This is a genomic window from Nonomuraea sp. NPDC050022, from assembly GCF_044460705.1.
In the GTDB taxonomy this organism is placed as follows: Bacteria; Actinomycetota; Actinomycetes; order Streptosporangiales; family Streptosporangiaceae; genus Nonomuraea.
Genome location: NZ_JBITKE010000004.1, coordinates 334897 through 390345, shown reverse-complemented (window position 1 = coordinate 390345; position 55449 = coordinate 334897). Strand labels below are relative to the sequence as shown.

The window sequence follows — 55449 nt, the reverse complement described above, 5'->3', positions numbered from 1 at the left end:
CGCTGTTCCGTGAGGGGATGGCGCACGAGCTGGCGTTCTGGGATGTCCCATAGTTATCCACAGGCTGTGGACGAAGGTGCGTCGTACCCTGGTGGCATGCCTGAACTCCCCGAAGTGGAATCGCTCGCCGGTTTCCTGCGCGAGCGGGCGGTCGGTCGCACGCTCCTGGGCGTCGACGTGGTCGCCTTCTCGGCGCTCAAGACGTTCGACCCGCCGGTCACCGCGCTCGGCGGGCTGACCATCACGGGCGTGGCCAGGCATGGCAAGTTCCTCGACTTCGACTGCGATGGCCTCCACCTGGTCATCCACCTGGCCCGCGCGGGATGGCTGCGCTGGCGCGAGGACCTCTCGGGCGCGAAGCCGGTCCGTCCGGGCAAGGGTCCGTTGGCGGTACGGGTACGCCTGGCGCCCGACGACGAGGGCCTGGCGCCCGGGTTCGAGCTGACCGAGGCGGGAACGCAGAAGCGCCTCGCCGTCTATGTCACGAAAAATCCAAATGACGTGCCGGGGGTCGCCGCCCTCGGCCCCGACCCCCTCGACGACGCCTTCACCGTGGCCACGCTCAAGGCCATCCTGAACGGCAGCCGCACCCAGGTGAAGGGCCTGCTGCGCGACCAGAAGGTGATCGCGGGCATCGGCAACGCCTACTCCGACGAGGTGCTGCACGCGGCTAAGATGTCACCGTTCAAGATCGCCTCGACCCTCACCGACGCCCAGATCGCCGACCTGCACGAGGCCATCGTCACCACGCTGCGCGAGGCGGTCGAGCGGGCGCACGGCTTGGCCGCCAAGGACCTCAAGGCGGAGAAGAAGTCCGGCCTTCGTGTCCACAACCGCGCCGGTCAGCCGTGCGATGTATGCGGCGACACGATCCGCGAGGTGTCCTTCGCGGATTCCTCGCTCCAGTACTGCCCCACCTGCCAGACGGGCGGCAAGCCGCTGGCCGACCGCCGTCTGTCCCGCCTGCTGAAGTAACGCCTGCTGACGTCACGCCTCCGCGCCGGTGGTCACGCTTTGAGCTTCTCGGGCTCCCCTGACCTGTCGGCCTCGTGCGTGGGGGTGGGCGGGCGTCGGCGTAGGCCGGTGGCCATGATGAGCGCGGCGACGGCCGTGGCGGCCAGCGGTACCAGGAGCGCCGTCCTGATGGCCGCCAGTCCGGCCTCGGCGGAGGTCGCGTCGCCGAGTGCCGCCACGCTGACCGCCGTGACCATGGACAGCCCGAGCGCCGCGCCGAACTGGAAGGCCGAGTTCAGCAGTCCACCGGCCAAACCCTGCTCGTCCTCCGCGATGCCCTCCGTGGCGACGATCGTGAGCGGGCCGTACACGAAGGCGAACATCAGCCCGATCAGCAGCATCGACGGCAGCATGGCCGCGTACGACCAGTCCATCCCGACCCCCACGAACAGGCCGTAGGCCGCGAGCCCTGACAGCAGGCCGCCGAAGATCACCCGGGCGTTCCCGTACCTCTGCACCAGCCACGGGGTCAGCGTCGGCGCGAGCACCACGTCGGCGGCGGCGGCGAGCAGGGCCAGGCCGGTCTGGACGGTGGACCAGCCGCGCAACTCCTGTAGGTACAGCGTGACCAGGAACTGGAAGCCGAAGAACGACGCGGTGAGCAGCAGCGCCGCCAGGTTGGCGCGCACCAGTGGCGCGGAGCGCAGGATGCCCAGGCGGACGAGCGGCGTGGCCGACCGCCGCTCGATCGCCACGAACGCCGCCAGCAGCGCCACTCCGCCCGCGAACACGCCGATGGTCCAGGCAGGGCCGTCGGCGGGGCGCTCCAGCCGTACCAGGCCGTAGACCAGCAGCGTCATCGCGCCGGTGATGGTCGCGGCCCCGGCCAGGTCGACGCCGCCGGCGGGCCGGGGCGTCGGCTGCTCCTTCAGCAGCGGGACGGCGGCGATCAGGATCGCCAGCGAGAAGAGGACGGGCGCGAAGAAGACCCAGCGCCAGCCGATCGAGCTCAGCAGACCACCGATCACCAGCCCGAGCGCGAACCCGGCGGCCCCCGTCCCCGCGTACACCAGCAGCGCGCGGTTGCGCTGCCTGCCCTCGGGGAAGCTCGTGGTGATCAGCGACAGCCCGGCGGGCATCATGAACGCGGCCGCGACCCCGGTGAGGAACCTGGCGACCAGCAGCACCCACCCCTCGGTCGCGAACCCGCCCAGCCCGGAGAACACCACGAACACCCCGAGCCAGAGCAGGAACATCCTGCGCCGGCCCAGCAGGTCGGCCGCCCGGCCGCCGAGCAGGATGAAACCGCCACAGCCCAGGACGTAGGCGCTCACCACCCCGCTCAGCATGCCCGTGGACAGCCCCAGATCCGCCCTGATCGACGGCAGGGCCACGTTCAGCATGGCCACGTCGGTGCCCTCGATGAAGATGGCCCCGCACAGCACGATCAACATGCCCCAAGCGCGTTTGGACATGGTCAACTCCCGGTTACTTATCGGCATTCGGTTATCTCTGGTAACCGTCCAAATCATCCGGCAGTATGAAATGTCATGGAAGACGGCACTTCTAAGTCACCCGGTTACTGCGAGAGCACCGTGGACGACGACTACGACGTGTGGCAGTGGGACACCAGGGAGGACTGCGAGGTCCGGCAGATACTCGACCGGGTCGCCGACAAGTGGTCGCTGCTGGTCATCGCGCTGCTCGACTGCCAGAGCCTGCGCTTCACCCAGCTGCGCCGCGAGATCGACGGGGTCAGCCAGCGGATGCTCAGCGTGACCCTGCGCCACCTGGAGCGCGACGGCCTGGTCAGCCGCACGGTCCACCCCGTCGTGCCCCCGCGGGTCGACTACGCGCTCACGCCGCTCGGCCGGACCCTGCACCAGACGATCAAGAGCCTGGTCACCTGGACCGAGGAGCATCGGCAGGAGATCGCCACGGCGCGTGCCGCGTATGACCAGCGACGCGAGATGACCAGCGACGCGAGATGATGGAGGCATGACGGTTCCAGAGATCCCGGCCAGCGACGTTCCCGCCGACGCCTACCTGCTCGACGTGCGTGAACAGGACGAATGGGTGGCCGGGCACGCGCCCGAGGCGGTGCACATCCCGATGACGCAGATCCAGGGGCGGGTCGAGGAGGTGCCGGGCGACCGGACCGTCTACGTGGTCTGCCGGGTCGGCGGCCGGTCGTTCCAGGTCGCGGCCTGGCTCAACCAGCTCGGGCGCGAGGCGGTCAACGTCGACGGCGGCATGCAGTCGTGGGCGGGCGCGCGCCGCCCGATGGTCAGTGAGACGGGGCGCCCGCCGTTCGTCGCCTGACGGATGGCATAATCCGCTCGACAACTACACAAACCGCGGGAGCTCGGGGTGCACCGGGCTGAGAGGGCGACTGACCTGTCGCCGACCGCATGAACCTGTCCGGGTAATGCCGGCGTAGGGAGTGTGAGATGACGCATGTCGTCGACGAAGTCCCGCTGACCCTCGAAGGGACGCCCCCCAAGACGCTCGGGCTGCTCGACCAGGGGGCCCTGTGGGCGAACCTGGCCGTGAGCCTGCTGGGGTTCAGCGGTGCGCTGTTCCTGCTCGACCCGCTCGGTGGCAGCCCGCTCAGCCTGAGCGCGGCCCTGCTCGCCGCGCTCGTCGGCAGCCTGGTCGGCACGGCCATGGTGGGGCTGTCGGCCATTCCGGGCACGCAGACCGGGCGGCCGGCGATGGTGCTGCTGCGCGGGTTGTTCGGGGCGCGGCTGTCCTACATCCCGACCGTGCTCAACATCGTCCAGATGATCGGGTGGGGCGCCTTCGAGCTGTGGGTGATCGCCAAGGGCGCGATGGCCATCTTCGGGGCCGTGGTGCCGTACCAGGTGTGGGTGGTGGTGGCGGGGGCGCTGACCACGTCGCTGACCATCTGGCCGCTCGGGTCGATCCGGCTGCTGCGGCGCTACGTCACGATCGGAGTGATCATCTCGCTGGTCTGGTTCGCGGTGGCGTTCCTGTCGAAGGCTCCGCCGCAGGGCGGCGGGTCGTGGACGGCGTTCGCGCCCGCGGTCGACTACGTCATCGCGCTGTCGGTCTCGTGGGTGCCGATCGCGGCGGACTTCGCCCGGCACTCCAGGTCGAGCCGGGCCGCCTTCGCGGGCGTGGTCGGCGGCTACACGCTGGCCCAGGTCGCCTGCCTGGGGCTGGGCGTCTACGCGGTGGCCATCGCCGGGTCCGCGGCGGTGGCCGCCGACGGCACGGCCGTGTTCGGGGCGTTCGTCGCGGTGCCGTTGGGCGCGCTGTTCTTCGCGATCCTGGTGTTGCGGGAGGCCGACCAGTCGTTCGCGAACGTCTACTCCACGACCATGTCCCTGCAGAACCTCATGCCGCGCGTCGACCGGCGGGTCTTCTCGATCGCCATCGGCGTGCTGACCACCGCCATTGCGCTGGTGGTCGACGTGAACTCCTACGGGGCGTTCCTGGGGGTGATCGGGGCGGTGTTCGTGCCGATGTTCGCGGTGCTGGCGGTCGACTACTTCGTGCTCGGCGGATCCTCGGGGTGGAACACCGACGAGGACGCGCCCGCCCGCTGGTCCATGCTGGTGCCCTGGGCGCTCGGCTTCGTGGCCTACTGGCTGACCACCTCCACGCCGACGGTCGCGCAGTGGGACGGCCTCTGGGCGGCCGTACGCGAGGCCACCGGGTTCACCAGACAGCCGTGGATGAACGGGGCCCTGGGCGCGGCTCTGGTGGCGGCTCTGGTGACGCTGGCGATCGGCTGGGCGACCAGGCGCGCGTCGATCACGAGTCGTTGAGTACGTACCTCAGGCCCGTGAGCGTTTCTCGATGTTGAGGAGATGACGCTTGGCGGCCTGGCCGCCCGCGTAGTCGCCGAGCTCGCCGTCGCCCGGCACGATCCGGTGGCACGGCACGACCACACAGACGGGGTTGGCGTTGAGCGCGTTGCCGACCGCGCGCAGCGCGCGCGGGCGGCCGATGCTCTCGCCGATCTCGTCGAGGGTCGCCGTCTCGCCGTAGGGCACGGCCATGGTCTTCTGCAGCACCGTACGGGCGAACGTCGTTGCGATGGACAGGTCCACCGGTGTGGCGAAGGCCCGCAGGCGGCCGGAGAAGTAGGCGTCGAGCTCCCTGCGCACCGGGTCGAGCCGCCCGGGGTCGGGCCCGACGAACGCGCCCACATGCCGGACGACCAACTCGAAGACGGTGTCCTCCGACTCGAAGCTGCACGCCACGATGCCCTTGCCGCTCACCGCCAGCACCAGCCGGCCGACCGCGCCGTCATAGGTGCCGAACGCCACATCGGGCGGAACCTCGCCGCGATAGGTGGCGGAAGTCACCCGCAGCAGGGCATCGAGGTCTCCACTGGACATACCCGTCACCCTCTTCCGCCGCCCTGAAAGGCCGTGCCCGCAGCGTATCGGACGGATCGCCCGACGAACGCCGCACGCCACAGGCACTATGGAGGTGTGGGTGACGACAGAGCAGGCAGTGACGATGAGATCGCTCGCGCGGTGCTCGCCAGCTCGCCCAACGCCGTGGTCGCGCTCGACAGGGACCAGACCGTACTCGTCTGGAACCGGGCGGCGGAGCGGCTCTTCGGCTGGTCGGCCGAGGAGATGCTGGGCCGCAGGGCGCCGATCGTGCCGGGGGAGCTGACAGCGGAGCACAACGCGGTGCTCGAACGGGTGCGTACGGGCGGCCAGGTGTCGCTGCGTACCAAGCGGTTGCGCAGGGACGGCACCGTGCTCGACCTGAGGGTCGACACGAGCGCGCTGCTCACGGGCAGCGCCGTGGCGGGCTACGTCTTCGTGCACCATCTGACTGAGGCCGACGAGGCCGCCAGGAACCGCATGGCGCGGCGGGCCCGGCTGGTGCGCCGGCTCACCGACGTGGTCGGCGACATCAACGCCGAGCTGGAGCTGTCCACGGTGCTCGACCGCATCGCGGCCAGCCTGACCGAGTTGACCGGCGCCGACGCGGGCGGGTTCGTGCTCATCGAGGGCGAGCGGCTGCGGCTGGTGAGCGCGCACCAGTTGCCCGACTCGCTCAAGGACGTGACGGCCGAGCTGCGTACCAGCCTGGTCGGCAAGCTCTTACGCACCGGGAAGACGGTGATGCTGGAGTCGCAGGGGCTCGGCGACCTGGTGTGGGCCGAGCTCGACGGGCTGCACACGATCGCGCTCGGCCTGGCCGCGGTGGGTGGCCGTCCCTACGGGGCCCTGTACGCGCTGTTCGCCGACCGCAAGCCCGGTCATCTGGAGCTCGAACTCCTGGAACTGCTGGCCGGGCACGCCGGCATCGCGGTCGGCAACGCGGTGGCCTATCAGGAGGCCGTACGTCAGCGGGCGCACGAGCGGGCGGTGTTCGACGCCAGCGCCGACGGCATCGCCGTGCTCGACCGCGCCGGGCGGGTCAGCCAGTGGAACCCGGCCGCCGCCGAGCTCACCGCGACGCCGGGAGAGGCCGTCATCGGCGGGCCGCCGCCCTTCCCGCTGCCCAGCCCGGGAGAGAAGCTCACCTACCAGCTGGAGAGCGGGCGCTGGCTGGACGTGGTCAGCGCCAAGATCGAGGAGACCGGAGAGGTGGTCGTCGACTTCCGCGACGTGACCACGGCCAAGGAGCTGGAGGAGGCCAAGGACCTGTTCCTGGCCACGACCAGTCATGAGCTGCGCACGCCCATCACGATCGTGCGCGGGTTCGCCAGCACGCTCGACGCGCGCTGGGACAAGCTGAACGACACCGAGCGGCGCTCCGCCGTCCACACGATCGCCGAGCGGGCCAGGTCGCTCGGCCAGCTCATGGACCACCTCCTGCTCGGCGCCAGGGCGGGCGCCGACGAGCCGCCGGTGCGCATCGAGGCGTTCGATCTGGCCGAGCGGATCCACGCGGCCACGCTCGGGCTGCCCGTGCTGTCCGACAGGCACCGGGTGGAGGTGGCCATCCCCGACGCGCTGCCGTACGTCAGAGGCGACGCGCTCGCCACCGACATCATCCTCGGCCAGCTGCTGGAGAACGCCTTCAAGTACTCGCCGATGGGCGGCCTGATCAGTGTGGGCGCCTGGCCCGAGGACGACGCCGTGGTCGTGGTGGTGGACGATGAGGGCGTGGGCATCGCCGCGCCGGACCGGGAGCGGGTCTTCGAGCGGTTCGTCCAGGTCGACAGCGGTGACCGCCGCAGGTTCGGCGGAGTCGGCCTCGGGCTCTACATTGTGCGCAGTCTGGCCAGGGCTCAGGGCGGCGATGTGAGTGCTCATCCGCGACCCGGTGGAGGCACTCGAATGCGGCTCGTGTTGGGCAACGCTTCCTCTATCCGATCCGACACACCGATGCGGTAACGAGGTGGTAACGGTTACGCTGATCTATCGTCCGATGTGTACAAGCTGTGATCGAGATGCGGTTTCTGGGATCGAGTAACGGGGCATTTCGGTCGTACCGGGGAGTGTTCCCGTGGGGGGCACTGGGAGCGGGGAGGTGGGTGTGTCAAGCGTGGTGCTACTGCCGTACGCGCCGTCCAGTGTCGCCGTCGCCCGCCAGCGTCTGAGCACTGACCTGCAGGATCGCGGTGTTTTCGCCACCGCGATCGACGATGCCGTCCTCGTGGTGAGCGAGCTGCTGAGCAACGCGCTACGGCATGCGCATCCGCTGCCGTCGGGCATGGTCAGGGTGGCCTGGCTGCGGAGCGACGAACACATCGAGGTCGCTGTGAGCGATGGCGGCGCGGCCACCGAGCCCCGTGCCGGCCGGCCGACTCTGTCGTCGCTCGGGGGCAGGGGGCTCGGCATCGTCGAGTACGTCGCGGAGAGCTGGGGAGTCCGCCACGACGGTGACATCACGACGGTGTGGGCGATCTTGCACGCCCCCAACGGATTGATGAACGGGCAGGTCCACGCACTGCGAGAGGCTGGATAGCGGCTACGCGCTCAGTGGCCGGCCGGCCAGGATCGCGCGCTCTCCCACGACCCACGCCGAGGAGATCAGCAGGTAGAGTGCCGCGGCCAGTGGCATCACCGCGGCGGCCAGCACCGTGCCGAACGGCATCAGCGGCATGATCCTGCGGATCAGCGCGGGCTGATCGTCGGGCAGTGTGGCGCTGACTTTGCGAGCCGAAATCCACGCCACGACCGCGATCAGCGCGATGACCACGGCAAAGACCAAAAATGGCCCGCTAACCAGACCGTAATTGGTGACGATTCCCGCCACATGCTGCCCCAAAGGGGCGCCCAGCAGGTCATGGCCCAGGAAGGCGGTCGGGTGCGTGGCGACCCGATACATCAGCCAGATGAACGGAAGCTGCCCCAATCCCGGGAGGATCGTGGCGAAAGGCGAGGTGCCTTCCTTCGCGTACAGCTTGGTGGTCTCCTTGGCCAGCCGCTCGGGGTTGCGCGACCACCGCTTCCGCACCTCGGCCAGCTTGGGCGCCAGGCGCTTCTGGACCTGTGCGGCGCGGGCCTGACGGATGCCGAGCGGCAGCAGCAGGAGGCGCACGGCCACGGTGAACAGCACGATGGCCACGGCGGCGTTGTCACCGGACACGGCCAGCAGAAATGACACGAAAGAGTCGAACATGAGCCCTTCAATCAAAGAGAGATGGATCAGGGCTCACTGAAGAGAGCCCCGCTCAGCCGGAAGCGGGGCGCGATGACGGAGCTCGTGGCCGTGGCCGGCCTGCCGCCGCGGGATGGCGCTGGCGCTGGAAGGCCGTGCGCCGGGCGTACATCAGCGGAAAGCCGGGCGCGTCGCCGCCGATGGCGGGCAACAGCCGGGCGGCCCAGGTGGCGAGCAGCAGAATCGCCACCATGGTCACGCCGATGAGCCAGGGATCGAACAGGAAAAGCGTCACCGTGACGAGGACGACTTCCCGACCAAGGTGACGGCGATGAACACCAGAAGGGCGACCACACCGATGATGAGGGCGACCTTGAGCAGGCCCATGATCATGGGGATCACGAAATTGAACAGCACGAAGAGGGCCAGGAGGGCCCCCAGTACGAGCATGACGACGCGACTCATGCGCCCACCGTACGTCCTGCGAGCATGATCCGCGAGGCTTACGAAGCAATGACGTAAGTGTCGATTCGGCACGCTCCCGCCGTACGGTGAAAGGGTGAACACGCGCATCCTGGTGGTCGACGACGACCCGACCGTGGCCGAAGTGGTGGCGCGATATCTGGAGCGCGACGGGCACGAGGTCGAGTGCGTGGGCGACGGCGCCGAGGCGCTGCGGCGGGCGCTGGCCAGCCCGCCGGATCTGATGGTGCTCGACCTGATGCTGCCGAAGATCGACGGGCTGCAGGTGTGCAGGAAGCTCAGGGAGCGCTGGCCGGTCCCGGTGATCATGCTGACCGCGCTCGGCGAGGAGATCGACCGCGTGGTCGGGCTCGAAACCGGCGCCGACGACTACGTGACCAAGCCCTTCAGCCCGCGTGAGCTGGCGCTGCGCGTCCAGTCGGTGCTGCGCCGCGCCCGCGGCGCCTCGGTCACGGGCGGCACGGGCGTGCTGCGTGACGGCGACCTGGTGGTCGACGTCGGGGCCCATGAGGTACGGCTGGGCGGGGCCGAGGTGCTGCTCACCGCCCGCGAGTTCGACCTGCTGGCCTACCTCGTGCGCAATCCCCGGCAGGCGTTCAGCCGGTCGGCGCTGCTCAACCAGGTGTGGGGATGGTCGTTCGGGGACTCCTCCACGGTGACCGTGCACGTCCGGCGGCTACGGGAGAAGATCGAGCCGGATCCGACCGCGCCGCGGCGGATCGTCACGGTCTGGGGCGTGGGGTACCGGTACGAACCGCTCGAACCCACCGGTGACCCGCATATCGCTAGCGACCCACATGGGGATGAGCCACTCGACGGTGCGCCATGACTCCCCATCCCGCGGTGATGAGCGATCTGGGGATGATCGTGGCGGTCACGGCGGGGCTGGGGCTGCTGGTGGGGATCCTCGGCGTGTCCGCCATGTGGTGGCTGCGTACCCGCTCGATCGGGGTCATGCTGGCCGTCGTCATGGTGGTCGCGATCGCGGCGACGCTGGCCGGCGTGGTGGCGATCACGTACAAGATGATCATCGAGGGTGCGGTCAGGGACATCGTGCTCAGCGTGGTGGCCGTCGGCGGGCTGGTCGGGCTGGGGGTGGCGTTCGTGCTGGCCAGGCGGGTCGTGGGGGAGAGCAGGCGGCTGGTGGCGGCCGTACGCGACCTGCCGTTCACCGCGCCCAAGGGGCTGCCGTCGGAGCTGCAGACGATCGCGAACACGCTGGAGGAGGCGTACGAGCGGGAGCGCGCCCTGGAAGGGGCACGGCGGGAGCTGGTCGCCTGGGTGAGCCACGACCTGCGTACCCCGCTCGCCGGGCTGCGGGCGATGGCCGAGGCGCTCGAAGACGGCGTGGTGTCCGACCGCTGGACCGTCGCGCGCTATCACGGCCAGATCAAGCTGGAGGTGGAGCGGCTGTCGGCGATGGTCGACGACCTGTTCGAGCTGTCGCGGATCCACGCCGGGGCGTTGCGGCTCACCCCTGCCCGGATCGGGCTCGCCGACCTGGTCGCCGACACGCTCGCCGGGGCCGAGCCACTGGCCCGCGCCAAGGGGGTGCGACTGACCGCCGAGGCGGCCGAGGCGGTCCCCGTGCGGGCGGACCCGAACGCGCTGAGCCGGGCGCTGGGCAACCTCGTCGTGAACGCGATCAGGCACACGCCGTCGGACCGCACGGTCGTGTTGCGGGCGGCGGTCGACTCGGGCATGGCGTGCCTGTCGGTCAGCGACTGCTGTGGGGGGATCCCCGACGAGGACCTGCACCGGGTGTTCGAGGTGGCCTTCAGGGGCGAGGCGGCCCGGACCCCGACCAAAGACGGCGGGGCCGGGCTCGGCCTGGCGATCGCGCAGGGCATCGTGGAGGCGCACGACGGGGTGATCGGTGTGGTCAACGACGGGCCGGGCTGCCGCTTCGAGATCCGGCTGCCGCTGGTCTCGGGATAGCGCGCCCGTCAGGTCGCTCAGGTCGGGTTATTCAACCGGACCCCGGAACGGCTCAGGTCGGGACCTCAACCGGACTCCGGGAGCGCGCTGTCGTGGCCGGCGCCGAACGACTCCGACATCGCGCGGAACGTCGGGCACGGCCAGCGCCACATGCAACTCCGGCACCGCAGGATGGGGTGCTCGGCGTCGCTCGTGATGCCGCCCGCGTCGCGCGGCTGGTGGAGGTCGAACAGCCGCAGCCCGAGCTCGGAGAATCTGAGCAGGTCGTCGCGGGCGTCGGCGAGGAAGTCGAGGTCTTCGCCGGCGAGTTTCGTGTGTACGGGGACGAAGCCTTCGTGATTGATCAGGCTACGCAGGCGCCCCACTCTGTCATGCCACGAGGTGGCCTTCTCTGTGCGGATGAGGATGGCTTCCAGTCGTTCGCGGAGCCGTCGTCGGTGCGGGTCTTCGGGTTTCTCTGTTCTCATGAATGCTCGGGCCCGTGGGTCTCGCCCGGCCCCTCCTTCTCAAGTGAAGTAGTGACCAGAAGCGAGGTGCCGGGCCGCCCCCCTCTCCGGCCATGCCGGTGTCACACAGTCAAGCTTCGCGTACTCTCTGTTTTCATGGAGTCCAAACGGAGGACAAAATCCTGAGGTTGCCCTATCGGCGTGACAACGTGACCGGAAGCCTCCGCGCCGCTAGCCTGCCCATGTGGAGCTCAAGGTCTCGACTCGATCACATGCCGGCCATGCGCTAGTCGCCATCACCGGTGAAATCGACCTCTATACGGCACCCCACCTGCAGGCGGAGTTCGCTCGGCTGCTGCAGGACGGGCCCAGCCGCGTGGTCATCGACATGTCCGGCGTGGATTTCTGCGACTCCACGGGGATGAACGTCTTGCTGTCCGCGCTGAAACGCGTCAAGGAGCAGGGCGGGGCGCTCGACGTCGCCGCCCCACGGCCGGCCGTACGCAAGATTCTGCAGGTCACCGGTCTCGATTCGGTCTTCACCGTGCATGACGAGGTGCCGCAGGAGTTCCTCATCTCCGAGGGGTCATGAAGGATACGGCGGTCATTGTCCCGGCCAAGGACGAGGCCGACCGCATCGGTGCCACGGTCACCGCGGCCCTCGCGCTGCCCGGCGTCGATCTGGTCGTGGTCGTCGACGACGGCTCGACCGACCAGACCGGCCGGGTGGCGCGGGCGGCGGGGGCCAGGGTGGTCCGGCACAGCCGCAACCGCGGCAAGGCGGCGGCCATGGAGTCGGGCGCCGAAGCCGTGCGCCTGCTCGACGGTGAGACGCCGCACCACTTACTCTTCCTGGACGCCGACCTGGGCGACACCGCCCGGGCCGCCTCTCCGCTGATCGAACCGGTGCGCGCCGGCAAGGCCGACATGACCATCGCGGTCTTCGTCACCCGCGTCAAGCTGGGCGGCCACGGCCTGGTCGTCCGCCTGTCCAGGGACGGCATCCGCAGGGCCACCGGCTTCGAGCCCGCTCAGCCGCTCAACGGCCAGCGCTGCATCACCAGAGACGCCTTCGAGGCCGCCCGGCCGCTGGCGCACGGGTTCGGCGTGGAGACTGCGCTGACGATCGACCTGCTGCGCAAGGGCTATCGAGTGGAGGAGGTCGAGGTGGAGATGGCCCATCGGGCCTCGGGCACGGACTGGCGGGCCCAGGTGCATCGGGCCAAGCAGCTACGGGATGTGGCACGCGCGCTCGCCACTCGGGAGCCGCTAATCACCCAAAACCTCGACAAAATCCGCCCAAAGCGCTAGCCCCCTCCGCTCCCTTACCTGGCAAACTTCCCCAACTTTCCTGATCGGCCGGGAAATGGGCGGTTTTCCCGGTTTGTGGGCATCGGTGCTTGGGGGCATCGGTTGTGGGCATCGGGCTTGCGTTGCGCCCACTTCGCCGACGGCAGCACCATGATCGAAGACGTGTTGGTGGCAGCCGCTGATGGCGTGATGTGCGCTGCTTTCGGGCTGCCGACCGCGGCCACCGGCGCCGTGACCGAGGGCAGCCCGTGACCGGCGACGTGCCGGTAGTCGCCCACGGCGTGATGCGCGCTGCTTTCAAGCTGCCGGACGGCTTGTTCGAGGTGTCGGACGGTTCGTTCGAGCTGCCGGACAGCCTGTTCGGGGTGTCGGATGGCTTGTTCGAGCTGCCGGCCATGGGACTGTGGCAGAACAGCGGCGGAACTGTCGGTGCGGGTCTGTTCACTGTGTTCATGGACACCGAACCGCGCAGGCGCGGGCCGTTCTGGGATGTGCTGGCCGGGCGGGTCCCGCCGCCGGCCGCGGCCGAGACTCTGGGCTGGCAGCTGATCGAGGTGGATCCCGAGCGGGGGACCATCGAGGTGGCGTTCGAGGCGAGCGAGCGGTTCGTCAATCCCGTCGGGGTGATCCAGGGCGGTTTTCTCGCCGCGATGCTCGACGACACACTGGGGCCGGCGCTGGTCGCGACGCTGCCGGAAGACCAGTTCGCGGTCACCCTCGACCTGCACGTCCAATACCTTCGCCCGGCGCGGCCGGGGCGGCTCATCGGCCGGGGGCGGGTGGTGCGGCGCGGCAGGGAGGTGTGTTTCCTGTCCGGCGAGCTCATCGCGCCCGACGGCAAGACCGTGGCCGTGGCGACCGCGACCGCCCACCTCCAGACCCGCAGAGACTAAGCCGTGGCGACCGCGACCGCCCACCTCCAGACCCGCAGAGACTAAGCCGTGGCGACCGCGACCACCCCCCTCCAGACCCGCCGGGACTGAGGGGGATATGGACCTCGTGTGGTCGAGGCGGTTGCTGGCCGAAATCTCGTACGCGTTATGCCCGAAGAGACCACTAAAGTGGCTCTTGGACGAGCGTGGCCGGGGGCCGCGGTCAACCTCAGGAATGGAGTGTCATGAGCGATGACAGCCCCACCGGCCAGTCCGCATGGGAACGCATTGACACGACCATCCCCCATTCAGCCCGCGTGTGGAACTATCTGCTGGGCGGCAAGGACCACTTCGCGCCCGACCGCGAGGCCGGTGAGCTGCTGCTTCGGACATTTCCTGACTTCGCCGAAGTTGCGCGGCTGCAGCGGGAGTTCCTCATCCGCGCGGTCACGTACCTGGTGGAAGAGGTCGGAGTCCGGCAATTTCTGGACATCGGGACCGGATTGCCGACGGCCAACAACATCCACGAGGTCGCCCAGCGCACCGCTCCCGAGACCCGGGTCGTCTACGTCGACAACGATCCCATCGTGCTCGTCCACGCCCGTGCCCTGCTGACCAGCACCGAGCCGGGCGTCACCGCGTACATCGACGCCGACGTACGCAACCCCGACGTCATCCTCCAAGGCGCGGCCAAGACTCTTGACTTCAGTCAGCCGATCGCCCTGGTGATGCTGAGCATCGCCGGGCAGGTGCCCGACGAGGACGACCCGTGGGGGATCGTCGACCGGCTGATGGCCGCGTTATCGCCGGGCAGCTACCTCGTGCTCAGCGACGGCACCAACACCAACCCGGCCCTGATGGACGCCGTCAGCGCCTACAACAAGGCGGCCGCCAACTCCTATCACCTGCGCAGTCCCGCCCAGATGGCCACCTTCTTCGAGGGGCTTGAGCTTGTCGAGCCCGGCGTCGTACCCACTCCTCAGTGGCGGAGACCCAGCGACGCGTGGGACGAGCCGTCCAAGCTGGTGAGCGCGGTGTGCGGGGTCGCGCGAAAGCCGTAGGAGCTCCAGGACATCCATCGCGCTCTCTGATCCGAACCACCTGTGGCCGCCGCTACGTCGGCCACGGCGGGAGGGTGCATGGAAGCGGGACGCGAACCGGGCCGCATCGAACCGGGACCCACGTCGGGCCGCATCGAACCGGGACGTGCGTCGGGGGGGTTCGAAGCCCGGTATGGGCCATCGAGTCGCGGCGAGGGCCGCGGGCCGGGGAATTTCGAGGCCCGGTATGGGTCGTCGGGTCCTGGTGAGGCGGGAAGTGGGTCGGGCGGTTTTGACGCCCGGCGCGCGTCGCCGGGCCGCGGCGAGACGGGGCGTACCTCGGGCCGTGGCGAGACAGGACGTGCCTCGGGTCGCGTCGAAACGCGACGTGAGCCGGGCTGGGGAGGTGAGCGGGTCCCCGGGGTCGAGGAGTTGCTGGAGGACGTCGCGCGGGGGGACAGGGCGGCGTTCGAGCGGCTGTACGAGGTCGTGGCGCCGCGCGTGTTCGGGCTCGTGCTGCGGGTGCTCCGGGACCGGGCCCAGAGCGAGGAGGTGGCTCAGGAGGTCCTGGTGGAGGTGTGGCGCAACGCCGCGCGCTTCCAGTCGGGCCGGGGCTCGGGGATGGCCTGGGTGCTGACGATCGCGCATCGCCGGGCGATCGACCGGGTCCGTTCGGCTCAGGCGAGCATGGATCGCGAGGAGCGGGCCGCCCGGATGGACGTGCACCGGCCCTTCGACGAGGTCGCCGAATCCGTTGAGACCCGGCTCGAACGCGAGCGCCTGCGCCGCTGCCTGCAGGGCCTGACCGCGTTGCAGCGCGAGTCGGTCACCATCGCCTATTACGGCGGATATTCCTATCGTGAGGTCGCTGAGCTGGTGAAAGTCCCGCTCGCGACGGTGAAGACCAGGATGCGCGACGGGCTGATCCGGCTGCGCGACTGCCTGGGGGTGGAGCGATGAGAGGCATGACCGGCGGGCCCGATCCGCACACGCTGGTCGGCGCGTACGCGCTGGACGCCGTCGACGACGAGCTGGAGCGGCGTCACTTCGAGGACCATCTGACCGGGTGCGCCGAGTGCGCGCTGGAGGTCGCCGCGTTCGCCGAGACCGCGGCCCGGCTGGGTTCCGCCGTGGCCGTCGAGCCGCCGCCCGGCCTCAAGGAGCGGGTATTCGCCCAGATCGACCAGGTCCGGCAGGTCCCGCCGACCGTCGCCGTACCCGCCCAGGAAGACAGCTGGGGGACACCGCGGCGCTCCGAGCATGGAGCTGGGCGTCGCCCCCAGGGGCGGTCCCGGCGGCCTCGGCCGTGGCTGCGGTGGCGGCCGCTGGTGGCGGGCGTGGGCGTCGCGGCCTGCCTGGCGGCGGCCGTCGTGTTCGGTGTCGGCGCCTTGCAGGCCCGTGACGAGCTGGACCAGGTACGTCGGATGAACCAGGAGGTCGCCGCGGTGCTGACCGCGCCGGACTCCCGCATCGCCACGGCCGCGGCCAAGCAGGGCGGTCGCGGCACGGTGGTCGTGTCGCGCTCGCGGGGCAAGATGGTGTTCCTGGCCGCCGGGCTGGCCGATCTGCCGGAAGGCCAGGTCTATCAGCTCTGGCAGCTGGCCCCTGGGCGGATCAGGTCGGCCGGGCTGCTCAGCGCCGACGCCGCCGGCCGCACGCAGCCGGTGATCGCCGCGCCGGGACCCGGGGTGGCCAAACTCGGCGTCACCGTCGAACCGGCCGGCGGCTCCGCCCAGCCGACCACCCGGCCGTTGTTCCTGGTGAACCTGCCCGCCACCTGACCCCCGACACCGCGCGGCACGGTCACCGCGCGGTGCCCACTACCTGACGATCGCCACCCGTCCACCGTCGCCCATCCATCCGGAGGTCGGCTGCGAATACCTGGTACGGCAGCGCCGGCGAGCGCGTCACTCCAGGCCATCTCGTGAGTGACGCGCCGACCGGCCTGTTGTTGAACTGTTATCCGGCGCACCGCGTATCTCCACGTGACCCATCCCCACACCCCCAAGGGGAAGCATGCGTTGGACCACGATCGTCGGCGCCCTGCTCTGCGCGACACTGGCCGGTGGGTGTGCCGCGTCGGCGGCGGGAGCGCCCGCCGCCATGGCCGCCTACGACCAGCAGGACGTCACCTTCAGCCAGGAGATGATCACTCATCACCGGCAGACCATCCAGCTGGCCGAGCTGGTCGCGAAGCGCACGGACACGCCGTACGTACGCGAACTGAGCCAGAAGCTGGAGACCAACGAGAAGGCCGACATCGAGAAGATGTCGTCGTGGCTGAAGTCCTGGCAGGTGGCCGTACCGGCCGAGGACACCAAGGGCGTCGCCGACCAGGTCGCCCAGCTGACGCCGAAGTCCGGTAAGGCCTTCGACAAGCTCTGGCTGTCGCTGATCTCGCAGCACCTCGACCACGGCGTCATGATGGCCACGTCCGCCCAGAGCGGAGGGAAGCACGGTCCCACGATCGAGATGGCGACCCGGCTCGTCTCCGAGCAGACCGCCCAGATCGCGGAGATCAAGGAGCACCAGGCCTGATCGTGACCCGTACACAGGACTCGCGGCGGCAGGTGGGCGCGACCCGCGCCAGGCTGCCGATGCGTCTTGCGCGGTCGGCCTCGTTCACGGTCGTCTGCGTGGCCCTGTCCGCCATCGGGCACTGGCTGGCAGGCGGCAACGCCCCAGGGCCGGGCATGGTCGCGGGCGCGGGCGCCGTCGTGCTGGTCGCGGCCACCGCGATGGCCGGCCGGGAGCGATCCCAGCCGCTGATCGTCGGGCTGCTCGGCACGGCGCAGGTGGGCCTGCACGTGCTGTTCGCCTCGACGGGCGAGTCCCCGCACCTGACCGGTGTTCATGGCCAGAGCACCTGGCCCGGTATGTTCCTGTGTCACGCCGTCGCCACGCTGCTGACCGCGTGGTGGCTGGCCGGCGGTGAGGCCGCCCTCTGGTCGTTGCTGCGCCGGCTCGCCTCGCGCGCCGTACGGATCCTCACGCCTGTCGCCGGCCCTCTCTGGCCGCCCGCCGCCCCCGTGGCCGCGGATCTCGTTCTCGACCGGCCGCGCGAGCGCATGTTGCGGTACGCGGTCGTACGGCGCGGCCCACCACTTCGTTCTGCCTGACCCCCCAACGACGCGAGCAGTCGAGCGCGTCGTGTCCGGCATTTCCGAAAACGAAGTGGAGACTCCCATGATTTACCGCCGAATCGGCACAGTAGCCGCGGCAGCCCTGGCCCTCACGGTGGGCCTCGCGATCCCCGCCCTCGCCCATGTCACGATCAACCCCGGGACCGCGGAGAAGGGCGGCTGGACCAAGCTCGCCTTCCGGGTGCCCAACGAGCGTGACGATGCCTCGACCACCAAACTCGTCGTCACCTTCCCCACCGACCACCCCCTGCCCTTCGTCTCGGTCAAGCCGGTGCCCGGCTGGAAGGCCGAGATGACCGAGGGCAAGCTACCCGAGCCCGTGGTCGCCGACGACGGGGACAAGGTCACCGAATCCGTCCTGAAGGTCACGTGGACCGGCGGCAAGATCGAGCCGGGACAGTTCCAGGAGTTCGAGGTGTCGGTCGGGCCCCTGCCCAAGGACGTGGACGAGATCGCCTTCCCGACCGAGCAGACCTACACCGGCGGCGAGGTCGTCAAGTGGGCGGACGCGCCCAAGAGCGACGGCAAGGAGGCGGAGCACCCGCTGCCCACGCTCAAACTGGTGGCGGCGGCGTCCGGCGGGGAACACGCCGGGATGGCCATGACCACGGCGGCTCCGCCCGCCGCGCAGCAGACGGTATCCGTGATGAAGCAGTCCGCCTCGTCGCCAGCGTCCGACGGCACCGCCCGGGTCATGGGCGTGGCGGGCATCATCGTCGGGCTCCTGGGCGGCGGCCTGGGTCTGGTGAGCCTCAGGCGGCGCGCCCCGGCCGCCTGACAGCCGCTCGCCGGCCGCCTGACAAGCCGTTGTCGCCCTTCCCGATGAGTTTCCGGCCGCTAGCCTGTCTACACCCGCGACAGCGAGAGCAGCAGGGGAGGGGCGCGGTGATGAGCGACATCCAGCAGCAGGTCCAGCGGGCCATCGACCGGATGGTCGAGTCCGGGGCGGAGCGTGGCGTGCAGGTGGCCGTCTACCTGCACGGCGAGCAGCTGGTGGACGCGGTCGCCGGAGTGGCCGATCCGGCGACCGGACGGCAGGTGACGCCGGGCACCGTGTTCTACAACTATTCGATCGGGAAGGCGGCGACCGCGACGGTGGCACACGTGCTCGCCGAGCGCGGCGCCTTCTCGTACGACACGCGCGTGGCCGAGCTGTGGCCGGAGTTCGCCGCGCACGGGAAGGGCACGGTGACCGTCCGGCACGTGCTGACCCACGCGGCCGGTGTGCCGGGCCTGCCCGCGGACACCACGGTGGCGGACCTGTGCGACTGGGACAAGATGTGCGCGGCGCTCGCCGACGCCGAGCCGTGGTGGGAGCCGGGCACCGCGGTCGGTTATCACGGCTACACCTTCGGCTACCTCATCGGTGAGATCGTTCGCCGGGCGACCGGCAAGCCCATCTCGCAGGTGCTGCGGGAGGAGGTCACCGGGCCGCTGGGCGTGGCCGACGAGCTCTACTTCGGCATGCCGGCCGCCGAGCACGGCCGCCTGGCCGTGCTGGAGGACCAGGAGGGCGCCGCGGACATGATGGCGGGGATGCCGGCGGACTCGCCGATGTTCAGGGCGGGCCCGCCGGCCACGTTCCCCTCGGCCGCTCTGGGCAACCGGGCCGACATTCTGGCGGCCGACATCCCGGCGGGTGGCAAGACCTCGGCCCGCGCCATCGCGCGCGTGTACGCCGCGCTCATGGGCGACGTCCCCGGTGTGCGGCTGATCTCTCCGGAGCGGCTGCGCGAGGTCACGGCTGTCACGGCCGAGGGCGTCGACCAGGTCTTCGGTAATCATTCCTCGTGGGGGCTGGGGTTCTCCATCGGCCTGCCGGGGGTTGAAGAGCCGGTCATGAGCGCGTTCGGGATGGGCGGTGCGGGCGGGAGCTTCGCGTACGGGGACACAGCCGGCGGCCTCGCGTTCGCGGTGACCAAGAACCGGCTGACCGCCGACTTCTCCGCCGCCACCCAGCTCATCCAGATCGTCTCGGGCCACTGATCCCTGCGTGAACGAGTACTCCAGGCGGTTGTTCCTGCGGCTCGGCGGTGCCGCCGTGGCCGGTGGGCTGGTCCCCGCCGCGCGGGGATCAGCCGACCCGGCGGACTTCGCCCTCCTGCGCCGCCGGTGGCGCGACGTGACGGCGGGCGCGGGGTTCGACGCGACCGCGGAGCCGTACCGGACCAGGCTCTTACTACTGGGCAGCACGGCGGCCGGCTACCGGGACACCATGGCGCCGACCGGCACGTCGCTCTGGCCCGGCCTGGCATTTCCGTCCTTCGTCCAGACCCCGGTGCGGCTGCAGGCCATGGCCCGCGCGTACGCCTTACCCGGGACCGGCCTGACCGGCGACGCGAGCCTGGCCGCGGCCGTCGCCACCGGCCTCGACCACTACCGGCGGCAGGTGTACGCGGCGGGCGCCCGCCCGGTCGGCAACTGGTGGCCCTGGCAGATCGGCACCCCGAAGCGGCTCCTCGACGTGGCCCTGCTGATCGGCCCGCACCTGACGGACCAGCAGAGCCGGGCGCTGAGCGAGGCCGTGGACCACTTCGTGCCCGAATGGCGCCTGGAGGACTACAGCGGCAACAGCACCGGAGCCAACCGGGTCGACCTGTGCACGGTGACGCTGCTGCGGGCCATCCTCAGATCCGACGCGGACAAGGCCGCGCTGGCCGTCTCGGCGCTGGACCCGATCTTCCCGTACGTCACCGAGGGCGACGGCTTCTACCGGGACGGCTCGTTCATCCAGCACACCACCATCCCCTACCAGGGCGGATACGGAATGGTGATGCTGTCCGGCCTCGCGACGCTGTTCGCGGTGCTGCGCGGCACTCCGTGGGAGCTCGCCGCCCCGAATCTCTTCGACATGGTCGAGCGGTCATTCGCGCCGTTCGTCCATGACGGCTTCTGCATGGACCTGGTCAGCGGGCGGGGGATCGGCCGGGATCCGTACGGCGACCACAGGAGGGGGCGGCTGATCGCCTCGGCGATCCTGCTGCTCGGGGACTCGGCGCCCGTCGCGACCCGGACCCGCTGGCAGGGCATGGTCAAGGGCTGGGCGGTACGTGACACGGTCCAGCCGATGCTCGAAGAGGCCGACCTCGGGTTCCACGCCCGCCTGGCCGCGATCCTGGACGACGAGACGATCCCCGCCGCGCCGGAACCGGCTGGGCACAGGCTGCTGCCGATGAGCGCCCGCGCCGTCCACCGGGGGCCGGGCTGGTGCGCGGGGCTCAGCATGGCCTCCTACCGGATCGGCCACTACGAGCACGGCAACGGCGAGAACCTACGCGGCTGGCACACCGGCTCGGGAATGCTCTACTGGTGGGCCAAGGGCCACGGCGACCAGTACTCCGACTCCTTCTGGGCCACCGTCGACCCCTACCGGCTGCCGGGCACGACCGTCTCCACCAAGCGGCTGGCCGACGGCGCCGGCGCGGCGTGGGGTGACACCTGCCCGCCGGGCCGCTGGGTGGGCGGCGCCACCGACGGCAGGTACGCGACGGTCGGCCAGCACCTGAACGGCCTCCAGAGCACGATGGAGGCGTTCAAGTCGTGGTTCTTCCTCGACGACGCCGTGATCTGCCTGGGAGCCGGGATCACCGGGCGGGACGGTGTGCCGGTCGAGACCATCGTGGACAACCGCCGGACCGGCGCGCTCCTCACCCTCGACCAGAAGGCGGGCTGGGCGCACCTGGCGGGCCACGGCGGCTACGTCTTCCACGGCCTCCTGCGCACGCTGCGCGACAACCGCGCCGCCGGCTCGGTGACCCGGAGCTATGTGACCCTCTGGCTCGACCACGGGACAGACCCGGACGCGGCCGGTTACTTCTACGTGCTCCTCCCGGGCGCGACCCCGGCGCGGACCCGCGCCCGCGCCACCGACCCGACCTGGTTACGCGTCCTGGCCAACACCGCGCGCCAGCAGGGGGTTCAGGTGCCGTCGCTCGGCCTGACCGCCGTCAACTTCTGGAACGCCGGAGCGGTCGGCGGCCTGACCGCCTCCGCTCCGTGCGCGGTCCTCGTCAAGGAGGGCGGCGACGGCACGGCCACGCTGACCGTGTCGGATCCCCGGCGCGACCTGAGCGAGCTGACCGTGATCTGGGACCGGCCGGTGACCCGGGTGCTGCGCGCCCATCCGCTCCTGGTGAGCGCCACGACGGGCGCGCGGCTCACCCTCCGCTGGGGGCGGCTGTCGGACCGGGGCGGCAGCTCGAAGACGATCACCGTACGGCTGGGCTAGAGGCGAGCCGGGCTACAGGTCAAGGCGGACGCCGTAGGACTCGAGCCAGACGTTCAGGTCCAGGGCCAGCTCCAGGCTCATCCTCGACATCGTCGTGGTCGTCTTGCCGACCGGGGCCACGGTGAGCTCCCTGACGCCCGCCGCGTCGAGCAGCGGCAGGACCGGCGCCTTCCCGGCGCGGACGAGGTCGCTCAACGTGTCGCGGAGCGCCTGCTCGTAGGCGACGTCCTGGGTCGCCGGGTAAGGGCTCTTGACCCGCCGCAGGATCGACTCGGGCACCAGGTCGCCGGCGGCGGCGCGGAGCAGGCTCTTCTCCCGGCCGTCGAAGGTCTTCATCGCCCACGGCGTGTTGAAGACGTACTCGACCAGCCGGTGGTCGCAGAACGGCACGCGGACCTCCAGGCCGACCGCCATGCTCAACCGGTCCTTGCGGTCCAGCAGGACCGGCAGGAACCGGGTCAGGTGCAGGTAGCAGACCTCCCGCATCCGCCGTTCGAGGGCGTTCTGACCAGGAAGGTACGGCACCTCGGCCAGCGCGCTCCGGTAAGTGTCGGCGGTGTACGACGGCAGGTCGAGCCGGTCGAACAGCGCCTTGTCGAGCAGATCGGCCGGATCGTGGTCACGCATGACCATCGCGAGCCACGGGAAGGTGTCGGCCTCGACCGCCTGTGGCAGGTGGAACCACGCGTAGCCACCGAACAGCTCATCGGCCGACTCTCCGGACAGGGCCACGGTGGAGTGCTCGCGGATCGCCCTGAACAGCATGTACAGGGAGCCGTTCATGTCACCGAGGAAGTTCGGGATGTCGAAGGCACGCACCACCGACGAGCGCAGGCGCGGGTCGGTCAGCTCCGCGGTGTCGAGCATGATGTCGGTGTGGTCGGATTCGACGTAGCGCGCGAGCTCCTGTACGAACGGCGCGTCCGGATCACCGCGCAGCTCGTCGGGCTGGAACTGCTCGGCGTATCCGGCGAAGTCCACGGCGAAGGACCGGATCTGCCCGTGCTTTCGGGCCATCGCGGTGATCGTGCTGGAGTCCAGGCCGCCCGACAGCAGGCTGCACAAGGGCACGTCCGAGATGAGCTGGCGGCCCACGATGTCCTCGAGCAGGGCGCGAATCGTGCTGACGGTGACGTCGAGGTCGTCGGTGTGCTCGCGCGGCTCCAGTGCCCAGTAGCGGCGGATGGCCGGCCCTTCCCGGCGTACCCGCAGCAGGTGGCCGGGGCGCAGCTCGCGCATGCCCTTGAAGACGGCCCGCTCCGGGCTCCTGCCCAAGGTGAGCAGCTCGCGCAGGCCGTCGGTGTCCACCACCGGCTCGACCAGCGGGTTGGCGAGGATCGCCTTCGGCTCGGAGCCGAACAGTACGCCGTCGCGCAGCGGGTAATAGTAGAGCGGTTTGACGCCCAGGCGGTCGCGCACCAGCAGGAGCTCCTGGGCGTGGTCGTCCCAGATGGCGAAGGCGTACATGCCGTTGAGCCGGTCGGCGACGCCCGCGCCCCATTCGAGATAGCCGTGGAGCACGACCTCGGTGTCGCTCCTGGTGCGGAAGCGGTGCCCCTTGGCCGCCAGTTCGGCCCGCAGCTCGACGAAGTTGTAGATCTCCCCGCTGTAGGTGATGACGACCGGGCCCTCGGCCGTCATGGGCATGTGGCCGCCCTCGACGTCGATGACCGCGAGCCGCCGGTTGCCGAGTATGGCGTGCGGTGACAGCCACAGGCCCCGATCGTCCGGGCCGCGGCAGCTCATGGTCTCGGTCATGGCCTGGGCGGTGCCGTGTTCACTGGCCAGGTCGCGGCTGAAGTCCACCCATCCGGCGATTCCGCACATGCGAGAGTCCTCCCAAGGGTTTGGGGGTGTCGTCATATCGGGATACGTGCAACGTATCCGCGCGTAGGCGGTTGGTCTATGGACGGGAACGGAAGGACTCGTACAAATCAGGCACTTAACCGCTGGAATGGCGGTATCGGGCGGACCTTTCAGCCTTAACTGGATTTGCCGAAATTGATCGACCCGAAAATGTCACCCGCTTGGAGCACTGGGCCGGTGATCCGGGCGTCGCCGCTGATCGTGTTGGACACGTCGTGCTTGGTCTGGACGAGCCGGGCCGTCTCCGTGGTCCACGACGTGAGGTTCTGTCCGAATTCAGCGTCTTCCTGGGCGCGTTCGACCAGGCTTTTGGCGGTTTCCTCCGGGGTCTGCGCTGTTTCGATGGCGGCCACGGCGTCGTCGCCGAAACGTCGGCGTACGAGGCCCGTCAAAGAGGTCCAGGCATTCTTGCCGGCTTCGCCCGCGGCGCCGCCGACTATTGCGGAGATGACCGCCGCCAGCGCGGGAATGACGCTCGGATCCATCGCAGCTCTTTTCGTCAGGACGTTCTTTCAGACTAGCGCTCCGCTTGCCACGATCCAGTGCGGCCGGAACACTACTGAACCGTGGCTGGGCCGGAGAGCGCTGGGCAGGCGAACGACGCTGATATACGCAACGAGGTGTCCGGACAGGTGTCCGGCGGGGTGGTGCAGGCCAGGGACATAGGGTCCGTGACCATAGGCGCCACGCCTCCGCCGCCCGTACGGATCCCCAGGCAGCTGCCCGCCGCGCCACCCGGCTTCGTCAACCGGACCACGGAGCTGGCGCTGCTCGACCGCCTGCTTCTCCTTGAGGAGGGGCCCGCGATCGCGGTGGTCAGCGGCCTCAAGGGAGTCGGCAAGAGCGCGGTCAGCCGCCGCTGGGCGCACCAGGTCCACGAGCGGTTCAGTGACGGCCAGCTGTACGCCGACTTCGGCGCGCTGCGGCACCGGGGCGGCACCGAGGTCAGCGACGTCCTCGGCGGGTTCCTGCGCGCGTTCGGCGTCCACGAGGAGTGGATCCCGGCGGAGCTGCCGGAACGGGCGGCCATGTTCCGCTCCATGACGGCCGACCTGCGGCTGCTCGTGCTGCTGGACGACGCCGAGCACGCCGCCGAGGTGACGCCGCTGTTCCCCGCCTCCGCCGCGAGCGCGGTCGTCGTGACCAGCCACCACCAGCTCGGCGAGCTGCTGGTCGCGGGGGCGCGGCCGGTCAGGGTCGCGCCGCTCCAGGACGAGGAGGGGGTACGACTCCTCTCGGGCATGCTCGGCGAGGACCGGGTCGCCGCCGAGCGGGAGCGGGTGAGCGAGCTCGTACGGCTGTGCGGCGGCCTGCCGATCGCCCTGCGGGTGGCCGGGGCGCGGCTGGTCCAACGGCCTACGTGGACGGTCGACCGGCTGGTCGGCGAGCTGCGGGACGCCGAACGACGGCTGGACCACCTGATGACGGAGGGCAGAGCGATCGTCGAAGCGGTTTTCGACTCCGCGTACACCGGGCTGCCGGAGCAGGCGGCCCGGCTCTACCGCCTGCTGGGCACGCTGCCCGGCCCCGGCTTCTCGGCCGGGGTGGCGCGGGCCGTCCTGGAGAGCGAGCCAGACCACGCGCTGGACCTGCTGCTCGACGCGAGTCTCGTCGAAGAGCTCGACGACGACACCTACCGCTTCCATGACCTGGTCCGGCTGCACGCGGCCCGGTGCGCGCGGCGCGAGGACCCGCCCGAGGCGCGGGAAGCCGCGCTGCGGCGAGTGGCGGAGTGGTACCTGGGGCAGGTGGCCGCCGCCGACGCCGCCATGGGTCCCCGGCTGCGCCTGGCCGACCATCGGGAGCGGTTGTCGGCCGTCGGCCTGCCGTTCGCCACGCCCGGCGCGGCCCTCGACTGGCTGGAGAAGGAGCGCCCCAACGTGCTCGCGCTGCTGCGCGCGGTTGCGGCGGGTGAATGGGACGAGCTGGTCTGGCAGCTGGCCGAGGCCCTGTGGCCGCTCTATCACGAGCGCAAGCACTACGCGGACTGGATCGAGACCAACCGGCTGGGCGTGGCCGCGGCGCTGCGTGTCGGCGACCGCGCCGTGGAGGCCAGGATGCGGAATCAGGTGGCCCGCGCCCACCTGGAGCTCGGCGAGACCGACCAGGCCCAGGCCGAGCTGGTCCACGCGCATCAGGCGGCCCGCGAGGCGGCTGACCCGAGGATGGAGGCGGTCGTCCTGGAGTCGCTCGGCCAGGCCGCCCTGGCCCAAGCGGCCGCCCTCGAGCCGCTCGGTCAGGCCCGGGAGCTGATGGAGGATGCCGCCGCCCACTTCGCCGCCGCGCTGGCCATCCACGAGGGGCTGGGCAACACCCGGGGGATCGGCCTGCAGAGCTACCATCTCGGCCTGGTCCACAGCCGCGCTGGTCGGCACGAAGCGGCGATCGCCGCCTTCGATCGGGCCTTGGCTCTCATGATCTCGGCTGGTGACGAGCTCAGCCAGGGGAAGATCTACCTCGTTCTGGGTGCGGCCCACCGCGAGCTCGGCCACTCCGCGCAGGCGCTGCACTCGGCGCGGATCGCCGCGGACATCATGCGCGAGCGCCGCATTCCGACCAAGCAGACGCGTGCCCTGGAGCTGCTGGCCGACCTCGATCACAGGGACGCCGAGGTCTATCTGCGGCAGGCCATCGCGGTCTGCCTCGCCTCCGGCAACCTGCCCAAGGCCGAGGAACTCCGCGCCCGCCTGGGCGGCGGTTAAGCGAGGTCGATGGCCGCTTCCCGGTCGCCGACCCGGACAGTGGTCAAGGGGCCGTCGCCGTTGACCAGCCAGCCGTACACCGCGGACGGCAGGCACCGGGGGTCGAGGTCGCCGCGCGCTCCGGCGGATGCGGTGACGTCGAGCCGCCGCCCGTCTCGTAGCGCCAGGCGGACCCGCCGCGCACCGGCCACCTCGGCCGCCATGAGACAGCCGGGGTAGCGCCGCAGGGTCTCCGCCGCCCAGCCGTCGGCCGGGTCGCCTCGGACGATGATGGCCGCGGTCTCCAGCCGCCGCCGGTCCGGCTCCTCGGCGTCCACGACGAGATGCGGATCTCGTACGCGGTCTCCCTCGCCGGTCACAAGGTCCGCGCCGGTCACGGGGAAGCGGCGCAGGGACACGGTGCCGTCCTGGACCTCGGCTTCGACCAGGAACGAGAGCACCTCGCCACGCTCCCCCAAGGGATCGGGCAGCGCGGTGGCGGCGGGCTCGGGTCCGGGTTCGAGGTCCATCAGCCGGTACGCGACGTGCCGTAACAACGTGCCCGCCCGGCCGGACTCGCCCAGCGTCCGCTCGGTGATCTCGTCATAGGCACCCGGCCGGTACGTCTCCATGATCCGCTCGATCTGCCCCAGCAGATCCCGCCGCGGGTCGAGGCGGGGCAGCGCCCGGGACAGCGCGGCCGTGGGGGAGGCCGGATCGAGCTCCTCGGCCTCGCGACCGGACGAGGCCAGAAGGGTCGGGCGGCCTAGCGCGGCGCCATAGAAGGTGACCGACCCGTGATCGCCCACGACCACGTCCGCCGCCAGGAGCGCCGCCTGCCAGCCCTGCCGGGGAGGGAGCAGCACCAGGCCGGTGTCGAGGGCGTCCCCCAGCCACAGCCGGACCTGCAGACCGCCGTGGCCGTACCAGACGTTCGGATGCGCGGCCAGGACCACCTGGTACTCGTCCACCGGCAGCTCGGCCGTCAGGCGCGCGACCAGGTCGTCGTTGGCGCCGAGCAGGGAGTGTTCGCCCCAGGTGGAGCTGATCAGCACCAGCTTGCGGTCACCGGTGCTGAGGGCGCGCCGGTAGCGGTCGCGCCGCGCGGCGTTCGCCAGGATCCGGTCGAAGCACGGATCGCCGGTCACCACGGCCAGAGGCACCGCCTCCGGGCATTCGCCCGCCAACCGGGTCAGCTGCTCGTGGTGCGGCAGGGCGATGGCCGCCGGTACGAGCCGGCCGTCGTGCACCAGCTGGCGCCGGGCGAGACCCGAGACGCCGCCCGCGGACGGGAGCAGCCGGTTGTGCCCGGCGCCGTGCGGGACCAGCAGCAGCGGGGCCCTCAGCCGGTGCAGGTCGCCGTTGGCGCTGGCGGAGACGGCCAGGTCGAACGGCGTGTCCACGGCCTGCGCCCAGGAGACGACACGTGCCTCGACGTCCCGCAGATAGTCGCCGATCCCGTCGTCGAACGCCGAACCCGCGGCGACGGTGAACAGCACCTGGACACGGGGGTCCGAACGGAACAGCGGCAGCACGTCCAGCAGCCGGCTCGCCGAGGTGACCGTACGCGCCACCGCGAGGATGTTCCGGCTGGTGCCGACCGTGCGCCAACGACGAGACCCGGAGCCGATCGGTACACGAAGCCAACCCTCGCCGCTCACCACCACTCCGACCGGCCCGATTCCGCAGTAAAAGCCCACCATATGCCGCGAACCCGTCGTACATGGTACGCGGACGCCCACTCCCCGGGAGGTCCCGTCGATGCGGTGGCGCGGGCGGCCGGTCTGGGAGAACCGCTCGTGGGCGAGCGCCAGGCAATCACCTTTTCCGTCATTTACCATTTTCCTGGTGTGTCGTTGAAGAGCCAGGGGAAGCGCCGACCGCCTCTCCAGTGAAGACGATGAATTCCCGGCGCGATGCTTTGAGGTGCCTCCCCGCACGCAATGCCGAATTTCCCGACATATCTGGCGCATTCGTATTATGTAGAGGCATGTTGTGAAATGAGGTTTTGCCTGTCGCCGGGAGACCGGACCGCTCGCCGCGATTATGGTGGGATATGTTCATGCCGTATCGGCGTATCCCGGGGAAACCGAATCCGGCGCTCTCATCCGATCCCCATCATCATCGGGGGAACGATCGTCATTCAGGGAGTGATCTCTGGTGCTCAAGCGTCTGCTTCTCAGCGCCGCCCTGGCGGCGTCCACCGTCATCGTCACCGGAACGGCCACCACGCAGGCCGCCAGCGCCGCGAGCGCCTGCCCGCCCACCGCCCAGCTCGTGGGCACGCCGCAGAGTGTGGCCAAGAAGTGCAAGTGGAAGTGGGACAGCCACCACAACTGGTGCAAGTACTGCTGGAGCCACGGCCACTGGTCCAAGCAGTGGTGCAAGAGCGGCGGCGGCGGTGGCGGCATGGGCGGTCACGGTCACGGCCATTGGTGGGATCACCACCACGACAACGGTTGGTGGGATCACAACAACCACTGACCCACCGGCACCGACCCACGCACAACGGTCGCTCCGCGCGGCATCATCGCGCGGAGCGATCCCCCATGTAAGGCGCATTCTTCGGCGCGCTTGGTGGTGATTCCGGAATCTCGCGTCGGCCGGAACCAGGCCCCTGATGGGGAGTCAGGAAGTCGTGCTCGGGGGCGACAAGCCGAGCATCCGGGTGGTGATCCGGTGCAGGTGGGTGCGGAAGCGGTCCACGCTCCTTTGGCCTTCGGAGAAGCTGGAAAGAGGCGTGCTCATCGTGGCGTAGCGCACGAAAATGATGACGGACCAGGCGATCGCTCGCACACAGAGCTCCACGTCGGCCTCGGAGTCCATGAGGCCCGCCTCGGCGGCGCTGTTGAACTTGCTGTAGACCGCATGGACCAACGGCTCGTTGTAGATCTGCTCCAGGTTCTGCAGATCGGCTGCGTCGCCCAGCCAGCGGTGCATCAGCAGCGCGGAGATGTCGGGGTTGTCGAGGCAGAAGTTCAGGTAGTCGTCGACCAGGGCGTGGACACTCGCCGCCAGCTGCGGCGCTCCCGACTCGTCCAAACGTGCGAGTGCGTGCTCCAACAGGGTCTTCTGCTCGGTGTACCCGCGCCCCATCACCGCCAGATAGAGCTCCCGCTTCGAACCGGCGAGTTCCATGACGGTATCGATGTCCAGGTCGGCGGCCTCGGCGATCTGCCCCATCGTCGTCGCGTCGTATCCGAGGGCCGCGAACAACCGCGTCGCGGCCGAGATGATCCTTTCCACGCCGCTCCTTTCCTGAACGCCCTGTGTCCTGAACGTCCTGTGTCCTGAACGCGTCTCGCTCCTCCACGCGCGAGGTAACCCCGTCCACTCCAACAGATCGGCTGTCAAGCCCGGGCAAAGCGACACACGGCCCGCCGGTCTGGCATCATGCGATCATGCGAATCGGGACGCTCGGCGCAGCTCGCATCACCCCCATGGCGCTCGTCAAGCCCGCCCGCGCCGTGCCCGAGGTCGAGGTGGCGGCGGTGGCCGCCCGGGATCGGTCGCGGGCCGGGAAGTTCGCGGCCAAGCACGGCATCCCGCTCGTCCACGACTCCTACGAGCAAGTGATCGCCGACTCCTCCCTGGACGCCATCTACAACCCGCTGCCGAACGCCCTGCACGCCGAGTGGACGCTCAAGGCGATCGAGGCGGGCAAGCACGTGCTCGCCGAGAAGCCGTTCACCTCCAACGCCGCCGAGGCGCGGTCCGTCGCGGACGCCGCCGCGAAGTCCGGCGTGGTGGTCATGGAGGCCTTCCACTACCGGTATCACCCGCTGATGGAACGGGCTCTGGAGATCGTCGCCACCGAACTCGGCGAGGTCCGGCATGTCGAGACATGGATGTGCTTTCCACTCCCCAATTTCTCCGACATCCGCTACTCGCTGGAGCTCGGCGGTGGCGCGCTCATGGACGCGGGCTGCTACGCGGTGCACTGCCTGCGTACGCTCGGGCCGGGCGAGCCCTCGGTCGTGAGCGCGGCGGCCCTGCTGCGATCGCCGGGCGTCGATCGGGCGATGGCCGCCGACCTGCGCTTCCCCACCGGCGCGACCGGGCGGATCCACGCCTCCATGTGGTCGGGAAACCTGCTCAAGATCGCCGCGCGGGTCGACGGCGAACGCGGGTCGCTGCGCATCACGAACTTCATCGCCCCGCAGCTCTTCCACCGGATGACCGTGACCGTCGACGGCCGGCGGCGCCGCGAGCGCGTCGCGGGCGAGGCGACGTACACCTGCCAACTGCGTGCCTTCGTGGCGGCGGTGGAGCAGGGCACTCCGCCGCTTACCCCGCCGGCGGACTCCGTCGCCAACATGACGGTCATCGACGACATCTATCGCAAGGCGGGACTTCCCCTCCGCGGCATCCAGTAACCGGCCCCGGGTCCTCACACGGTGAGCATCCCCTGTCCGATTGCCTACTTGAACATCCTATATAACTGGTAGGAAATTGGATGTTAAGCGCCGGGATTTGGAGGGATGACCGTGGATATGCCGAACTTCCTGGTCGTAGGGGTCCCGAAGGCGGGAACGACGGCCCTGCACGCCGCTCTCCAGCGGCATCCGCAGCTCTTCCTGCCACAGGTGAAGGAGCCCAAGTACTTCCTCACCGACGGCCCGCCACCGGCCAGGGGCGGGCCCGGCGACGTGGAGACGTACCGAGAGCACGTCTGGCGCCCTACGGACTACGAGGCGCTGTTCGCCGCGGCGCCCGCCGGGACGCTGGCCGGCGAGTGCACGCCCTTCTACCTGTACGACCGGGACGCGCAGCGGCGCATCAAGGCGGCCATCCCGCAGGCCAGGCTCATCGTGATCGTGCGGGACCCGGTCGAGCGCGCCCATTCCAACTGGACCCACCTGTGGTCGGCCGGGCTCGAACCGATCGGCGACGTGGTGCGCGCCTGCGAGGCGGAGGGCAAACGGATCGCGGCCGGGTGGGCGCACTTCTGGCACTACGTGGGACTCGGCAGGTACGGCGAGCAACTGGCCGCCCTGTACGAGCTGTTCCCGCGCGAGCAGGTGCTGCTCTTCCGCTACCGGGACCTCGTCGACCGGCCGGCCGACACGCTCGACCGGATCTGCGGCTTCCTCGGGGTGGAGCGGGGGCTGCTGACCGAGATGCCGAGGGAGAACGTGACGGCGCATCCCGCCGCGAGCCCGCGGCACGCAGTGCTGTCCTCGGTCCGGCGACTCCTGCCCGGCACTCTGGCCGATCCCGTCGAGCAGCTGCTCCAGCGGCGGGCCGCCCCGCGCCGCCCGCTGACCTGGGAGCAGCGGCGGCAGCTCATTCCGTACTTCATCGAGGACATCCGGCTCCTTCAGCGGGTCACCGGCGAGGATTTCAGCGACTGGCTCAGGCCCAGGGAGCGTTCGGGCGGCCTGGTCGGCAGCCGGCCGCCCGGCCAGCGGCAGTCCAGGAACGGGCGCCCGCACCCGTCCTGACGATCAGCGGTCCAAAAAACTCAGCGCAGCTCGGTGCGCAGCTCGTGGGCTCCGTCGGCGCGGGTGTACTCGTAGTACAGCCGGATCCGGCCGTCCGGCAGGTCGACGATGTCGAGGTAACGCAGGCCGCCGCCCGCGTGCGGCGACATGGCCGCCGGGGCGGTCCCCACCGGGGTCAGCTCGCCGGGGTCGGTCCCTATGGCGATCCCGGTGCGCTCCTCGTAGTTCTCGGCCGCGCTGGCCCGGCCGTCGTAGAAGGCCAGCACCCGGTCGCCGTCGAAACGCACCGAGCTGATCCGTACGCCCCGCCCGTCCCACAGCCTCGGCCGCCCGCTCAGCGCCGTGCCGTGCCACGTCCACTCCAGGCCGTCGGCGCTGGTGGCGTAGTCGGTCACCATCCGGTCGGCCTCGTCGGAGTCGGCCAGCGGATGGCAGGAGGCCCACAGGTGCCACTTCCCGTCGCGCCGGACGATCACCGAATCCTTCACGCCGGTCTTGGGGTCGCCGGGCAGGACGGTCTCGCGCGAGCGCGGGTCGAATCCGGCGGGGTCGTCGCTCTCCAGCACCTCCACCCGCCAGTGCTTGGTGCCCGGAGTGGCGCAGCTCAGGTACAGCCGCCAGCGCCCGTCCTCGGTGCGTACCAGGGTGGGCCGTTCCAGGGACTCGGCGGCCATCTCCTCGCGGGTGATCGTCGTCAGGGTCTCGAACCGCTCGCCGTCCACTGAACGGGCCACCACCACCGCGTACCCGCGTCCCTCCCCCACGGGGCGGCGCAGCCGGTAGGCGAGGTAGATCAGCCCGTCCGCCGCGACCGCGCTGGGACCCCCCGCCCAGTGCCCTTCGCCCGCGATCGGCGGCGCGATCGCGACGGTCGCGCGGTCAGGGTCGGGGAGCAGGGCAGCGGGAACGTCCGTGGGGTTCGACATGGAGTCGAGGCTAGGCGACGACGTGGAGTGGGACACCGCTGCTCACCGACCCTTTGCATTCCCTTATTCCTACCTAAATAGTATGGATAATACATGCTCCTGGTCCACGCGGGCGCATCATGCGGACCGGGCCCCCGAATGTGCAGGAATCGGTAAGGGAAGTGACCTGGTCGTCCGCATTTCTCCATCGACGTGGTCACTATGTGCATCGAACGCTTACTCGTTGTCATTAGGGGCGATACCTACGGCATTCCCCCAGCTGCCGAGACGAGGGCCGGGTACATGAGCGAAACCACGACGAAAACCGCTGTGGACGAGGTTCACGTACTGTGGACCTCGGAGGGCATGAGCTGCGACGGCGACACGGTCTCGGTGACGGCGGCCTCCAATCCGAGCCTCGAAGCGGTCCTTCTCGGCCTGGTGCCCGGACTGCCGAAGGTGCGTCTGCACAACAAGGTGTTGGCGGCGGAGACGGGCAAGGACTTCATGGCACCCTTCCACCAGGCCGCGGAGGGCCAGCTACGGCCGTTCGTCTTCGTGGTCGAGGGGTCGATCCCCAACGAGCAGATCAACGGCGACGGTTACTGGACGTCCATGGGGAACGACCCGGTCACCGGACAGCCGATCACCGTCAACCAGTGGATCGACCGGCTCGCGCCGCAGGCGTGGGCGGTGGTCGCGATCGGCACCTGCGCGACGTACGGCGGCATCCACGCCATGGCGGGCAACCCGACGGGCAGCATGGGACTCGGCGACTACCTGGGCCACGACTTCCGCTCGGCGGGCGGGCTGCCCATCATCAACGTGCCGGGCTGCCCGGTGCAGCCCGACAACTTCATGGAGACCCTGACCTGGCTGCTGTACCAGGCCGCGGGGCTGGCTCCCATGATCCCCCTGGACAAGGAGTTGCGACCGACCTGGTTGTTCGGCAAGACGGTGCACGAGGGGTGCGACCGCGCCGGCTACTACGAGCAGGGCGACTTCGCCAAGGACTACAACTCCCCCAAATGCCAGGTCAAGGTCGGCTGCTGGGGGCCGGTGGTCAACTGCAACGTCCCCAAGCGCGGCTGGATGGGCGGGATCGGCGGCTGCCCCAATGTGGGCGGCATCTGCATCGGCTGCACGATGCCCGGCTTCCCGGACAAGTTCATGCCGTTCATGGACCAGCCACCCGGCGCGCTGGTCTCCTCCACCGCCACCGGGGCGTACGGGTCGTTCATCCGCAAGCTGCGCGGCATCACCAACAGGACGGTCAACAAGGAGCCGAAGTGGCGCCACAACCGGCCTGAGCTGACCAGCGGCTACCAACCGGACCACAGCTAGGGGAGAGGGAACGTCGCGGTGACCATCCGATCCAAGGAGGCTCAGGAGACTCGGCAGCTGGTCGAGATGTCCTGGGACCCGATCACCCGCATCATCGGCAACCTGGGGATCTACACGAAGATCGACTTCAACAACAAGGAAGTCGTCGAGTGCAAGAGCACCTCCTCGTTGTTCCGGGGCTACAGCGTGTTCATGCGCGGGAAGGACCCGCGGGACTCGCACTTCATCACCAGCCGCATCTGCGGCATCTGCGGCGACAACCACGCGACCTGCTCGGTCTACGCCCAGAACATGGCCTACGGCGTCAAGACGCCGCCGCTGGGCGAGTGGATCATCAATCTCGGCGAGGCGGCCGAGTACATGTTCGACCACACCCTGTTCCAGGACAATCTGGTCTTCGTCGACTACTGCGAGCAGATCGTCAAGGAGACCAACCCCACCCTGCTGCGCAGGGCGGAGACCACCGAGGCACCGCACGGCGACATCCACGGGTACCGGACGATCGCCGACATCATGCGGGCGTTCAACCCGTTCACCGGCGCGATGTACCGCGAGGCGCTGCAGGTCAGCCGGGTCACCCGGGAGATGTTCTGCCTGATGGAGGGGCGGCACGTACACCCCTCGACGATCTACCCGGGTGGCGTGGGCACGGTGGCGACACCCCAGCTGTTCACCGACTACCTGTCCCGGCTGCTCAGGGTGCTCGACTTCGTGAAGAAGGTCGTCCCGGTCAACGACGACCTGTTCGACTTCTTCTACGAGGCGCTGCCCGGCTACGAGGAGGTCGGCAGGCGGCGGACGATGCTGGGCTGCTGGGGTTCGTTCCAGGACCCGGCCGTGGTCGACTACGACTACCGCAACATGGGCGAGTGGGGCCGGGGCATGTTCGTCACTCCGGGCATCGTCCTGGACGGCGAGCTGCGCACCACGAGCCTGGTGGACATCAACCTCGGCATGCGGATCCTGCTGGGCAGCTCGTTCTACGACGACTGGGTGAACGAGGAGGTCTTCGTCACCCACGACCCGCTGGGCAACCCGGTGGACCGGCGTCATCCGTGGAACCAGACCACACTGCCGAAGCCGCAGAAGCGCGACCTGGCGGGCGGCAACTACAGCTGGGTCATGAGCCCCCGCTGGTACGACGACCGCACGGGCGATCACCTCGCGCTCGACACCGGGGGCGGGGCCCTCGCGCGGCTCTGGACGACGGCGCTGGCCGGCATCGTCGACACCGGAGGCGTCCGGGCGACCGGCAGCAGCGTGGAGATCAACCTGCCCAAGAGCGCGGTCCTGCCGGAGATGCGGTTCGAGTGGAAGATCCCCAAATGGTCAAACACGATCGAGCGCAACCGGGCCCGCATCTACTTCGTCGCCTACTCCGCCGCGATGGCCTTCCACTTCCTGGACCAGGCGATGGCCGAGGTACGCGCCGGCCGGACGCGGGTCTTCGCCGACTTCGACGTGCCCGATGACGCGATCGGCTGCGGGTTCCACGAGGCGGTACGCGGGGTTCTGTCCCACCACATGGTGATCCGCGACGGCAAGATCGCCAACTACCACCCGTACCCGCCCACACCGTGGAACGCCAGCCCACGGGACGTCTACGGCACTCCCGGTCCGTACGAGGACGCGGTCCAGGGCATGCACATCTTCGAGGAGAACGGCCCGGAGAACTTCAAGGGCATCGACATCATGCGTACGGTCCGCAGCTTCGACCCCTGCCTGCCGTGCGGCGTCCACATGTACCTCGGCGACGGGAAGGTGCTCAAGCAGGTGCACTCCCCGACGCTGGGCACGAGCTTCTCCGGTTAGGGGCGGACGATGTCACTGACCGACCGTGAGGTGGCCGACCGGCTGGCCCGGGTGGACGCCCTGCTGGACGGCGTCGAGTCGCTGCCCGACCCGGAGTCCACCATCGAGGTGCTCCAGGCGCTGCTCGACCTGTACGGCGAGGCGCTCGCCCGGATCGTCGCGATCGGCGGGGAACGGCTCGGGCCGGCGCTCGCGCAGGACGAACTGGTCTCCTACCTGCTGGTGCTGCACGACCTGCACCCGCTGGACGTATCCGCCCGGGTCGAGAAGGCCGTGAGCGGTGTACGGCCCCGGCTCGGCGGCGCGGCCGTGGAGACGGTGGCCGTGGCGGACGGTGTGGCGAGCGTACGACTCCTGCGCGGTCGCGGCGGCTGCGGCACTGCCGATCGGGCGGCTCTGCTGGAGGAGGCGATCCGCAACGCGGCCCCGGAGCTTGACCGGGTGGAGATCGAGGAGATCGGCCCGCCACCCGTCTTGATCTCCATCGACGCCTTGCGCCGCGACCCCGGCGCGCGGACGTGGTGAGGGAGCGCGACATGGCACGAGGGGGTCTGCGCGGCCTCATCGACCGGACGGCCGAGCGACATGCGGCCGGCCGGTCCGCGGCCGACCGGCCTGCGGCTGACCAGTCCGCGGCCGACCAGTCTGCGGCCGACCACGACGACAGCCTCTGCCGGTGCGAGCTGTGTGCCGCGCCCATCCCCGCCGACCACCGGCACCTGCTCGAACCGGCGGTCCGCGAACCGCGCTGTGCCTGCCGCCCGTGCGCGCTGCTCTTCGAGCATCCACCGGCCGACGGGGACCGCTACCGCCTGGTGCCCGACCGCCGGTGGTACCTGCCGGACTTCGTCCTCGACGACGCCACCTGGGCGGCCCTGGACATTCCCGTCCAGATGGCCTTCGCCTGTCACGACTCGGCCGAGGGCCGGACCGTGATCCGATACCCCGGCCCGGCCGGCGCGGTCGAGGCCGCGGTCGAGCCGGCCGCCTGGGCCGCGGTGGAGGAGGCCAACCCCGTGCTGCGGCGGCTGGCCCCCGACGTGGAGGCGCTGCTGGTCAACCGGACGCGCGACGCGCGAGACCACTGGCTGGTGCCGATCGACGACTGCTTCGCCCTCGTCGCCGTGCTCAGGTCTCACTGGAAGGGCCTGGCCGGCGGCCAGGCCGTCTGGAACGAGGTCGGCGCCTTCTTCACCGAGCTGCGGCGCCGAGCCAAGCCCATGCCCATGGGCGTGTCGAAAGGAGTTCCACGATGACCGGCTCCATCAAGGTGGGCCGCCCCCAAGCGCGGCCCGACATGACCGCGCACCTGAAGGGCGTCCACGAGGGCAACTCGGTCGGCAACTACGAGCAGCAACCGGGTCACCTTCCCGACGGCCGCTCGACGGCGGCGCGATCCACCGGGATCAACCCGAAGGACCACGACCCGATCGACCCGGCCATGCCCAACCTGTCCCCGGCATGAGGCCGGACTCCGCCTTCGCCACGCGGGAGGACGCGCCGCCGGCGCTCAGGTTCGTGATCGAGAGCGCCGAGGCGGTGGAGTTCGCCGCGGTGCCGACGGTGCGGTTCACGCTGCGGATCGACGGCGCCGGCCCGTCGCCGATCCGCACCGTCGCGCTGGACACCCACATCCGCATCGACGCCGCTCGGCGCCAGTACGACCCGCCCACCCGGCGGCGGCTCACCGACCTGTTCGGCGCGCCCGAGGATTGGGGCCGGACGTCGAGGAGCCTGCTGTGGGCGCGGACGGTGACGCAGGTGCCCGGCTTCGACGGGCACACGGTGGCGAGCATCGACGTGGCCTGCACGTATGACTTCGAGGTAGCGGTCGCCAAGTACTTCCACTGCCTGCCGGACGGTGAGGTCCCGCTGACCTTCCTGTTCAGCGGGACGATCTTCTACCTTGACGCCGGCCTGCTGCGGGCGGCCCGGATCCCGTGGGACACCGACGTCGCGTTCCGGATGCCGGTCCAGGTCTGGAAGGACGTCATGGAGCACTACTTCCCGCGCGGCGCCTGGCTCCGGCTGGACCGCGACGCCTTCGACCGGCTGTACGACTACAAGGTCCGGCACACGCTGGCGACCTGGGACGACGTCGTGACGGCGCTTTTGGCACGTGGACAGGGCGAGGGCTGACCGATGGACCAGGTGACAAAGGTCGCGCGCGCGGTGCTGTACGAGGGCTACCTGCTGTGGCCCTACCGCCCCTCGGCGCTCAAGAACGCGCAGCGCTGGACCCTGGGCGGCGTCTACCCGGAGCGGTGCGCCGAGACGGGCGACTCCTCGCTGATGCGCACCCAGGTGCTGATCGAGGCGGACCCGGCCGACACCGTCGACGTCCATGTGTGCTTCCTGCACTCCGTCGCCCGCCAGGTCGCGCGCGGCACCGGCGAGGAGCTCGTGCCGGTCGCGGAGCTGACGGCCGGGGGCGAGCGCCACGTGGCCAGGGACGAGGCGACCGAGCGGGAGGTCGCCGCGCTCGGGCTCGACCTCGCGGGTCTCGTCCGGCGGGCCGCCGTGGTGGACATCGACATACCCGAGGGCGGGGACGTCGAATGGCTGATCGGCCCGGACGGGCGCGGGGTCGGGGCGCTTTCGCGCAGCTGGCGGGGGCTGCGCGGGCGGGTCGAGATCAGCGCGGAGCGCCCGGCGCCCGGCCTCTTCCGGATCACCGTCGAGGTCGCCAACACGACCGGCTGGGCGGGCGGCAGCCGTACCGAAGGGCTGAAACAGGCGTTCCTCTCCGCGCACACGGTCCTGCACGCGCCGCGCGGCGGGTTCGTCTCCCTGACCGACCCGCCGGAGGAGCTGCGGCCGCTCGCGGAAGGCTGCGACAACGCCGGCGCCTGGCCGGTCCTGGTGGGCGAGGAGGGCGAGCGGCACACCATGCTGTCGGCGCCGATCATCCTGTACGACTACCCCCGGATCGCGCCGGAGAGCCCGGGTGACCTCTTCGACGCCACCGAGATCGACCAGTTGCTCACCCTGAGCGTGCTCGCCCTGACCGAGGAGGAGCGGCGGGAGATCCGCGACGGCGATCCCCGGGCCAGGGAGATCCTCGACCGATGCGCCTCGCTCACACCCGAGCGGCTCATGCGGTTGCACGGCACGGTACGCGAGATCCGTCCGCTGATCGAACAGGAGCCGGTACATGACCGCGACGGATGACTTCTGGGCCCGGATGGAACGACGGGGCCCGGACACGGTGATCGTGGACGGCGTGACGCTCGGCGCGGGCAGCCGGGTGCGGCTGCGCCCACGTTCGCGCGCCGACGTCTTCGACCTCGCGCTCGGCGGCCGGGTGGCCGTCGTCGAGAGCGTCGAACAGGACGAGGCGGGCGCCCTCCACCTGGCCGTCACCCTTGAGGAGGATCCCGGCCGCGACCTGGGAGAGGCGAAACTGCCCGGACACCGGTTCTTCTACTCCGCCGAGGAGGTGGAGCCGATCGTCGCGGAGAGCCGGCCCGCCCGCGTCCTGGTCGCGGGCATCGGCAACATCTTCCTGGGCGACGACGGTTTCGGCGTCGAGGTGGCGCGGCTGCTGGCGGCCGAGGACCTGCCTCCCGGAGTGGACGTCGTGGACTTCGGGATCCGCGGCATGGACCTGGCCTACGCGCTGCAACGCGACTACGACACGGTGATCTTCGTGGACGCCGCGCCCCGTGGGGAGGCTCCCGGGACGCTGACCGTGCTCGAACCGGCCGAGCCGGAGGCGGGCGTGCCCATGGAGACCCACGGCATGGACCCGGTACGCGTGCTCCGGCTGGCCGCCGAGCTGGGCCGGATACCGCGCCGGGTGCTCGTCGTCGCCTGCGAACCGGAGACCGTGATGACCGGGGCGCCGGACGAAGACGTGCTGGTCGAGCTGAGTGAGCCGGTACGCGCCGCCCTCGGCCCGGCACTCAAGACGGTCCGATCCCTTGTCGAGACTTGATCGAAGCCATCGATGGAGCGGGGTTACCGAAAACCGAGGAGGTGGAAACGGATGAGGAAGGGGCCTGTGGTGGCTCTGGTGACGCTGTGCGCGGTCGTCGCGATGATCGCCGCGCAATGGCCGGAGATCAAGCGCTACCTGAACATGAGAAGGATGTAGGCACTTCATGCATGAGCTAGGAATGTGCGAGGGCCTGGTCGACCTGGTCCGGCAGCAGGCGGACGGCCGGCGGGTCACCGGGCTGCGGGTCCGGATCGGCGCCCGCCACGCGGTCGTGGGCGAGGCGTTCGACCATGCCTTCGCGCTCGCCGCCGAGGGCAGCGCCGCCGAAGGTGCGGCGCTCGACCTCGTCGTCACGCCCGCCACCGTGGACTGCGGGGCCTGCGGTCACCAGTCGGAGTCCGTCGACGTGCTCGCGGTCTGCGCGCGGTGCGGCGACGACGACGTGGACGTCCGCGGCGGCGACGAGCTGGTCCTGGAATCGGTCCAGTTCAAGGACGGGTCGGCCCTGGAATCAGACCGGTTCGAGGAGGAAGCCGATGTGCCTCGGGATCCCCGGTGAGCTGGTGGGCGACGTCGAGGAGCACACCGACCTCGCCATGGTGGACGTCAGCGGGGTACGCCGCCGCATCAACATGGGGCTGCTCGCCGACGACCAGCTCAAGCCCGGCGACTGGGTGCTCGTCCACGTGGGCTTCGCCCTATCGAAGATCTCCGAGGCCGAGGCCAAGGCCGTGATGGACATGCTGCACGGCCTCGGGCAGGCCTACACCGACGAGATCGACGCGCTCAAGGAATCGGACATCTCATGACCCTCCTCTGCAAGGAGCGCGATGCGCTTCGTCGATGAGTTCCGCGACGCCGACGCGGCCCGCGCGCTGGCCGCGCGGATAGCCGCCCGGTGCGAGCCGGGACGCCGGTACAAGTTCATGGAGGTGTGCGGCGGACACACGCACACCATCTACAAGCACGGCATCGAGGACTACCTGCCGGAGGCCGTGACGCTCGTGCACGGGCCGGGCTGTCCCGTCTGCGTCATCCCCATGGGCCGGGTGGACGACGCCGTCCACATCGCCCGGCAACCCGATGTGATCATGACGTCGTTCGGCGACATGATGCGGGTGCCCGGGGGAGCGGCCACGTTCCTGGATGCCAAGGCCCAGGGCGCCGACATCCGGATGGTCTATTCGCCGCTCGACGCGCTCAAGATCGCCCGGGACAATCCGGACCGGCGGGTCGTGTTCATGGCGATCGGCTTCGAGACCACGGCGCCGTCGACGGCGGTGACCGTGCTGCGGGCGGCCGAGGAGGGCATCGACAACTTCTCCGTCTTCTGCAACCACGTCCTGATCATCCCGGCCGTCAAGGCGATCCTCGACTCGCCCGACCTGCGGCTCGACGGCTTCATCGGGCCCGGCCACGTCTCGACGGTCATCGGCTGCCGGCCGTACGAGTTCATCGCGCGCGACTACCGGCAGCCGTTCGTGGTCGCCGGGTTCGAGCCGCTCGACATCCTCCACGCGGTCGACCTGCTGCTCGGCCAGCTGGCCGAGGGCCGTGGCGAGGTGGAGAACCAGTACGCGCGGGTGGTCCCGTGGGAGGGCAACCGGATCGCCATGGAGGCGATCGGGACGGTCATGCGCGTGCGCCCGCACTTCGAGTGGCGGGGGCTCGGCTTCATCTCGCACTCGGCGCTGGGGATGGCCGAGGAGTACGCCGCCTTCGACGCGGAGCGGATCTTCGACATCCCCGGTACGCGCATCGCCGATCCCATGGCGTGCCAGTGCGGCGAAGTGCTCAAGGGAGTGCTCAAGCCGTGGGAGTGCAAGGTGTTCGGCACCGCGTGCACCCCGGAGACGCCGATCGGGACCTGCATGGTCTCGTCGGAGGGAGCGTGCGCGGCGTACTACAACTTCGGCCGGTTCAGCCGGGAACGAGTGCGGGAGGCGACCCGGGCATGACCACCGAGAAGCAGGTCCTCGACCGGATCGAGCGCGTACGGCGCCGCCGCGCGGTGGTCCGGGAGGAACGCATCACCCTGGCGCACGGCTCCGGCGGCAAGGCGACCCGGACCCTGATCGACGCGGTCTTCCTGGAGGCGTTCCGCAATCCGCTGCTCGCCCCGCTGGAGGACGGGGCCACCCTGGCGCTGAACGGCTCCCGCGCGGTGTTCACCACCGACGCGTTCGTGGTCTCCCCGCTGTTCTTCCCCGGCGGCGACATCGGCGACCTGGCGGTCAACGGCACCGTGAACGACCTCGCGGTGTGCGGGGCCCGTCCGCTGTACCTGTCCGCCGGGTTCATCCTCGAAGAGGGGTTCCCGGTCGGCGACCTGCGGCGGATAGTCGCCTCGATGGCGGCCGCGGCGGAGGCGGCGGGCGTCACGATCGTCACCGGCGACACCAAGGTCGTCCAGCGGGGCAAGGCCGACGGCTGCTACATCACCACCGCCGGGGTCGGCGTCGTCGAACGCCCGGCCACGCCGTCCATCTCCGCCGCCCGGCCCGGTGACGCGGTCATCGTGTCCGGGCCGATCGGCGAGCACGGCGTCGCCATCATGCTGGCCCGTGGCGAGCTCGGCATCGAGGCGGACACGGTCTCGGACACCGCCCCGTTGAACGGCCTGGTGGCCGAGCTGCTGGACGCCCTCCCCACCCAGGTGCGGACGTTGCGGGACGCCACCCGTGGCGGGGTGGCCACTGTGCTGAACGAGGTGGCGGGCGCCTCGGGCGTCTCCGTGGTGATGGACGAGGAGTCCGTACCGGTCCAGCCCGCCGTCACCGGGATGTGCGAATTGCTCGGGATCGACCCGCTGTACGTCGCCTGCGAAGGGCGGCTGGTCGCCGTCGTCGACGGCGAGCACGCCGAGCGGGCGGTGGACATCATGCGCGGCCATCCGGTCGGCGCCGGGGCCGCGATCATCGGGTGGGTCGGGGAGGATCCGCCCGGACTGGTGCTGCTGAGGACCGCCTTCGGCGGCACCCGCATCGTGGACCTGCTGGTCGGCGACCCGCTGCCGCGCATCTGCTGACGCCCGGTGTCGTGGTCAGCGGGCCGCTCTGTCCCGAGCTCCCGGTGTCGTGGTCAGCGGGTCGCTCTGTCCCGAGCTCCCGGAGTCGTGTTCAACGGGTCGCTCGATCCCGAGCGCCCGCCACCACGGCCTGCCCGAGACTGATGCCGCCGTCGTTGCAGGGGATGCGCCGGTGCAGCAGGACGCGCAGGCCGTGGCGGCGCAGCCCGTCGACCACGGCGCCGAGGAGGAGGGTGTTGCAGAACACCCCGCCGGACAACGCCACCACCTCCAGCCCGTTGGTGGCCGCGACCCGCGTCGTGGCCGTCACCACCGCCTCGGCCAGCCCGTGGTGGAAGCGCGCCGCGATCACCTCTGACGCCTCGCCCCGGCGAAGGTCGCCGACGACCGCGCGGATCAGGTCGGTGCTGCGGATGACCGTTCCGGCGACGTCGACCGGATAGCCGCCGCGGACGCCCGGGTCGGCCCGCTGCTCCAGCTCCACCGCCGCCTGTCCGTCGTAGGTGACCGTGTCCCGGATCCCGAGCAGCGCGGACACCGCGTCGAACAGCCGCCCGGCGCTCGACGTCACCCGCTGCGCCGGGCCGTTCGCCACGAGCGCCGCCACGGCCGGCCACCGGTCCTGGTTGCGGCGGACCACGTCGAGGTCGTCGAAGTCCTTGGGGCCGTACGCGCTGTGCAGGAAGGCCGCGGCCATCCGCCAGGGCTGCCTGATCGCCGTCACGCCGCCGGGCATCGGCACCGGCTCCAGGTGCCCGGCCCGCTCGAAGCCCGCCAGGTCGGCCACGAGCAGCTCGCCGCCCCAGATCGTGCCGTCCGTGCCGTACCCCGTGCCGTCCAGGGCCACGCCGACGACCGGGCCGCTCTTGCCGTTGTCGGCCAGGCAGGAGGCGATGTGGGCGTGGTGGTGCTGTACGCCGAGCGGCTGGACGCCGTCGAGGGTGAGGGCGTACTTGGTGGACAGGTATTCCGGGTGGAGGTCGTGCGCCACCACCTCCGGCTCGATCCCGAACAGCCGCCGGAAGTGGGCGACGCCGCCGGCGAAGGCCTGCATCGTCGCGTAGTTCTCCAGGTCGCCCAGGTGCTGGGAGACGAACGCGTGGCTGCCCGTCGCCAGGCAGAAGGTGCTCTTGAGCTGCGCTCCGCAGGCGAGAACCGGGCGGGGGAACGTCCAGGGCAGCGCGAGCGGCGCGGGAGCGTGCCCACGGGCTCGCCGTACCGGAACCTCCGTGTCGCGGAAGACCCGGACCACCGAGTCGTCAAGGCCCGCGTGAATCGGCCGATCGTGGGTGAGGAAGGCGTCGGCGGCCAGCCGCCGCGCGTCCTCGTCGCGGTGCGCGATGGGCTCGCCCGACAGGTTCCCGCTGGTCAGTACGAAGGGGCGGCCCAGTTCGCGGGCCAGCAAGTGGTGCAGGGGCGTGTACGGCAGGAGCACGCCGATGTCCCGGTTGCCGGGCGCCACCGAGACGGCGATGGGCGAGCCGGGGCGTCGTGGCAGCAGCACGATCGGGCGGCGCGCGCCGGTGAGGGCGGCGACCACCCCGCTCGCCTCACCGTCCAGCTCACACAGCTCGCGTACGGTGGCCAGGTCCGGCGCCATCACGGCGAACGCCTTGTCGCCACGGTGCTTGCGGGCCCGCAGCGCCGCCACCGCGTCCTCGTCGGCGGCGTCCACGGCGAGATGATGGCCGCCGAGTCCCTTCACCGCGAGGATGGAACCACCGCGGAGCAGCGCCGCCGCCTCGGACACCGGATCGCCCGCGACCATCGTGCCGTCGGAGGTGTGCAGGACGAGGGTGGGACCGCAGGCGGGGCAGCACACCGGCTGGGCGTGGAAGCGACGATCGCGGGGATCGCGATACTCCGCCGCGCATGCCGTACACATGGCGAAGGTCCGCATGGTGGTCGCGGCCCGGTCGTACGGGATGGCCGTGATGATCGTGAATCTGGGGCCGCAGTTGGTGCAGTTGACGAAGGGGTAGCGGTAGCGGCGGTCGGCCGGGTCGAACAGCTCGGCCAGGCAGTCGTCACAGGTCGCCGCGTCCGGCGACACGTGCGCGCGCGGGGCGCCGCCGATCACACCTGGTCCGCCGGTCTCGTTGCGGACGCTCATCTCGCTCGGTACGCACGTCCCGCCTGGTCTACCCGTCTCGCTCGGTACGCACGTCCCGCCTGATCTACCCGTTTCGCTCGGTCTGCCCGTCTCCCTAGGTCCGCCCGTCTCGCTTGGGACGATGCGAAAGCCGCGGGCGCCCGTGGGCGGCACTGATTCCACGCTCACCCGGTCCACGACCGCCAACGCGGGCGCGTTCCATCGGACCGCCTCGACCAGCGCGTTCACGGCCTCCGCTGGACCCTCGACCTCGATGAACACCCCGAAGCCGTCGTTGCCGACCGTGCCCGACAGGCCGTACTGGACGGCCAGACCGTGGACGAACGGCCGGAACCCCACGCCCTGGACGATGCCCTCGACCCGGATCCGGGAGCGCACGATCGGGTCCAACGGTCAGTCCGCCTCGTCCAGTGCCCGCCGAACCGACTCCCACAGCACATGGCACACGGTGGCCTGCGCCTCCTGGATCCGATGTACGGATGAGGACGGGATGACCAGCAGATGATCGACGGCACCGCACTCGGCCAGCTGGCCGCCTCCCGAGCCCGCGAGCCCGACCGTCACCATGCCGAGGCGTTCGGCCTCCTGGAGCCCGCGCACGACGTTCAGCGAGCCGCCGCTCGTCGAGATGCCCATCGCGATGTCCGTACCGGTGCCCAGGGCGGCGAGCTGCCGGGCGAAGACCGCGTCGAAGCCGATGTCGTTGGTGAGCGCGGTCAGCAGCGCGACATCGGCCGTCAGCGACATCGCCGGTAGCCCTCTGTGTCCGTGGCCGGGAGCGAGGAACAGGTGGGCCACGGCCTGCGCGTCGGTGCTGCTGCCCCCGTTCCCGAAGGTGAAGAGTCGACCGCCGCCGGAGAATGCCGAGGCGAGCGCCCCGGCGCACGCGGCGATCCGGGGGCCGAGCAGGGTGAGCACTTCCCGCCGCAGCGCGACGATCTCCCTGGCCTTCTCCGCCGTGGAACGGGTCACCGTGGCCAGCAGCGAGTCGACATCGCCCGCCGCAGCGGACAGGAAGGGATAGAGCGCGTCGCTCACAGCCTTCTCCCCAGAGCCGCTCACTCCGGCACCGCTCTTTCCAGCACCGCTCACTCCGGCACCGCTCTTTCGGGCGCTGTTCTCTCCAGCACCGCGATGGCCTCTTTCGCGTGCACCAGGACCACGTCACCGGCCCGCGCGTCGACCAGCCGCACGCTGATCTCCTCCGCACCGACGGCGGTGTCGGCCAGTGCGAGGTGGCCGGGCAGCAGGGCGACGATCCGAACGGGTACGGCCGTGTCCGAGCAGGTCAGACACACCTCATCGGGACACTCCGCACTCGACCGGCCCGAATCTCCTGGCGAAGTCACCGGACTCGACTGGTCCGGATCTTCCGGCGAGGTCATCGGGAGACCTCCGTCGCCGTGAGCAGAGGGTCGTTCAAGAACACATGCACCAACTCCCACAGCACGTGATATGTCGTCATATGGAGCTCGCGGGCGACCCGCGGATCACGGCTGCGTGCCGTGAGAAGGTGATCCACCACCGCGCTGTCGAGCCCGCCCGCCTTGGTCAGCGCCAGCGTCGTCATGCCCATCTCACGCGCCACGGCGAGCCCCGCCGCCACCTCGTCACAGTCGTCGTCGATCGTGATGCCCACCGCGATGTCCCCGGTACGCCCGAGCAGCCGCAGCTGGGTCGCGAACACTCCCGCGCGGGCGAGCCCACTCATCGCCGACGCGTCATTGGCCAGCGACATGGCCGGCAGGGCGCGCTTCCCCACGATCACCGGATGAACGAACTCCACCGCGAGATGCGCCGCGTCGGCCGCGGACTGACCGGTGCCGAAGCTCAGCAACCGGCCTCCCAGATGGAAGCGCAGGGCCACGGCATGACACGCGCGAGCGATCAGCTCGGCATCCTCCGCCAGCGCGCGGCCGGCTTCGTCCCGTTCCTGGAGAGACGTGCCGAGAACGAGCGTCATGGATGATCCTTTCCTCGGCTCTCGATTCTCAGTGCCCAGGAAAAAAGGCTGGCAATCGCGTTTTACAGGAGGTTGGAGTTTCGTTTCCCTTTAGCGGCGACAAAGTATAAAAATGGTCGTGCTGGTGCAGAGAAAAGACCTCAACCGGCGCTGATTCGGTGGCGGAAAACCCAATAAGTCCAACTCTGGTAGAGCACCACCAGCGGCAGGAAAATCGCCGCGACCCTGGTCATGATGCCGAGCGTCTTCGGCGTCGAGGCCGCGTTCTGGAGGGTCAGGCTGTAGGCCGGGTTGACCGTCGAAGGCAGGACATCGGGATACAAGACCGCGAACAGGCAGATCACGGTCACGCCGACGGCGACCGCGGACAGCAGGAAGGCCCACCCCTGACGGCCCTTGGCGATGGCGCCGAGCGCGGCCACGAAGGAAAGAGCGGCGAGAGCGGCCAGGATCACCGTGCCGGGCCCGCCGCCGCGGAACTGCGTCCAGACCAGGAAGATCACCGCGAGCACGGCCGCGACGCCGCCGCTCCGCAGTGCCACTGTGGTCGCGCGCCGGCTGATCTCGCCGCTGGTCTTCAACGCCACGAAGACGGCGCCGTGCGTGAGGAACAGAAACAGCGTGGTCAGCCCGCCGAGCAGCGCGTACGGGTTGAGCAGATCCCCGACCGTACCCACGTAGTCGTGATGGGAATTGAGCTTCACGCCCCGCACGATGTTCGCGAACGCGACCCCCCACAGCAGCGCGGGCACGAACGAGCCGATCGCGATGCCCGTGTCGCACCACCGCCGCCACGTCACGGACCTCCGCTTGCCGCGATACTCGATGGCCACCCCGCGCACGATCAGCGCCAGCAGGATGAGCAGCAGCGGGACGTAGAACCCGCTGAACAGCGAGGCGTACCACTCGGGGAAGGCGGCGAACGTGGCGGCGCCGGCGGTGATCAGCCACACCTCGTTGCCGTCCCAGACGGGGCCGATCGTGTCGAGCATCGCCTGGCGTTCCGCGTCGTTCCGTCCCATGACGTGCAGCAGCATGCCGACGCCGAAGTCAAACCCCTCCAGGACGAAGTAGCCGACCCACAGGATGGCTATGGCCACGAACCAGATCTCGGTGAGCTCCACTACCCGATCCCCCTAGTAGGCGAAGGACGTCTCGCCGCCGTCCTGCGGTTCGGCACCGTCGGCGGGCGGCGGGGCCGCTCTGCCGTACTTGACCATGAGGCCGACCTCCACCAGGGCCAGCGCGCCGTACAGGGCGGTGAAGACGATCAGCGAGGTGAGTACGGTCCCCGCGCCGACGCTCGGTGAGACGCCACGGGCGGTCTTCATCTGGCTGAAGACGATCCACGGCTGCCTGGCCATCTCGGTGAAGATCCACCCGAAGCTGTTCGCGAGGAAGGGCAGCACGACCGACCAGACGGCGGCCTTCCAGATCCAGTCCTTGCCGTGGATCCGTCGTCCACGGGTCATCCAGAGCAGGAGGAGCGCCACCAGCGCGGCGAGCATGCCGAAGCCGATCATCAGCCGGAAACCCCAGTAGGCGACCGGGATGTAGGGACGGTAGTCGCCCGGTCCGAACCTGCGCTCGTAGTCCGCCTGGACGTTGTTGACGCCCTCGACCTTGCCGCTGAACGAGCCGGTGGCCAGCTGGGACAGCAGGCCCGGGATCTCCAGCTGGTAGATCGGCTTGGTGCCGTCCAGCGTCCCGATGGTGAACAGGGAGAACGGCGCGGGCTGCCGCGTCTCGTAGAGCGCCTCGGCGGCGGCCATCTTCATCGGCTGGGTCTGCGTCATGATCTTGCCGAGCAGGTCCCCGGAGACGAGGGTGCCGAGCGCGCCCAGCAGCACCGCCACGATGCCCAGCCGAAGCGACGGACGAAAGATGTCAATATCCCGCTTTCTAGCCAGATGCCAGGCGGAAACCGCCATGAAGATCACCCCACCGGCCAGCCAGCACCCGAAGATCGTGTGCGGAAAGGTGACCAGCAGCACCTTGTTGCTCAACACGGCCCCGAAGTCGACCAGTTCAGCCCGCCCGTCGAGCCGGAAGCCCACCGGCCACTGCATGAACGAGTTGGCGGCCAGAATGAAGTAGGCGGACAATACCGTGCCGAACGCGACAATCCAGATACACGCGAGATGCACCTTCTGCGGCAGCCGCTCCCAACCGAAGAGCCACAGCCCGAGAAACGTCGACTCCAGAAAGAACGCCAGCAGCGCCTCCAGCGCGAGTGGCGCCCCGAAGATGTCGCCGACGAACCTTGAATAGCTACTCCAGTTCATCCCGAACTGGAATTCCTGCACGATCCCCGTCACCACGCCCATGGCGAAGTTGATCAGGAAGAGCGTCCCGAAGAACTTGGTGGCGCGAAGGTAGGCCGCCTTGCCGGTCCACACCCAGGCCGTGTTCAGGATCGCCACCAGCAGTGACATCCCTATCGTGACTGGCACGAACAGGAAGTGGTACACCGTAGTGACCCCGAACTGCCAACGCGCGAGATCCAAGGCGTTCATGGCCACTACTGTACGTATCTGACCAAGCTCAGCGTGTCATGACACACTGGGCCGGAAGCAGCGCACTCGCCGGGTCAGGCTGTGTGTTCGTCGTGGCGGCTACCTGCGCTGACGAAGCCCTGACGGGGTGATCGCCGCCGTCATACGTCAGCCTTCGTCCGAACCCTTTCGGGAGTAGTTGATCCGCAGCGCTCCGGCTTGTGCGGTATCCCCGAACGTTCGCCGGGTATCCGTTCTTCCGCTCCCCCGAAGGGGGTACTCCTCCCAGAACCCCAGCCACGACGGACCGTCACCGGGATTGAGACGGTCGTGTGACCTACCATCCGGGGCCCTTGTGGTCACCTACGGTCATCCGCGAGCTCTTGGGTGATCGTCTTCGCGACACAAAACGGGCGCCACACGCGTGCGACACTCGGTGTGACACTCCGTGTGACAGGTCCGCCGAGCCGTCCCGGCGGCGGCAGTTGGACGTGGGAGGCAGCAGCGTGCAGCGTTCGCAGCCGTACCGGCACTTTGACGCCGCGCTGATCCGCGCCACTGCCCATGCGGGCGAACCGGACGTTCCGCCATGGCCCGAACCGTATGTCCCGCTGGCACGCGAGACGGATGACGAGGCGGCCGACGTCGAGCGGTGGTGCGAGTGGCTTGTACAGGTCTGGGCCCGGGAATCCGTGGCGGCGGCCGTCTCGCTGGCCAGCCCGGTCCTGGCGGCCCAGATCGAGGCAGTCTGCGCGGGGCGCCGACCCCGGCCCGGTCGCCTCCGCCGCATGGCGCTGTCGCTGGCCCGGTATCTGGTACGGATGCGCGGCCGAGCCACCCCTTTCGGGACGTTCGCGGGCGTAGCCCCGCTCCGCTTCGGCGCGGCACCGGAGTACCTGGCTGGAGCCCCGCGTACGCGGACGACCGCGGACGGCGTGTGGCTGGCCTCGGTGATCGCCCGCCTGGAATCGGACCCGGAGCTGCGGCGCCGCCTCCCGGTCATGGTGAACGATCTCGCGTTCGTACGAGGGGAACGCCTCGTGGTGCCCTGGCAGCCGCACGCGGGCGACCCGGCGCGCAGCGAGGTGGTGCAGCTGTCGGTACGGCACAGCGCGGCCGTCCGCACGGTCATGGAGCTGGCCCAGACACCTGTTCGGGCCGGCGACCTGGTCGACGGGCTGGCCGCCGCGTTCCCCGGTGCCAGGGTCCCGGCGATCGAGGCGATGGTCGCGGAGCTGGTCACGTGCGGGGTGCTGATCACCAGCCTGCGTCCGCCTTCGACCAGCGTCGACGGGCTCGCGTACGTGCTCGACCGGCTGCGGGACGCGGCGAACTCGCCCGGCGCCGCCACCCCGCAGGGCCAGGTACAAGAGGCCGACCCACAGGACCAGGTACAAGAGGCCGACCCACAGGACCAGGTACAAGAGGTCCCGCAGGACCGGCTACGAGAGGCCGCCCTGCTGGGCCGGGATGCCGAGGTTGGCTCGCTGGGCCAGAGGTCCGAGGTGGCTCGGCTGGTTCGGGAACTGCGGGTGATCCGCGCGGGGCTGCGGGCGGCCGACCGCGCGACCGGCGAGGCCGCCGTACGGGCCAGGCGAGCGGTCGGGGAGCGGATGCGGGACGTGGTGCCGGTCGAGGTCGCCCAGCCGCTCACGGTGGACCTGCGGCTGGGCGGCACCGTCGTACTTCCTCGCGAGGTGGCTGCCGAGGCAGAGTCCGCCGCCGGGGCGTTATGGCGGCTGACGCCGGACCCGGCCGGGCATCCGGCCTGGCGGGAGTACCACGTCATGTTCCTGGACCGGTACGGGGTCGGCGGCGTCGTACCGATCGAGGAACTCGTCGATCCCACAGCGGGGCTGGGGTTCCCCGGCCATTACGACGGGCCGGCCGACCCCGCGCCCCTGTCGCGCAGGGATCAGCGCCTGCTGGCCCTGGCGCAGCAGGCGGCCCTGGACGGCGCACGGGAGATCGTGCTGGACGACGCCGCGATCGAGGCTCTGGCCGCGGACGGGATGTACGGGGCGCGACCGGTTCCGTACATGGAGCTGGTCGCCGAAGTCTGCGCGCCCACCGCAGACGCGCTGGCCGCCGGAGCCTTCACCATGACGGTCCTCGCCGTCGACGGCACAGCGGCCGGCCTGGCGGGCCGATTCACCGACCTCCTGAGTGACGAGCAAGACGGCGACCTGCGGGACGACCCGCCGCAGGACGGCCTCCCACGCGATGGCCTCCCACGTGACGGCCTCCCACGTGACGACGGCCTCCCACGTGACGGCCTCCCACGTGACGGCCTCCGACAGGATGGCGACCGGCAGGATGGCCTCCCACGCGACCGCGACCGGCAGGGCAGCGGCTGGAAGGACGGTGACCGGAGCCAGATGGTCGGCCTCTACAGTCGGCTGCCCGTCGCCGTCGACGGTGCCGTGCCCGTGCAGTTGTCGTTCCCTGCCCGGCACCCGCGCGCCCAGGACGTCGCCCGTACCCCACTCCTGCTGCCGGAACTGGTCACCCTGGCCGAGCACCGTGCCAGCCCCGATGGGCGGATCTCCTGGCGGGATCTGGCGGTTACGGCGGACAACGACCGGCTGTACCTGCTGTCGCAGTCGCGGCGGCAGGTGGTGGAGCCGGTGCTGAGCAGTGCCGTGGCGCGGCATGCGATGCCGCCGATCGCGCGCCTGCTGTTCGAGATTCCGCGTGCTCGGGCGGCTGTGGTGTCGCCGTTCTCCTGGGGGACGGCGGCGTGTCTGCCGTTCCTGCCGCGAGTCCGCTACGGCCGCAGTGTGCTCGCGCCCGCTAGGTGGCGTATCCCCACCGGCGTCCTGCCCAGGCCGGACGCCGCGTGGCCGGAGTGGGTGCGGGCCATGACAGAACTGCGCGCCCGCCTGCGGCTGCCCGCCGCCGTGTCCGTGGGTACGGCGGACCGCCGACTGCGCCTGGACCTGGACGAGCCCATGAGCCTGGCGCTGCTCCGCGCTCACCTGGACGGCGCCGGTGAGGCCGCCGTCGTGTCGGAGGCGGCGGGACCGGCGGATCACGGTTGGTTCGGCCGCCGCGCGCACGAGGTCGTCGTCTCGCTGGCCGCCACCGCGCCGCCTGCCCGTGCTCCCGCCGCCGTGACGGTGCCGGGGCAGCTGCCGCTGGTCGGGCGGGAGGACGGGGTTCTACCTGGGGCGCGTGTCCTGTACGCCAAGCTGTACGGGGATCCCGGGGTGGTCGACACGATCCTCGCCAGGCACCTGCCCGAACTGCTTGAGAGCTGGGACGAGCCGCCGATGTGGTGGTTCGTGCGTTACCGCGACCCTCGTCCGCATTTGCGGCTGCGGCTGCACCTGGTCGGCGAACACGACTACGGCCCGTCCGCCGCCCGGGTCGGGGCGTGGGTCGCCGAGTTGCGTGGTCGTGGCCTCGTGGGTGACCTGGTCCTGGATACGTACCACCCGGAAACCGCGCGGTATGGGTCGGGAGAGGTCATGGCCGGGGCGGAGGCCGTCTTCGCGGCTGACTCCGCCGCGGTGGTCGCCCAGCTGGCGGCGCTGTCGGCGGCTCGCCACGTACACCCGCACGCGCTCACCGCGGCAAGCCTGGTCGATCTGACGGCCGCCCTGATGAGAGGCCGGGCGGCGGGGGCGCGTTGGCAGATCGAGCACCCTCCGGCCGGGCGCGCTGCCCCGAATGGCCGCGAGGTCGTCCGCCAAGCGGTCGGCCTGGCGGACCCGAGCGGGGACTGGGCAGCGCCGGCGGCTCTCCCGAGCGGGGACTGGGCCGCGCCGGCGGCTCTCCCAAGCGGGGGCCGGGCCGCGTCGGCGGCTCTCCCAGGCGGGGATCGGGCGACGCTCGCGGCTCTCCCCGGCGGCTCGCGGATCGTCAGGGCGTGGGAGGAGCGGCGGCGAGCCGTGGCCGCCTACCTGGACCGCCTTGCACTCGGTGCGCCGCATCTGACCGAATCATCGGTGGTGGCGTCATTCCTGCACATGCACCACATACGGGCGCTCGGGATCGACCGCGATGTCGAACGCCGGTGCCGTAAGTTGGCCCGCGCCGTCGCGCTGACCTTCGCCGCCCGCGACGACACCCCACCACCTGGCATCGGTCACTGACTGATCGCCTGGTGCGGTGGTAGGTATGGACTGTGGCCCCTTTTTTCCGGACCAACAGCCCGGAATTCGACTTCCCGCCGTTCGCCGGACTCCCGCCGACTCGCTATGTCCTGGCCGCGGCGCCGCGTTCCGGCAGCAACATGCTCGTTCGTACGCTCTGGCACACCGGGCGGGCCGGTTTCGCCGACGGTTATCTGGCGGACACCCATGTTCTCGACTATTTCGAGCGCTGGGGGTTCGACACCGCCGATCCGGAAGGCCGGGTAAAAGGCTATATAAGCCGATTAATGACCTGCCGGACCAGTCCGAACGGAGTTTTCGGCATCAAGGTGCATGGCGAGCACCTACAGGGACTCGAAGTCGATCTGGACGAGCTTCTCATGTCGCCCCAATACATCTGGCTAAGGCGCAGGGACCGGATCCGGCAGGCCATCTCGTACGTCCTGGCGAAGCAGACCGGCGTCTGGATCGTGGACGGGATCTACCTGTCGACCAGCCGGGCGCGGTCCGAGCCCCACTACGACTACGCCGAGATCCGCCGCCACCTGCAACACCTCGATGACGAGACGAGGGCGTGGCAGCGGTATTTCGACCGCCGCGAACGCGTCCCGCACGTCGTCTACTACGAGGACATGCTCGCCGACTACCCGGGAACCGTCCTCGGCTGCCTGCGGCACCTGGGCGTCGATCCGCCCGATTCCCTTCCCGAGCCCGGCATCAAGCGGCAGGCGGGTGCGGTCACCGAACGGTGGCTGGAGATGTTCGAGCGGGACAGCGCTCAGGACGGAAACGAAGCCCGGGTGAGCGCCAACCGCTAAGGGCCGCCAAGGGCCGCTAGGGGATCGTCGAGCTGAGCGGCCAGCGTCTGATCCGGTACGGCGTCCACCACACGTACCGCCCCACCTGATGCAGCAGGTCCGCCCGCAGATACCGCTCCGTCACCGTCGGCGCCAGGCTCGCCGCCCGTACGCCCCGCAGCAGCGGCGCGATCGCCTCCTCGCGGTTCGGGTTGCGAATGACGAGGCGCCTGAACGAGCCCGTCCGGCGGTCGCGGATCTCGATGAAGCCGGGACCGAGCCGGTAGCCGCACTTCGCGATGTGGAAGGTGTCGCGCCACTCGGCCGCGATGCCGTCCCCGGCGGCCCCCGCGTACACGGCCGCCGGAGGGTGCAGGTGGCTGAGCGGCCGCCATCCCGCCGAGCCGACCGACATGCGGAGGGTCCAGTCGACCGCGATGCCGTGGCTGGTCAGCTCGCGGATGACGGCGAGGGCGGCCACCGCCGCCGCGCCGCCCGGGTCGTCCAGATCGACCATGTCGTCCAGCTGGGCGAGCTGGACCCCGTCCGCCGCCAGCCGGGACACGGTCGCGAGGGGATCGCCGGTGACGTTCACGCGGCCCGCGTACATCCCCCGGACGCGCATGGCCGCCGGGTCGCGATCCTTCCACAGCGTCATCGGTACGTGAGCCGGGAGCCCGGCGACGGCGCTCATAGAGGCGTCCCCACTGGTACCGCAGTCTCCGAGAGTGCCGGTACGAGCGGTTCGCCGCGACTGAGATTCTCGCCGTCGAGCCGCATCAGGTCCTGGTTGGCGACGGCCGGCGCGACGTGGACCGCCTGGCCGGCGTCGCAGAAGATCAGGCCGAGTTCGCGCCAGCGCGCGAGCAGCTCGTCGATCCGTTCCTTGGTCACGTCGTCGTGCCGGGCCGCGGCCTTGCGTACGAGCGCCGCCGGGCTGTGCGGTGTGTCGAGCAGGCGGAACACCGTCAGCTCCAGCGGTTCGGCGAGGTCGAGCAGGTGCC

The 55449-nt window shown here is 70.2% G+C and carries 58 protein-coding genes and 1 riboswitch (2 of these 59 cut by a window edge); of the genes, 39 read left to right on the top strand and 19 right to left on the bottom strand.

The features are described from left to right. Positions 1 to 53: the end of a TenA family protein gene (locus tag ACIBO2_RS18375; protein WP_397298023.1), read on the top strand. It extends 553 nt beyond the left edge of the window; the window shows 53 of its 606 coding nt (coding positions 554–606); its start codon lies beyond the left edge, outside the window; its stop codon occupies positions 51 to 53. A gap of 43 nt (positions 54 to 96) precedes the next feature. Then, positions 97 to 975 (top strand): Fpg/Nei family DNA glycosylase, encoded by an 879-nt coding sequence (locus tag ACIBO2_RS18370; protein WP_397298021.1) that lies wholly within the window; start codon positions 97 to 99, stop codon positions 973 to 975. A 32-nt stretch (positions 976 to 1007) separates the two neighbouring features. Here the strand turns inward: ACIBO2_RS18370 and ACIBO2_RS18365 are convergent, their stop codons facing one another. Beyond that, positions 1008 to 2429 carry an MFS transporter gene (locus ACIBO2_RS18365; RefSeq protein WP_358534048.1) on the bottom strand — a complete coding sequence of 474 codons (1422 nt, stop codon included), beginning with the start codon at positions 2427 to 2429 and terminating at the stop codon, positions 1008 to 1010. Positions 2430 to 2504: 75 nt separating this feature from the next. Here ACIBO2_RS18365 and ACIBO2_RS18360 point away from each other — a divergent pair, with 75 nt between their 5' ends. From ACIBO2_RS18360 to ACIBO2_RS18350, 3 genes are all read left to right on the top strand, one after another. Continuing rightward, entirely contained in the window at positions 2505 to 2945 is a 441-nt protein-coding gene (locus tag ACIBO2_RS18360; RefSeq protein WP_358534044.1) for a helix-turn-helix domain-containing protein, read from the top strand. A 7-nt stretch (positions 2946 to 2952) separates the two neighbouring features. Then, positions 2953 to 3276, top strand: a complete 324-nt coding sequence (locus ACIBO2_RS18355; RefSeq protein ID WP_357938389.1) for a rhodanese-like domain-containing protein — start codon at positions 2953 to 2955, stop codon at positions 3274 to 3276. 25 nt (positions 3277 to 3301) lie between these two features. Further along, positions 3302 to 3414, top strand: a riboswitch (TPP riboswitch). Then, on the top strand, positions 3405 to 4748 hold the full coding sequence (locus tag ACIBO2_RS18350; protein WP_358534042.1) for a cytosine permease: 1344 nt from the start codon (positions 3405 to 3407) through the stop codon (positions 4746 to 4748). (Overlaps the previous riboswitch by 10 nt.) A 9-nt stretch (positions 4749 to 4757) precedes the next feature. Here ACIBO2_RS18350 and ACIBO2_RS18345 read toward each other — a convergent pair whose 3' ends face one another. Next, positions 4758 to 5324: a methylated-DNA--[protein]-cysteine S-methyltransferase gene (locus tag ACIBO2_RS18345; protein ID WP_357938393.1), complete on the bottom strand. Its 567-nt coding sequence runs from the start codon at positions 5322 to 5324 to the stop codon at positions 4758 to 4760. 96 nt (positions 5325 to 5420) lie between these two features. On the opposite strand from ACIBO2_RS18345, the gene ACIBO2_RS18340 reads away from it, so the two are divergent. Further along, the gene (locus tag ACIBO2_RS18340; protein WP_358534037.1) at positions 5421 to 7289 is read left to right on the top strand and encodes a PAS domain-containing sensor histidine kinase; all 1869 of its coding nucleotides are present in this window, start codon (positions 5421 to 5423) and stop codon (positions 7287 to 7289) included. Positions 7290 to 7431: 142 nt separating this feature from the next. Next, the gene (locus tag ACIBO2_RS18335; protein ID WP_357938397.1) at positions 7432 to 7863 is read left to right on the top strand and encodes an ATP-binding protein; all 432 of its coding nucleotides are present in this window, start codon (positions 7432 to 7434) and stop codon (positions 7861 to 7863) included. 3 nt (positions 7864 to 7866) lie between these two features. Here the strand turns inward: ACIBO2_RS18335 and ACIBO2_RS18330 are convergent, their stop codons facing one another. The 3 genes from ACIBO2_RS18330 to ACIBO2_RS18320 form a co-directional block, all read right to left on the bottom strand. After that, positions 7867 to 8466: a membrane protein insertase YidC gene (locus ACIBO2_RS18330; RefSeq protein ID WP_358534034.1), complete on the bottom strand. Its 600-nt coding sequence runs from the start codon at positions 8464 to 8466 to the stop codon at positions 7867 to 7869. 106 nt (positions 8467 to 8572) lie between these two features. Further along, a complete protein-coding gene (locus tag ACIBO2_RS18325; RefSeq protein ID WP_357938401.1) occupies positions 8573 to 8794 on the bottom strand; it encodes a DUF6412 domain-containing protein in 222 nt (73 codons plus the stop codon). Continuing rightward, positions 8791 to 8964, bottom strand: coding sequence for a hypothetical protein (locus ACIBO2_RS18320; protein WP_358430709.1), 174 nt, complete (start codon positions 8962 to 8964; stop codon positions 8791 to 8793). Before ACIBO2_RS18320 ends, ACIBO2_RS18325 begins: the two co-directional genes overlap by 4 nt. Before the next feature lie 94 nt (positions 8965 to 9058). Between ACIBO2_RS18320 and ACIBO2_RS18315 the strand changes: the two genes are divergently transcribed. Together ACIBO2_RS18315 and ACIBO2_RS18310 are read left to right on the top strand one after the other, a co-directional pair. Then, positions 9059 to 9811, top strand: a complete 753-nt coding sequence (locus ACIBO2_RS18315; RefSeq protein ID WP_358534032.1) for a response regulator transcription factor — start codon at positions 9059 to 9061, stop codon at positions 9809 to 9811. Next, on the top strand, positions 9808 to 10920 hold the full coding sequence (locus ACIBO2_RS18310) for a HAMP domain-containing sensor histidine kinase (RefSeq protein ID WP_358534029.1): 1113 nt from the start codon (positions 9808 to 9810) through the stop codon (positions 10918 to 10920). The genes ACIBO2_RS18315 and ACIBO2_RS18310 overlap by 4 nt, the downstream gene beginning before the upstream one ends. A 65-nt stretch (positions 10921 to 10985) precedes the next feature. On the opposite strand, the gene ACIBO2_RS18305 is transcribed toward ACIBO2_RS18310, so the two are convergent. After that, on the bottom strand, positions 10986 to 11387 hold the full coding sequence (locus ACIBO2_RS18305; protein WP_357938409.1) for a hypothetical protein: 402 nt from the start codon (positions 11385 to 11387) through the stop codon (positions 10986 to 10988). A gap of 223 nt (positions 11388 to 11610) precedes the next feature. Here ACIBO2_RS18305 and ACIBO2_RS18300 point away from each other — a divergent pair, with 223 nt between their 5' ends. The 11 genes from ACIBO2_RS18300 (at position 11611) to ACIBO2_RS18250 (ending at position 21960) form a co-directional block, all read left to right on the top strand. Next, positions 11611 to 11958, top strand: a complete 348-nt coding sequence (locus ACIBO2_RS18300; protein ID WP_214635395.1) for an STAS domain-containing protein — start codon at positions 11611 to 11613, stop codon at positions 11956 to 11958. Continuing rightward, entirely contained in the window at positions 11955 to 12677 is a 723-nt protein-coding gene (locus tag ACIBO2_RS18295) for a glycosyltransferase family 2 protein (protein ID WP_358534026.1), read from the top strand. The genes ACIBO2_RS18300 and ACIBO2_RS18295 overlap by 4 nt, the downstream gene beginning before the upstream one ends. 248 nt (positions 12678 to 12925) lie before the next feature. Then, positions 12926 to 13570, top strand: coding sequence for a PaaI family thioesterase (locus ACIBO2_RS18290; protein ID WP_397298014.1), 645 nt, complete (start codon positions 12926 to 12928; stop codon positions 13568 to 13570). A 224-nt stretch (positions 13571 to 13794) separates the two neighbouring features. Then, on the top strand, positions 13795 to 14610 hold the full coding sequence (locus ACIBO2_RS18285; protein ID WP_358534020.1) for an SAM-dependent methyltransferase: 816 nt from the start codon (positions 13795 to 13797) through the stop codon (positions 14608 to 14610). Positions 14611 to 15021: 411 nt separating this feature from the next. Beyond that, positions 15022 to 15549, top strand: coding sequence for an ECF RNA polymerase sigma factor SigK (gene sigK, locus ACIBO2_RS18280; protein ID WP_357938417.1), 528 nt, complete (start codon positions 15022 to 15024; stop codon positions 15547 to 15549). Continuing rightward, complete coding sequence (locus ACIBO2_RS18275) at positions 15546 to 16370, top strand: anti-sigma factor domain-containing protein (protein ID WP_397298011.1); 825 nt, start codon at positions 15546 to 15548, stop codon at positions 16368 to 16370. Before sigK ends, ACIBO2_RS18275 begins: the two co-directional genes overlap by 4 nt. 235 nt (positions 16371 to 16605) lie before the next feature. Next, a complete protein-coding gene (locus ACIBO2_RS18270; protein ID WP_357938421.1) occupies positions 16606 to 17127 on the top strand; it encodes a DUF305 domain-containing protein in 522 nt (173 codons plus the stop codon). A 2-nt stretch (positions 17128 to 17129) separates the two neighbouring features. Then, positions 17130 to 17708, top strand: a complete 579-nt coding sequence (locus ACIBO2_RS18265; protein WP_358534011.1) for an MFS transporter — start codon at positions 17130 to 17132, stop codon at positions 17706 to 17708. Between the two features lie 67 nt (positions 17709 to 17775). Then, positions 17776 to 18510 (top strand): YcnI family protein, encoded by a 735-nt coding sequence (locus ACIBO2_RS18260; RefSeq protein ID WP_358534008.1) that lies wholly within the window; start codon positions 17776 to 17778, stop codon positions 18508 to 18510. 110 nt (positions 18511 to 18620) lie between these two features. Next, complete coding sequence (locus ACIBO2_RS18255) at positions 18621 to 19718, top strand: serine hydrolase domain-containing protein (RefSeq protein ID WP_358534005.1); 1098 nt, start codon at positions 18621 to 18623, stop codon at positions 19716 to 19718. Between the two features lie 7 nt (positions 19719 to 19725). Continuing rightward, positions 19726 to 21960: a polysaccharide lyase 8 family protein gene (locus tag ACIBO2_RS18250; protein ID WP_397298008.1), complete on the top strand. Its 2235-nt coding sequence runs from the start codon at positions 19726 to 19728 to the stop codon at positions 21958 to 21960. Between the two features lie 12 nt (positions 21961 to 21972). Here the strand turns inward: ACIBO2_RS18250 and asnB are convergent, their stop codons facing one another. Both asnB and ACIBO2_RS18240 read right to left on the bottom strand, forming a co-directional pair. Continuing rightward, positions 21973 to 23787, bottom strand: a complete 1815-nt coding sequence (gene asnB / locus ACIBO2_RS18245) for an asparagine synthase (glutamine-hydrolyzing) (RefSeq protein WP_358533999.1) — start codon at positions 23785 to 23787, stop codon at positions 21973 to 21975. A 155-nt stretch (positions 23788 to 23942) separates the two neighbouring features. After that, positions 23943 to 24311 (bottom strand): hypothetical protein, encoded by a 369-nt coding sequence (locus ACIBO2_RS18240; protein WP_357938432.1) that lies wholly within the window; start codon positions 24309 to 24311, stop codon positions 23943 to 23945. A gap of 135 nt (positions 24312 to 24446) precedes the next feature. Here ACIBO2_RS18240 and ACIBO2_RS18235 point away from each other — a divergent pair, with 135 nt between their 5' ends. Continuing rightward, the gene (locus ACIBO2_RS18235; protein WP_397298005.1) at positions 24447 to 26528 is read left to right on the top strand and encodes a tetratricopeptide repeat protein; all 2082 of its coding nucleotides are present in this window, start codon (positions 24447 to 24449) and stop codon (positions 26526 to 26528) included. Here ACIBO2_RS18235 and ACIBO2_RS18230 read toward each other — a convergent pair. Further along, complete coding sequence (locus tag ACIBO2_RS18230; protein ID WP_358533993.1) at positions 26525 to 28081, bottom strand: hypothetical protein; 1557 nt, start codon at positions 28079 to 28081, stop codon at positions 26525 to 26527. The genes ACIBO2_RS18235 and ACIBO2_RS18230 overlap by 4 nt on opposite strands. 586 nt (positions 28082 to 28667) lie before the next feature. Between ACIBO2_RS18230 and ACIBO2_RS18225 the strand changes: the two genes are divergently transcribed. Next, on the top strand, positions 28668 to 28991 hold the full coding sequence (locus ACIBO2_RS18225) for a hypothetical protein (RefSeq protein ID WP_358533990.1): 324 nt from the start codon (positions 28668 to 28670) through the stop codon (positions 28989 to 28991). A gap of 144 nt (positions 28992 to 29135) precedes the next feature. Here the strand turns inward: ACIBO2_RS18225 and ACIBO2_RS18220 are convergent, their stop codons facing one another. Further along, on the bottom strand, positions 29136 to 29753 hold the full coding sequence (locus ACIBO2_RS18220; RefSeq protein WP_397298003.1) for a TetR/AcrR family transcriptional regulator: 618 nt from the start codon (positions 29751 to 29753) through the stop codon (positions 29136 to 29138). Between the two features lie 155 nt (positions 29754 to 29908). Between ACIBO2_RS18220 and ACIBO2_RS18215 the strand changes: the two genes are divergently transcribed. Both ACIBO2_RS18215 and ACIBO2_RS18210 read left to right on the top strand, forming a co-directional pair. Next, entirely contained in the window at positions 29909 to 30883 is a 975-nt protein-coding gene (locus ACIBO2_RS18215) for a Gfo/Idh/MocA family oxidoreductase (RefSeq protein WP_358533984.1), read from the top strand. Between the two features lie 105 nt (positions 30884 to 30988). Beyond that, positions 30989 to 31951 carry a sulfotransferase family protein gene (locus ACIBO2_RS18210; protein WP_397298000.1) on the top strand — a complete coding sequence of 321 codons (963 nt, stop codon included), beginning with the start codon at positions 30989 to 30991 and terminating at the stop codon, positions 31949 to 31951. A 20-nt stretch (positions 31952 to 31971) separates the two neighbouring features. Here the strand turns inward: ACIBO2_RS18210 and ACIBO2_RS18205 are convergent, their stop codons facing one another. After that, positions 31972 to 32877, bottom strand: a complete 906-nt coding sequence (locus tag ACIBO2_RS18205; protein ID WP_397297998.1) for a hypothetical protein — start codon at positions 32875 to 32877, stop codon at positions 31972 to 31974. Positions 32878 to 33159: 282 nt separating this feature from the next. Here ACIBO2_RS18205 and ACIBO2_RS18200 point away from each other — a divergent pair, with 282 nt between their 5' ends. Genes ACIBO2_RS18200 through hypE form a run of 13 tightly spaced genes read left to right on the top strand, consistent with a single transcriptional unit; the run spans position 33160 to position 42980 of the window. Then, positions 33160 to 34200: a hydrogenase expression protein HypE gene (locus tag ACIBO2_RS18200; RefSeq protein ID WP_358533975.1), complete on the top strand. Its 1041-nt coding sequence runs from the start codon at positions 33160 to 33162 to the stop codon at positions 34198 to 34200. A gap of 18 nt (positions 34201 to 34218) precedes the next feature. After that, positions 34219 to 36012, top strand: a complete 1794-nt coding sequence (locus tag ACIBO2_RS18195; protein ID WP_358533972.1) for a nickel-dependent hydrogenase large subunit — start codon at positions 34219 to 34221, stop codon at positions 36010 to 36012. A 9-nt stretch (positions 36013 to 36021) separates the two neighbouring features. Continuing rightward, on the top strand, positions 36022 to 36537 hold the full coding sequence (locus ACIBO2_RS18190; RefSeq protein WP_358533969.1) for a NifU family protein: 516 nt from the start codon (positions 36022 to 36024) through the stop codon (positions 36535 to 36537). Positions 36538 to 36548: 11 nt separating this feature from the next. Continuing rightward, positions 36549 to 37268 (top strand): DUF5947 family protein, encoded by a 720-nt coding sequence (locus ACIBO2_RS18185; RefSeq protein ID WP_358533966.1) that lies wholly within the window; start codon positions 36549 to 36551, stop codon positions 37266 to 37268. Further along, positions 37265 to 37477 carry a hypothetical protein gene (locus ACIBO2_RS18180; protein WP_358533963.1) on the top strand — a complete coding sequence of 71 codons (213 nt, stop codon included), beginning with the start codon at positions 37265 to 37267 and terminating at the stop codon, positions 37475 to 37477. The genes ACIBO2_RS18185 and ACIBO2_RS18180 overlap by 4 nt, the downstream gene beginning before the upstream one ends. Then, positions 37474 to 38151, top strand: coding sequence for a DUF6084 family protein (locus ACIBO2_RS18175; protein ID WP_358533960.1), 678 nt, complete (start codon positions 37474 to 37476; stop codon positions 38149 to 38151). The genes ACIBO2_RS18180 and ACIBO2_RS18175 overlap by 4 nt, the downstream gene beginning before the upstream one ends. Positions 38152 to 38154: 3 nt before the next feature. Then, positions 38155 to 39183, top strand: coding sequence for a hypothetical protein (locus ACIBO2_RS18170; RefSeq protein WP_358533957.1), 1029 nt, complete (start codon positions 38155 to 38157; stop codon positions 39181 to 39183). Further along, on the top strand, positions 39167 to 39949 hold the full coding sequence (locus ACIBO2_RS18165) for a hydrogenase maturation protease (protein WP_397297994.1): 783 nt from the start codon (positions 39167 to 39169) through the stop codon (positions 39947 to 39949). The genes ACIBO2_RS18170 and ACIBO2_RS18165 overlap by 17 nt, the downstream gene beginning before the upstream one ends. Before the next feature lie 51 nt (positions 39950 to 40000). Beyond that, positions 40001 to 40108, top strand: coding sequence for a DUF6893 family small protein (locus tag ACIBO2_RS18160; RefSeq protein WP_397297992.1), 108 nt, complete (start codon positions 40001 to 40003; stop codon positions 40106 to 40108). A 7-nt stretch (positions 40109 to 40115) separates the two neighbouring features. Continuing rightward, positions 40116 to 40511 (top strand): hydrogenase maturation nickel metallochaperone HypA, encoded by a 396-nt coding sequence (locus ACIBO2_RS18155; protein WP_397297990.1) that lies wholly within the window; start codon positions 40116 to 40118, stop codon positions 40509 to 40511. Further along, a complete protein-coding gene (locus ACIBO2_RS18150; RefSeq protein WP_358430780.1) occupies positions 40489 to 40761 on the top strand; it encodes a HypC/HybG/HupF family hydrogenase formation chaperone in 273 nt (90 codons plus the stop codon). The genes ACIBO2_RS18155 and ACIBO2_RS18150 overlap by 23 nt, the downstream gene beginning before the upstream one ends. Positions 40762 to 40782: 21 nt before the next feature. After that, positions 40783 to 41910 carry a hydrogenase formation protein HypD gene (gene hypD, locus ACIBO2_RS18145; RefSeq protein WP_358533950.1) on the top strand — a complete coding sequence of 376 codons (1128 nt, stop codon included), beginning with the start codon at positions 40783 to 40785 and terminating at the stop codon, positions 41908 to 41910. Next, complete coding sequence (gene hypE / locus ACIBO2_RS18140) at positions 41907 to 42980, top strand: hydrogenase expression/formation protein HypE (RefSeq protein ID WP_358533947.1); 1074 nt, start codon at positions 41907 to 41909, stop codon at positions 42978 to 42980. Before hypD ends, hypE begins: the two co-directional genes overlap by 4 nt. Before the next feature lie 91 nt (positions 42981 to 43071). On the opposite strand, the gene hypF is transcribed toward hypE, so the two are convergent. From hypF to ACIBO2_RS18110, 6 genes are all read right to left on the bottom strand, one after another. Beyond that, positions 43072 to 45471, bottom strand: a complete 2400-nt coding sequence (gene hypF, locus ACIBO2_RS18135; protein ID WP_397297987.1) for a carbamoyltransferase HypF — start codon at positions 45469 to 45471, stop codon at positions 43072 to 43074. A 15-nt stretch (positions 45472 to 45486) separates the two neighbouring features. Then, positions 45487 to 46131 carry an SIS domain-containing protein gene (locus ACIBO2_RS18130; RefSeq protein WP_397297985.1) on the bottom strand — a complete coding sequence of 215 codons (645 nt, stop codon included), beginning with the start codon at positions 46129 to 46131 and terminating at the stop codon, positions 45487 to 45489. A gap of 50 nt (positions 46132 to 46181) precedes the next feature. Beyond that, positions 46182 to 46478 carry a HypC/HybG/HupF family hydrogenase formation chaperone gene (locus ACIBO2_RS18125; RefSeq protein ID WP_358533937.1) on the bottom strand — a complete coding sequence of 99 codons (297 nt, stop codon included), beginning with the start codon at positions 46476 to 46478 and terminating at the stop codon, positions 46182 to 46184. Continuing rightward, positions 46475 to 47056, bottom strand: a complete 582-nt coding sequence (locus ACIBO2_RS18120) for an SIS domain-containing protein (RefSeq protein ID WP_358533934.1) — start codon at positions 47054 to 47056, stop codon at positions 46475 to 46477. Before ACIBO2_RS18120 ends, ACIBO2_RS18125 begins: the two co-directional genes overlap by 4 nt. A 140-nt stretch (positions 47057 to 47196) precedes the next feature. Next, positions 47197 to 48180 carry a cytochrome d ubiquinol oxidase subunit II gene (gene cydB / locus ACIBO2_RS18115; RefSeq protein WP_397297983.1) on the bottom strand — a complete coding sequence of 328 codons (984 nt, stop codon included), beginning with the start codon at positions 48178 to 48180 and terminating at the stop codon, positions 47197 to 47199. Between the two features lie 12 nt (positions 48181 to 48192). Beyond that, complete coding sequence (locus ACIBO2_RS18110) at positions 48193 to 49572, bottom strand: cytochrome ubiquinol oxidase subunit I (RefSeq protein WP_358533931.1); 1380 nt, start codon at positions 49570 to 49572, stop codon at positions 48193 to 48195. A gap of 485 nt (positions 49573 to 50057) precedes the next feature. Between ACIBO2_RS18110 and ACIBO2_RS18105 the strand changes: the two genes are divergently transcribed. Then, positions 50058 to 53648: a lantibiotic dehydratase gene (locus ACIBO2_RS18105; RefSeq protein WP_397297981.1), complete on the top strand. Its 3591-nt coding sequence runs from the start codon at positions 50058 to 50060 to the stop codon at positions 53646 to 53648. Between the two features lie 32 nt (positions 53649 to 53680). Then, positions 53681 to 54466 carry a Stf0 family sulfotransferase gene (locus ACIBO2_RS18100; protein WP_397297979.1) on the top strand — a complete coding sequence of 262 codons (786 nt, stop codon included), beginning with the start codon at positions 53681 to 53683 and terminating at the stop codon, positions 54464 to 54466. Between the two features lie 16 nt (positions 54467 to 54482). Here the strand turns inward: ACIBO2_RS18100 and ACIBO2_RS18095 are convergent, their stop codons facing one another. Next, complete coding sequence (locus ACIBO2_RS18095; protein ID WP_358533923.1) at positions 54483 to 55139, bottom strand: DUF5825 family protein; 657 nt, start codon at positions 55137 to 55139, stop codon at positions 54483 to 54485. Next, on the bottom strand, positions 55136 to 55449 hold the 3' portion of the coding sequence (locus tag ACIBO2_RS18090; protein WP_397297976.1) for a RiPP maturation radical SAM C-methyltransferase. 1621 nt of this gene lie beyond the right edge of the window; only the last 314 of its 1935 coding nucleotides appear in the window; its start codon lies off the right edge, out of view — the gene reads right to left on this strand; its stop codon occupies positions 55136 to 55138. The genes ACIBO2_RS18095 and ACIBO2_RS18090 overlap by 4 nt, the downstream gene beginning before the upstream one ends.

Excerpts from the sequence above, each read along its gene's own strand:
- ACIBO2_RS18370 (WP_397298021.1), top strand. The coding sequence starts at position 97 with ATGCCTGAACTCCCCGAAGTGGAATCGCTCGCCGGTTTCCTGCGCGAG.
- ACIBO2_RS18365 (WP_358534048.1), bottom strand. The coding sequence starts at position 2,429 with ATGTCCAAACGCGCTTGGGGCATGTTGATCGTGCTGTGCGGGGCCATC.
- ACIBO2_RS18360 (WP_358534044.1), top strand. The coding sequence starts at position 2,505 with ATGGAAGACGGCACTTCTAAGTCACCCGGTTACTGCGAGAGCACCGTG.
- ACIBO2_RS18355 (WP_357938389.1), top strand. The coding sequence starts at position 2,953 with ATGACGGTTCCAGAGATCCCGGCCAGCGACGTTCCCGCCGACGCCTAC.
- ACIBO2_RS18350 (WP_358534042.1), top strand. The coding sequence starts at position 3,405 with ATGACGCATGTCGTCGACGAAGTCCCGCTGACCCTCGAAGGGACGCCC.
- ACIBO2_RS18345 (WP_357938393.1), bottom strand. The coding sequence starts at position 5,324 with ATGTCCAGTGGAGACCTCGATGCCCTGCTGCGGGTGACTTCCGCCACC.
- ACIBO2_RS18320 (WP_358430709.1), bottom strand. The coding sequence starts at position 8,964 with ATGAGTCGCGTCGTCATGCTCGTACTGGGGGCCCTCCTGGCCCTCTTC.
- ACIBO2_RS18310 (WP_358534029.1), top strand. The coding sequence starts at position 9,808 with ATGACTCCCCATCCCGCGGTGATGAGCGATCTGGGGATGATCGTGGCG.
- ACIBO2_RS18305 (WP_357938409.1), bottom strand. The coding sequence starts at position 11,387 with ATGAGAACAGAGAAACCCGAAGACCCGCACCGACGACGGCTCCGCGAA.
- ACIBO2_RS18295 (WP_358534026.1), top strand. The coding sequence starts at position 11,955 with ATGAAGGATACGGCGGTCATTGTCCCGGCCAAGGACGAGGCCGACCGC.
- ACIBO2_RS18285 (WP_358534020.1), top strand. The coding sequence starts at position 13,795 with ATGAGCGATGACAGCCCCACCGGCCAGTCCGCATGGGAACGCATTGAC.
- ACIBO2_RS18275 (WP_397298011.1), top strand. The coding sequence starts at position 15,546 with ATGAGAGGCATGACCGGCGGGCCCGATCCGCACACGCTGGTCGGCGCG.
- ACIBO2_RS18270 (WP_357938421.1), top strand. The coding sequence starts at position 16,606 with ATGCGTTGGACCACGATCGTCGGCGCCCTGCTCTGCGCGACACTGGCC.
- ACIBO2_RS18260 (WP_358534008.1), top strand. The coding sequence starts at position 17,776 with ATGATTTACCGCCGAATCGGCACAGTAGCCGCGGCAGCCCTGGCCCTC.
- ACIBO2_RS18255 (WP_358534005.1), top strand. The coding sequence starts at position 18,621 with ATGAGCGACATCCAGCAGCAGGTCCAGCGGGCCATCGACCGGATGGTC.
- asnB (WP_358533999.1), bottom strand. The coding sequence starts at position 23,787 with ATGTGCGGAATCGCCGGATGGGTGGACTTCAGCCGCGACCTGGCCAGT.
- ACIBO2_RS18240 (WP_357938432.1), bottom strand. The coding sequence starts at position 24,311 with ATGGATCCGAGCGTCATTCCCGCGCTGGCGGCGGTCATCTCCGCAATA.
- ACIBO2_RS18215 (WP_358533984.1), top strand. The coding sequence starts at position 29,909 with ATGCGAATCGGGACGCTCGGCGCAGCTCGCATCACCCCCATGGCGCTC.
- ACIBO2_RS18210 (WP_397298000.1), top strand. The coding sequence starts at position 30,989 with ATGACCGTGGATATGCCGAACTTCCTGGTCGTAGGGGTCCCGAAGGCG.
- ACIBO2_RS18205 (WP_397297998.1), bottom strand. The coding sequence starts at position 32,877 with ATGTCGAACCCCACGGACGTTCCCGCTGCCCTGCTCCCCGACCCTGAC.
- ACIBO2_RS18200 (WP_358533975.1), top strand. The coding sequence starts at position 33,160 with ATGAGCGAAACCACGACGAAAACCGCTGTGGACGAGGTTCACGTACTG.
- ACIBO2_RS18190 (WP_358533969.1), top strand. The coding sequence starts at position 36,022 with ATGTCACTGACCGACCGTGAGGTGGCCGACCGGCTGGCCCGGGTGGAC.
- ACIBO2_RS18185 (WP_358533966.1), top strand. The coding sequence starts at position 36,549 with ATGGCACGAGGGGGTCTGCGCGGCCTCATCGACCGGACGGCCGAGCGA.
- ACIBO2_RS18180 (WP_358533963.1), top strand. The coding sequence starts at position 37,265 with ATGACCGGCTCCATCAAGGTGGGCCGCCCCCAAGCGCGGCCCGACATG.
- ACIBO2_RS18175 (WP_358533960.1), top strand. The coding sequence starts at position 37,474 with ATGAGGCCGGACTCCGCCTTCGCCACGCGGGAGGACGCGCCGCCGGCG.
- ACIBO2_RS18170 (WP_358533957.1), top strand. The coding sequence starts at position 38,155 with ATGGACCAGGTGACAAAGGTCGCGCGCGCGGTGCTGTACGAGGGCTAC.
- ACIBO2_RS18165 (WP_397297994.1), top strand. The coding sequence starts at position 39,167 with ATGACCGCGACGGATGACTTCTGGGCCCGGATGGAACGACGGGGCCCG.
- ACIBO2_RS18160 (WP_397297992.1), top strand. The coding sequence starts at position 40,001 with ATGAGGAAGGGGCCTGTGGTGGCTCTGGTGACGCTGTGCGCGGTCGTC.
- ACIBO2_RS18155 (WP_397297990.1), top strand. The coding sequence starts at position 40,116 with ATGCATGAGCTAGGAATGTGCGAGGGCCTGGTCGACCTGGTCCGGCAG.
- ACIBO2_RS18150 (WP_358430780.1), top strand. The coding sequence starts at position 40,489 with ATGTGCCTCGGGATCCCCGGTGAGCTGGTGGGCGACGTCGAGGAGCAC.
- hypD (WP_358533950.1), top strand. The coding sequence starts at position 40,783 with ATGCGCTTCGTCGATGAGTTCCGCGACGCCGACGCGGCCCGCGCGCTG.
- hypE (WP_358533947.1), top strand. The coding sequence starts at position 41,907 with ATGACCACCGAGAAGCAGGTCCTCGACCGGATCGAGCGCGTACGGCGC.
- ACIBO2_RS18125 (WP_358533937.1), bottom strand. The coding sequence starts at position 46,478 with ATGACCTCGCCGGAAGATCCGGACCAGTCGAGTCCGGTGACTTCGCCA.
- ACIBO2_RS18120 (WP_358533934.1), bottom strand. The coding sequence starts at position 47,056 with ATGACGCTCGTTCTCGGCACGTCTCTCCAGGAACGGGACGAAGCCGGC.
- ACIBO2_RS18110 (WP_358533931.1), bottom strand. The coding sequence starts at position 49,572 with ATGAACGCCTTGGATCTCGCGCGTTGGCAGTTCGGGGTCACTACGGTG.
- ACIBO2_RS18095 (WP_358533923.1), bottom strand. The coding sequence starts at position 55,139 with ATGAGCGCCGTCGCCGGGCTCCCGGCTCACGTACCGATGACGCTGTGG.